Here is a 55,798-nt window from a genome sequence, read left to right as displayed (position 1 = left end):
TGGGCTTTTTTACACTGTCTACTCTAAGGGGATAATACCAACTTTAAAGAGAAGGCTTTTTTAATAAAGATAAAACTTAAAAATAATGACGGACTTATTGAGCCGTTTCAACTTGAGCCACGACGTCTTCCCAGCCATCGTTCGTGTGCAAAAATTGGTAGGCTTCACTTTCATAGGCGTCGTCTATGATAGACGGATCTATTTGTGCGGCGGAGATAAGATTTTCCACAGCCGGTTCATGCTGACCTTGAAAAGCAAAGCTTACGCCTTTCCCATAGTAGCCATCCGCTTGGCCAGGGAATGAGTCAATTATGAGGTCGTACATGGCGATCGCTTCTTCATACTCCTCCATGAATACATGGAAGTAAGCACGTGTGTAATAGCCATAATCATCATGGGGAACAAATTCTATCGCTTTCTCACTTAACTGAATCGTTTCTTCATAGCGTTCCTGCATGTTATAAATCTCTATGAGACCAATATAACCGTTAATACTTTTAGGATGGTGCTCTAAATACAGGTCAAAATTCGGTTCTGCCTGTTCGTAATCCTCGAGCATAAAATACGTAAAACCCAAACCATCATATGCTGCTGTCAATGTGTCATCCATTTCTAGTGCTTTTTCATACGACGCGATCGCCTCATCATACTCTTCAAACATGGATTGTATATGACCTCGCACTAAATGCTCGTCGGCTATTTCTGGTGACAGTCCAGATGCTTCTTCTAAGACGGTTAGACCTTCTTCATTTCGGTCTAAATAGTGTAATGCGAGTGCTTTCCCTACCATCGCTTCCTTATGCTCTGGATCTAGCTCAAGTGCACGCTCAAATGACTGTAGGGCTTCCTCTGATGGCGCGTCATTTTGAAAACCATTCGCCTCTGCTATCAATGTTAGCGTGTAACCTTTTTCTTTATAGAGATAAACGTCGTCCGGATGTTCTTCTATTTTTTCATCTAGATAACTGACGATTTCTTCATATTGACCATTATCAAGCAAACCATTAAGCAGTTCCCCATCTACATGGGCTTGTTCATCTAATAAAGCGCATGAAGATAAAATCAATAATAATCCAATGATTACAAAGGCGCCAAGCTTACCTCTCATGATTGATCCCTTTTCGTTTGTTAACATACCATTGTCTCCCTTCGCATATTCACTTTTGAGATGATCACACTGTTAGCAAAAAGAAAAACCTAGACCGAAGTCTAGGTAAGTCTGGTTGCTCATGACAGAATATGCAAATCTTATCACATATTTCGACATATTCCTATCCGATTATGACCTTATTTTCTGTTAAAATCTACATATTAATGTTACTTTTATCCTATTTTACATCTTTGTAGCTCTACACTTGTCGTTTTTATAACGTCTCATCCATGCGGCGGAAAGCGGCAACAGCTGCCTGTATATGATCGTCTGTTATTTCCCGATGGGTCATGAGGCGTATAAGGGTTGGACCAAATGACGTAGCTAGTATGTCATACTCTTCTTTTAGCTTGTGTATAAAGTACTGGGCTGGTTGTCCGGACTTTTCAGTATCAACGAGGACAATGTTCGTTTCAACATGATCCACATCCACTTCAAAGCATGAGAGAGGCGCAATGCCTGCTGCAAGCGCTTTGGCCTGACGATGGTCTTCAGTGAGTCGGTCCACCATGTCTCGGATGGCTAAAAGTCCCGGGGCTGCCATATGGCCTGCTTGGCGCATGCCCCCTCCTAATTTCTTGCGCCACTTTCTGGCACGATCAATCCAATCTCTTGGGCCTGCTAATATTGATCCCATTGGTGCACTTAATCCCTTGGACAGACAGACCTGCACGGTGTCTACGTATTGGGTTAGTGTACTCACAGAAACGTCAAGCGCAACAGCCGCGTTCCACAATCTCGCCCCGTCTAAGTGAACGGGGATATCGTTTTTCTGCGCTACCGTATACACTTCCCACATGTACTCCAGTGGGACAACGGCACCCCCTGCACGGTTATGCGTATTTTCCAAGCAGATAAGAGCTGTCTCTGGAAAATGAATATCATCTGTTCTAATGGCAGCCTCAAGCTCATTTATAGGCATTTGTCCCCGAACACCTTGAATGGTTCTCGTTTGAACACCGGCTAAGCCAGCCATAGCACCCCCTTCATACAGGAAAAGATGCGAATCCTCTTCAAGTAGCACTTCGTCACCAGGGCGCGTATGGTTTAACACCGCTATTTGATTCCCCTGGGTCCCACTCGTGACAAATAACGCCGCTTCCTTTCCTAACACTTGCGCTGCCATTAACTCTAGTTCATTTACCGTTGGGTCTTCTCCGTATACGTCATCGCCCACAGCAGCTTCAAACATGGCAAGCTTCATCTCTTCTGTTGGTTTAGTAACGGTATCACTTCTTAAATCAATCATTTCGATGTCATTCCTTTATGCCTTGTTATAGTTGTTGTATCCACTTATACATCTCATCTTCTCTTTTAGAAAGTAAAGACCTACTCCTGAACCGTTTTTACTTGAGATAATGAGGCTGTCTGTTTCCCGTCCGATAGGAAATCTAGGACAGCAGAGATAAACATTTTCCCTGTGATGGTCATGGCGCGCTCATCTACATCAAACATAGGGTGATGATGTGGATATTCAGCCCCTATCTCTGGATTACCACCACCAACGAAAAAGAATGAGCCCGGCACTTCCTTCAAGTAATAGGCGAAATCCTCTCCACCCATAATAGGGTCCATTCTTTTAACATTTTCTTGCCCTACCACGCTTTGTGCGAGCGTCTCAATCTTTTGTGTTTCGTGCGGATGATTCCATAGTGTGGGATACCCACGCCTATAATTGTAATGATACTTTGCACCGGCCAATTGACAGGTGGCTTCGGCTATCTCTCCTATCGCTTGTTCCACTTGGTCACGGACATCTTCATCGAAGGTACGAACGGTTCCTTTTAATCTGGCTGTGTTAGCGATGACGTTATAGCCTTCACCACTTTGAAAAGAACCGACCGTCACGACAGCCGGCTTCAACGGGTCTACGTGACGGCTGACGATCGGTTGTAAGTTTAGAACGAGCTGACTGGCCACGACCAAAGCATCTTTAGTCATATGCGGCATGGCCCCATGGCCACCTTTACCTTGTACCTCGATCTCAAAAGCATCAGATGCTGCCATCATATCTCCTTCATTGAAACATACCGTTCCGTATGGCTCCGTGGCCCATACGTGGGCACCGAAAATGACGTCTACTCCGTCTAGACAGCCATCTTCGATCATAGGTTTAGCGCCTCCTGGGGCAAGTTCTTCAGCAAATTGATGGATAAAAATCACTGTTCCTTCGAGCTGATCTTTCACTTCACTTAAGACTTTAGCTACACCCAATAAACCTGCCGTATGAATATCGTGACCACAAGCGTGCATGACACCAGGTACTTTGGACTTATAGTCGACATCTTTTTCGTCCTGAATAGATAAAGCATCAAAATCCGCTCGTAAAGCAACGGTCTTGCCTGGTTTATTCCCTTTTAAAACACCGACCACACCATGGCCGCCGACACCTGTTTTAACGTCTAAACCAAGATCAGTCAGGTAATCAGCAATTTTTTTCGGCGTTTGTTCTTCATGAAAAGATAACTCTGGATACATATGCAAATCACGTCTGAACTGCACAAGCTCTGGATAAATGTCTTCTAATCTTTCAAATAGTTGGTCTATCATAAACTCGTCTCCTCCTTGTTCCTCAGGGCCTCTCCACTCCGCTCTACGTCCTACTTTTAAAAGTACACCTGCCCAAATCTGCTAAAATCTGATTTTTCGTATTTCTAACTATTATACACAAGATGACGAAGGGTAGAAAAGATGTATTCCTAAATCGTCCATCTAAAAATCCTATATTTTATGGTTAAAATCGCATGAAATGAAAATAATACAAGTATATCATGACTAAATTTGCTAATAGGAGTCGTTTACCGTGAGCCAAGGACATCATGTTGAACACAATACACTAACAGCTGCAGAGATTTCTGCTGTATGGCAGTTATATATGCAAAATACACTAGCCCTTCAGGTTCTGAAATACTTTAGTCAAACAACGGATGATACGGACATTAAATCAACAATCGATGATAATATCAGCTTTCACATCGAACAGCTTGATCAAACGCGAATGATCTTAGATCAAGTTCAACATCCTATTCCGGATGGTTTTAGTGATAAAGATGTAAATGAAAAGGCGCCCAAGTTATTTACGGATACTTTCGCCCTGTTTTATCTGCATCATATGACCAGTATCAGTATGCAAGAGTTTGTCAAGTCGATTCCTTTACTGGCCGAGCTAGACGTCCGTGATATGTTTAATGAAGCACTCAACCATACCATGGACTTAGCGAACAGGACCGTCAACCTTTTACTAGAAAAAGGACTTTTTGTTCGTCCACCGTATATTCCTGTACCTGAAAAAGTCGCGTATATTAATAAACAAAACTTTCTAACAGGATGGTTTGGAAATCGACGTAGCCTCAACACGTTCGAAATCACAAGTGCCTTTACCAACGTGCAAAATAATGTGATCGGTCGTAGCTTATTGTTAGGCTTTAGGCAAGTAACGGAATCAGAGGAATTGAAGGGCTACTTCCACCGCGGCGTGGAGATTAGTGCAAAGCATATAGAAATCCTGAGCTCAATTTTAAATGAAGAGCATCTTCCACCTGCGATGACTTCAGACACCGCTGTTACGCGTTCTAAAGTCTCACCTTTTTCCGATAAACTCATGATGTATCATATATACTCACTCGTGGCTGCTGGTATTGAGAATTATGGGTATGGAATAGCGAGGAGTTCTAGGCGGGATGTTAGTGCACATTACTCTAGATTATTAATGGAGATTATGCAATACGGGGAGGATGGCGCTAATATCATGATTGATAAAGCTTGGATGGAACAACCTCCACAGGCACCGGACCGTGATCAATTAGCACAGTCATAGTTTGACTCATCTAAGGGAGGCCAACATCGTATGACAAAGGAAAAGACAAAACACAATATTAGACTCACAGCCGCTGAAATGGGGATGCTATGGAATCATTATATGACAGCAAGTATGGCTATTTGTACAACGAAGTATTTCTTAGAAAAAGTTGAGGATGAAGAAGTAGAACCCATCGTCCAATACGCCCTAGAAAACTCAAAGAAGCAGCTTCAGACTGTGAAGGACATCTTTAAGCATGAGAACCATCCAATCCCGATGGGGTTCACAGATGATGATGTCAACCCAGAGGCCCCTCGCTTAATGTCTGATGCCTTCGTTTTATATTACTTAAAATTTATGGGCACGATTGAACTTGCAACAGCGAGTGTGTCCATTAGTGCTGTTGCTCGATCGGATGTCAGTGACTTCTTTCATGAAGTGCTTGCTTCAGCCGCATCGTTACATAGGAAAGCAACCGACCTTATGCTACAAAAAGGTGTGTATATACGTCCACCCTATATTCCCACACCCGTTCGAGTAGATTTCGTCAAAGAGCAGAATTTCCTGACCGGCTTCTTTGGTGAACGCCACCCACTGACGTCTATCGAAATTAGTCACTTGTTTAGCAATGTCATCACCAATGCTATTGGAAAGGTATTTATGATGGCGTTTGCTCAAGTGACACGCTCTCCTGATATTAGAGAATACTTCATTAGAGGGAAACGTATCGCTAACAAGCATATGGAGGTTTTCAGTTCTATCCTTAAGGAGGAGGACCTGCCAGCGCCAATGTCCTGGGACTCACACGTCATGGACACAAAGACAGCCCCTTTTTCTGAAAAACTCATGCTTTTTCACACCACTACCCTTACATCTACGGGATTGGGGAACTATGGTACTGCCATTGCCGGAAGTCAACGTCGTGACTTAGCCACTCACTACTTCAGACTAGCGCAGGAAGTGGCTTTGTACGCTGAAGATGGAGCCAAATTACTGATTAACAAAAATTGGATGGAACAACCACCGCAGACCCCAGATCGTGGGGCACTTATGAGAGGGCAATAAAATAGGACCTGCTTCTGCAAGTCCTGTCTTTTGTCCTATTTGCATCGCTCTTATTTTGGATGGATGAACATCCAAACGTTTAGTCTAGACACGTCTTCATACGTTTCTCATTACCTTACTTGAGAGCGGCCATAGCCACAAGTACCCAGCCTATAAGGAAGGCTAATCCCCCGATAGGTGTAATGGCACCAAGCTTACCGATGCCTGTCATAGCCAAAGTGTACAAGCTACCTGAAAAGAGTATAATGCCAATGAGCAAGGTCCATCCTGCCCAATTGAGTAAGTTTGGATTGAGCCATTGCGCTAAGATACCGACCAAAATTAAACCAATCGCATGCATCATATGGTATTGTACACCCGTCTGAAACACTTCGAAATGGTAGTCTGACAGCTTTCCTTTTAGACCGTGGGCACCAAAAGCACCTAAAGCCACCGTTAAGAACGCATTGATACTCCCCAGTAATACAAACAGTTTCATCATCATTTCCCACCTGCTTTATCCTTTTTTCTGTCGCTCATAGGTTAGACTACCCATATCTTGTCAAAACGGTGAGCAGAAATCAAGTGGCAATTGCTTGAACATACATAGCTAGGTCCCTTCTAGCTCCTCCATCACCTTCATATATTGATGGTTACTCCTTATGATATTCATTTGCAGCGCCTCCTTTTTTTGTATGAGTTAAGTTAAGCTATCCTATCTTTCTTTCAGTATCGCCTGAGATAAACGTCTTGGTAATATTGATGTCGATGGGCATCTCTTTCTAATGCCAAAGGGTCAGGCCGTCCCTCTTCTTCTTTCTCCCAACGAACGTTAATCTCAAAAGTAAGATTAAAAACATGAAAGACCACTTGCGCCTCACCTCCTTTCAAGTTCTCAAAAATAAAAGGACCCATTATGAGGGCCCCTTATATCACATTTGAAAAAGTCAATAACAATGGCAATACCATCATCCATACACTTTTTCTTAGAGATATAAAAGACCACAGGTAAAGATCATGCTTTGGATGATCAACCTGTGGCCCATTTTCTAGTAATTTAGGTCGTTGCCGTTAGACAAACGACATGCCTTACCTATTGTCACTCTCATTTCTACAAAGAGCGACCTGCCGTAAATGTTGACGGAGGTTGTATCCAAGTCAAACCAGATGTGATTGTTTGGATTACACTTAACACACCTGTTAGTAAAGATACGTAGTGAAACTTCCCACTAGCATCGTTAAGGTGTACTGTTGAGTTACCTTGAGTTCCTGAATAAATGACATTGACTTGCATCATGGATACAACCTCCTTTCCTTTCATCTTAATTTTATCTCACTTATACGTTTTCATTCTGACTTCAAAAATGTGTCACTATCATTTTTATCCATCATGTTACCGAAGTTCCATTTCCTACCTAGTATAATACTTCAAGAAAAAAATGTAAAGTTCGGTTTAATGATGACCCTGCGATCCTTGCTGTGATATTAAATCATATGATGCACGTTCCGTTTTTATGCGCAGGCGATCACCCTCACTGGATACTCTGCATTCCCCACTCAATGGAATCTCAAACACAGCTTGAGGGAGTTCTGCGGGCTCTCCATCGGTCATCACTTTTCCCGCGCCCTGCAAGAGCAACGCTCGATCTGCTACGAAATCATCCGGGTCATGATGCATTTGCTCACCCAGACGAGAGCCTTCGAGAAACATTTCAACTTGATCTGTATCGCCATCCTCAATCTTTTGTATAAGAAGTGTACGGTTCACATGATTCTGAAGCCACGCCTCTACTTCTTGATATGATTGCTGCAAAAGTGATCCCTCCTTTGACCTCATAATGTTAGGATATCACTTTATGCCTTTGTTATTCGGGTTGGGGATGGTCTAAGGTAGGAGAATCGTGACGAAAGTTACAAATCGAGCAGCTAGTTTAAGCCATTGAACCGTATGGATTGGTTGATCTATCTAGCGTTAGAGCTGGAGACGTTCTATACGTCTGACCGCTTCTACAAGGCGTGCTTCCTCCGTTAACAAACCGACACGGACGTAAGCGTCACCCCATGAACCGAATCCTATACCCGGTGCTACGGCTATGTGAGCCTCTTCCAACAATAAATTAGCAAAAGAGGTAGAGCTATAGCCATGAGGCACCGGAACCCAGGCAAAGAAGGACCCTGCAGGTCGACGTGCGCCCCATCCTATTCTATCTAACTCAGCGTATAACGCCTCTCTTCTCTTATGATACATATACACCAATTCATCTACACAGGTTTGATCAGATTTCAAAGCCACGGCTGATGCGTGCTGTACCGCACCAAAGAGACTGACAAACTGATGGTCTTGAATCTTGTTAATCAGATGGATCATATGACGATTTCCTAATGCAAAGCCCACTCTCCAGCCGGCCATGTTGTACGTTTTGGACATCGTATATATCTCCACACCCACTTCCTTAGCCCCTGGTGTTTGTAACAAACTGACGGGTTTATGGCCATCGAATCCTATGGCACCGTAGGCAAAGTCGTGCACGACAGCGATATTATGATCATAGGCCATATCAACCGTTTGACGAAAAAAGGCCTCATTAGCCACACCTGTCGTAGGGTTATTGGGATAGTTTAAAAACATCAGTTTAGCGCTAGCCTTCGTTTGTGGGTCAATGTCGTCATAATCAGGTAAAAAAGCGTTTACTTCTCTCAAGGGCATGGTGGCAATATGAGCGCCCGCTAAAGCAATGCCAGATAAATAATCGGGATAACCCGGATCTGGAACTAAGCACGTATCTCCCGGATTGAGCAGACACTGACTCACTTCAATCAGACCGGACTTCCCTCCGAACAGGATCGCCACCTCTTCTTCAGGGTCTAATTGTACACCGTATTCCTTAAGATAATAATCAGCGATAGCTTCCTTTAGAAAAGAGTAGCCTTGGAAGGGGGCGTATCGGTGGTACTGAGGATTTGCGGCCCCTTCTTGCATCGCCTGTACGATATGTGTCGGCGTGGGCTGATCTGGATTTCCTTGGCCTAAATTAATGACATCATACCCTTCGTCAATCTTTTGTTGAACATTGGCCACTAATGAAGCGAAAAATTGCTGGGGCAAATCCGTCATTCTATCTGCAGGTTTGAAACTAATGGTTTTGTGCATTCGTATTCACCTCTTCGTTCGTTCTACATAATATATCCAAATTTTCAGATAATGTAAAGTGTTTTTTTCCGAAAAATTGGACAGCTCCTTCAAAAATGAAGCACTTTCTTTTTGCATTAAAAAGGTGAAAACATTATAATAATATATAATAAGTGAATTAGACGACGGAGGGAGCTCACATGGGACTATTTGTGATCGCAGCTATTACCATTGCATTTTTAGCGGTTATATTCACTGCAGGGTATAATGATAAACCCAAAACAGACGCATAAATAGCCAAAAAATCCAAGTCAATATGACGTTGACTTGGATTTTTTATTGTACTTGTTCCCGCTGTTTCTGTACAAAGTAAGCCATGAACACTTCATCCTGAAACTCGCCGTCGATGATGACTTGTTCTTTCTGATTGCCCTCAGTCACAAACCCGTAGCGTTCATATAATTTGCACGCCCCGACGTTATGAGCGAAAACAGTAAGCCAAACCTTATGTAAGTCGTTCTGTTTGGCCCACTCTATCGTATATTCCATGATTTTTTTACCGATGCCTTTTCCCTGTGCGTCAGGGCTCAACCACGTTCTAAATTTACCCACATGTTTCTTCATTTCTAACTGTTCTCTCAGTATGCGAGCAATTCCCACAACTTGACCTTCAATCTCAACGGCCGTATACATATGACCACGTTCTCTAGCTTTTTTAATAAAATCACGTTCTTGTTCGACCGTTTTGGGACTTTCTTTTTGCAGATACTTTCCGGCTGCTACAATATCCTCACTGGACTTCACAATCTGTTCGGCATCTTCTACTTTTGCTGGTCTCAGCTTCACTGACGTTCCGTCCTTGGCCTCAAAAGACATGATTAATGGTTCACCATGCGTCATTCATCTCACCCCTCTGACGTTAGTATGGGTTGTTGATGAACATAACATGTAAAAAACGGCCACACCTGTTGTCTTACTCTATTTAGGCTAGGTTGATAATGACATCAAGCTGGTCGTTCAAACAATCCTTCTCTAAGTTTTAGTTCCTCATATAACTCTGAGAGGGTGCCACGTTTGTCCACTCGATTGTCTCCAGTACCTCGGTCAATCGCGTATTCTTCAACGAGGAACGTCTTCATTCCGAGTCGGCTGGCCACCATATCTTCCTGCATGTCATTACCGACCATGATACACGCTTCTGGCTGTAGATTTAGCTTATCGCATATGGCCTGGTAATACTCTGCATGCGGCTTCGTAAAGGTACTGTTCTCATATACGGTGACCACTTCAAATGGGAGATCGTCCAAATCTGCCCACGTCAAACGGTGCGCAATAGCTGCATGTGGAAAAACTGGATTCGTCGCTACAGCTACTTTGTAACCTTGGTCTAACGCTTCTTGTACCACTTTTCTGGCGATCGGTGTTGGCTTTGTCCAATCTGCTAACGTGGGAAACACCGTCTCATAAAACTCATCAAAAAGGGGCCACATATCCGCTCGCTCTTTTTCAGATAATGCAAGGAATGTTTGTTCAAAAACCTGTTCATTAGTCAAATGACGTTCTTTGTTCTCAATCATGGCTTGGGTTGCCTTCCACAAAGCATCAACGAATGCCTTGGGGTCCATCTTTTGCGCGACATGCTTGGCGAGTCGCTTCACGTAATTTTCTACAAACTGTTCAGTATCCATTGGTAATAATGTGCCGTCTAGATCAAATAATATTGCTTTTGTCATTGTTTGTTCACCTCAACCCAGGAAATTGCAATTGTCTTAGTGCTTCATACACGAGAATGGCGGCCGTATTAGATAAATTTAGAGAGCGGACATGCTCTACACTCATAGGGATATTCACCCAGTTCTCTTTGTGTTCGTCGAGTATCGACTGAGGGATGCCGGTTGTTTCTTTTCCAAATACGAAGAAATCCCCATCTTGATACGAGATTTCGGTATATGTCTTAGCGCCGTCCGTCTCCACAAAAAAGAACCGGTGCTTAGCATACTGCTCCATACATTCCTGTAATGAATCGTAATAACGGACATCAACAGAATGCCAGTAATCACACCCGGCTCTTTTCAACATGCGGTCATTCGTTGAGAAACCCATCGGCCTAATAATATGTAACGTTGTGTTCGTTGCCGCACATGTCCGTGCAATATTACCTGTGTTATACGGTATTTCAGGTTGATATAGTACGATATGAAATCCCACGATGCCACCTCTATCACGTTGTCATTGTTTTTTTACATGCTGGCTCCTTTAGATATCACTGCTAAAATCCGTTATATAATTGCCTAGATACATACAACATTCTACTTCAGTCATTATACACCTAATGAACATGGATTAAAAATGATCTGCTATTCTAAAAAACTTATATTTTATATTCTCCGTCCAGGCGTGAGAGTCCGTGTAATCCCAATAACGGTTCTGACTGTTACTAGTATGAGCATTCACTAGCGGTTCCCCTGCGCCGTCCTTAGCAACTACAATGGTGGTATGTTGCCAACGTCCATCGCCATCAAAATCGTAACAGATCACATCGCCTGGCCTTAATTGATCAGCGGAAGTCACTTCTCTCCCTCGTAAACCGGACTGACTATTCGGTAAATACCAACGCAAACTATGAGCCACGCTCCAGCTAAAACTCCAATTCACTGGTTCAAAGCGATACCACCATCCCTTGGCACGGTCTGATGAATACTTCATCGGTGCATGACCTGCCCATAAACACTGGGAGATGTAATTCGTACAATCCACCTCAAAGGACCTGAATTGAGGGTTATAATCATTCCACCAGCGATGGGCGTAAGCAACCGCTTTCTCACGATCATACGTCACACGCTTTTCATTCGGGTTCTGAGCTTGATAGACCGGTTCTTCCTCCCATACCACATGTGAGGGTGCATGTTGCTGACCAGCACCTTCAACCTCTTTACCTTCATCTGTTTCTACCCGCCAACGGTCTGCAGACAAATGGCAGACCCGTTGTTCTACCCACCGCTGAAGGTACTCGCTTTGCCTATGTTCAATCCTCCAAGCTATGTTCGCATCATAGTGAACACGGATGCGTTCCTGATCTTCCTCAACGTGCCTCACTCGAATCCGTCCCTTCGACTCTCTCACAGTTGCTCTCCGTGCCTGTAGTTGTTGTTCAACCCTTCTCCACCTGTGCTTCTCATGTTGGGGCATTTGTGGGTTTAACCCACTCAACCGATCCATTAGCTTATCTGAACAGTACGCCTGATTCTTTTTTTTCATATAATTCCTGAACGCATCCTTCCATTGTGTCATAACCCTTCGCCTCCCACCTAAGGTGCTCTGTCAGATGTCTCTATTCTTGATGTATGTGCGCACAGTGGAAATCATGCTTACGATCTACCTATAAGCTGCGGTCCTGATCTCTCCTGAAACGGTCAGTTTCAGCTTATGACTGAAACCATGACGTCAGTCACTCATCATATGACCGCCCACCGTTTTACAATGTAGACGTTCGAACGAAGCGCGGTCAGGTGCACCGCCCTTTCGAAAATATCATTTAAGGGAGAGATGTCATGATGGGTTCTTGTGCAACTTGGGTTTATACAAATGTAGACAGGAAGGTATTCGAGGCATTGAGAGCTGATGCGAAAAAATATGGGGTGGATATACCGGATAAGCCGAGTGGTAAAGTCAATGCTAGCTACGGCATAGTCAGTGTCTCAGCAGATTATAACTGGAGAGAGCCTGAACAAGAGCTTGACATCACTGTCACTTCGAAACCCTTCTTCCTTTCTTGTGGTCAGATGAAAGGATACGCGGATCAAGCGGTGAAATCCCACGGTGGCACACCAAAAAGTATCGCTTCTGTCCTCGCTTTACATAGCATCGACGAGCAGGATCTCTACGCGTCCGGTGCTATCCCTGATGACGTTTTAGGCAAACCGGGTGAGTACAGTTATGCTATTAACATTGGGCCACTATCCATTGAGTTTAAGGCCAGTCTCACCCCCCCTTCTGTCGAAGTAGACGTGAAGCTACTTGGCTATGAGATCGGAAGCTTCAGACTCGATCCCTCGCAACCCAAACAGTGTATTAAAGGTAACGCTTTATTAGCGAATGCGGAATTGTGTGTAGAAGTTGATTTTTCTCATGGCGTCGATGTTGGGATTAGTGGTAAAGTTTGTGCCCTTTCTAGCTGCCGCAGTTTCGATAAAAAGGTGCACATTATAGGTTAACGATCTTCATTACAACAGTTTATGCAGAGAAAGAAGAAAACTGGAGGCCACTATAAGGCCTCTTTTTTCGTTAAAATTCTTATGAGGATGTGGTAACATAAAGAGTGACTAAGTTCCCATTTATCTTAGATTAAGGAGCGTTATCATGCATTTTTTTACCCGCTATCTCGTCAAACTATTAAGAACGAAGTTCATTAACATCATTTCGTTCGCCTTTGTGATTGTCTTTGGGAGCTCTGCAATACTATTTTATATAGAACCTCAGACGTTTGACACGCCCCTTGATGCCTTGTGGTTGGTGATGACGACTGTTGTTACCGTGGGATATGGAGATCTGTCTCCGACCACCACATTGGGCAAGGCTTATACTATGGGGATTTTATACGTCTTCGGCATTGGTATTATCGGGCTCTTAATAGGTAAAGTCATGGACTCATTGTATACTTATCGGCAGCTAAAGGAGGAGGGCAAATTGGAGTATAAAGGTGAAAAACATTATATCTTCATTGGTAGTGTCAGCAAAATTAGACAAGCGATCAAAGAAATATTAGATAGTGACCCTAAAGCCACTTTTGTTTATATTGGAGAACAAGAAAAGAGTCCTTTTCCTGAAGGTCATGTGCACTTTGTTCAGGGATATCCCTCTGATGAGGACGTGCTTCTCAGTGCAAACCTGTTTCATGCACGAAGTGTGTCTATCTTTGCAGACGAGGACATTTCAAACGCTGTCTTTGCAGACGGTAAGTCACTCCTAATTGCCTCTGCGGTTGAAAAACTATCCGAGGAACACAACCAGAATGTCCATACCATCGTAGAAATTATGAAAGAAAGTCATATCTCTAAATTCAAGCATGTTAACATTGACGAATTTATTTTATCTAACGAAGCCATTTCGCGGCTCGTGGCTCAAGCGTCCTTGCATCAGGGGTCTAGTGAATTGTTCCGTCAGCTTATGAGCAAGAAATACGGTGACAATTTATTTGAAATCACGGCCAAACCAGACTGGAAAAATTACCGCGACGCGTTTATGGCGCTATTGAACCAGGGAGCGACACTCGTGGCCGATCGTCATCAGCTGGATATAAACCGGAAGCTTGACGAACCTATTCCTAACGACGCCAAGTTGTTTGTGGTATGTGATAAAGAAACGTATGAGCAGATAAAATAAGGTAACCTCACACTCGTGGTGTATCGGTATAGTGTTTCAAAAAGAATCTAAATTTTATATCAAATGAATGAATGTCATAAGTTATTGAACCGCCCATTCTAGACTACATATAGTATCGAACGTTTTTAACGATATCTATATGTAGTCTAGAATGGGCATAAAATCGGTATTATGAAATTCATTCAAATGTATAGCATTAAAAAATATTTTTGCATTAAAAAACCTTGAAAGGTCTGTACTCCCTTTAAGGTAGGCAAACTTAGTCTACCCACTAGGGTATTCATGACCAATCAAGGTTTTTTAGTTATTAGACGTTCAGTTCATTATCCGTTTCTTTAAAATCCTTTTCATTTAACTGGTTAAAGGCGGGTAAGAACCAAGCAATGAGGCATGGAATAATAGGGAGCAACCCTAGAATCAAAAAGTAATATTGATAACCGAGTAGGCTTACACCCATCCCACCAATCATAGCCCCTATGGGCATCCCAATTCTAGATAATAACATGCGAACTGAAAAAACACGTCCTTTGATATGATCTGGGACCTTCTTTTGGTACAGAGTTGTATTATTGATATTAAATATGACGATAAAAAAGCCGTTGAAGGCAATAAATATAACTGCCAAGGTGATGTTGGTGACAAAACCCAGCCCAACCAAAGAGATAGCACCGAGTAACAAAGCACCTAACATGATCGTTTTTAAATTTTGGTATTCGCTCTTTAAGCCTAGTACAAATGAGCCAAGTATCATGCCCGCCGCAACCCCTGAGGTTAACAAACCGTATTGAAACGCATTCCCATCAAGATGTTCCATCACATAAGGTAATAGAATGGGTTGGGAAGCGCCCGCACTAAGATTAATAGCCACAATGAGAACACCTAACCACATAAACAGGGTATGCTTTTTATAAAATGTAATCCCTTCCTTAAACTCTTTAATCCAATTATGTTTCTTAACTTTGTTCTCTTCGCCTTTCTCCTCACTCTTAGGTAGGCGAGTTAAAATAATGGAGGACATGACCAGTACAGCAATTAACATGACAATGACGAATAGCGGGCTTAGAAATGAAACTAAAACACCGCCCAATGTGGGACCTATCAGCATCATGGTTTGTAGTGTTCCTTCAAGCAAAGAATTTGCTTTCATCAATAAGTTTTTAGGTACAATCGTCGTTAAATAAGCCATACTTGAGGGTCTAAATATAGGTTCGACTAAGCCGACTATAATAGCTGTCATATAAATAAACATGGGGGTCAACGCGTCCATAAAATACAATACTGCCGGTAATATAAAGATAATCCCTCTGGATAATTCAGAGAAGATCATCATGTTCATTAAGGGAAATCGGTCAATATACGGGCCAGAAAACAATTGACTGGTTACGGTTGCGACCATAAATAAAAACCATAATAATCCCATTGAAGTCGTAGAGCTGGTTAGATCATATAATAACCATGACATGATAAAGATAGAAAATGTATTCCCCAAACCTGAAGCGGTTTGAGCGATCCACATGATGATAAAGCTTCTATTTTTTATAAGATTTTTCAAGCCATCCCTTCCTTTCTTACACGAATTCCCTTATTCCGTCATGGGGCTGAATTTTTTAGTGAAAACGGTCTGCATGTCTTTTATATTATAAGGTTCGCGCACCTTAAACATGACATATCCCATTCTCGTATAATTGGCATGTAACGGTCGAATCGTATCCCCTATTTTGACACTATACTTAATCTCTTCTACTTCTTGATGATAGTCTTTTATTTTGGGGAAGGATGTCACCCGCTTACCAGTATCTCCGAAAAAGTAGGAGATACTAGCATAGTATGATGCTTTATCAGGTATACTAGAATATTTTTGGCCTAAGGCAACATCTAGTATGGCATTGTAGTAGTTCCATTCGTAACTTTTTTCAATCAAGAGTGGAATATTATCCCCCGCTGATCTAGCGCCAATCTCAATAAGATAATACGTGTTGTTGCTTTTCTTTATTTCAACATGCGCCACACCGTTCTCCATACCTAATGCATTAACCCCTTTGATGGCTAATTCCTTTAATGCTTCTTGGACTTCAACAGGCTGTAAGCTAGGAACAGTGTGTCCTACTTCTACAAAATGCTGCTGATCCTTCCCTGCAACGGCTTTATCAACAACTGTGATAACCTGAGGAACAGCGTGTTGAACAATCACTTCTATACTAAACTCTTCTCCCTCAATGAATTCTTCTATGAGTAGCGTTTGATTCTTGGACACGTTCAGCGTATCTTGATACTTCTCACTGATCTGTTGGTCATCTGGCCCTGTTATTTTAATGACACCTACACTGCCACCGTTATCCGTTGGTTTAAGGACAGCAGGCTTGTTTAACTTATGTAGAAATGATGAGATGTCATCGGCACTTTTGACTTTTTCAAATCGTGGTTGTGGTAAATCGTAATGTTCAAATCGCGTTCGCATTAAATACTTGTTCCTACATAACTTGGCCGTTTCCGGAGATATACTGATTAATTGATACCTCTCACTTATCTTTGCTGTTAGCTCAACATCCAGCTCTGAAAAGGTGACAGCTGCGTCAAATGGATGCTGATGGTTGATCGTGTCAAGTAAATCATACAAGTCGTCATGTCCAGTGCTTGTATCATAAATCACATTTTGATGCACCAACTTGGCATAACTATTAAAATACGGTGCACCGACAAAAGTAATGTAATAGTCATTTTCAAGCATTGTCTTGAATGCACTCTCTGTATCATTACCAGCACCGATGACTAAAATATGTTTTGAATACACACTTCTCCCCCCTCTAAATGATCGGCTGCTTTTGAAGGTGTAATAATTGCTCGGTAATCTCTGGTCTAATCTGTACAGGTAAATCCATAAGCGTAGAGTAAATAACGGTTGGAGAGTCACCGACAATCGTTAATATCATCTCGTCCATGTTAATAACATCTTTGAAGTATGTAATGCGAGGGTGATTTTTTATTTGATCTATACTTGTCTCATCGATCGTTACTGGACATTCCATCACACATGGCACTTTTTGCCTTAGCTTAATGTCACTCGATGGATTTTCACCTAAGTCTAATAGTACATGAAAAGGAGAAGGGGCTACTAAGGCTGCGTTCAAATCACTGACACCACTGAGGCGCGCGTTTAGTTCGCTTACTATCCACGTATTTTCTTCTTCATTTACCATCAGGTCAAATTGGATTACCCCAACAAAGTGCTCAAACTGACGTTTAATATAATTACGTAATACGGTCGTGATCTGGTCAAACAGGCTGTCAATGATAGCAAAAGGGGCATACCTTATCCGGTTAAATGTTTTTACATCTCCTGTACGCCCCAAAAATGCAGGTGGGTAAAAATAAACGTCCTCTTCAGTGACGATGACTTCCAAACCGACTTCAATGCCATCAAAAAACGTTTCGATTAAAAAGGTTTGATCGTGCATAGAATCTAAAATCGCTTTAAGCTGTTCTGCCCCGTTTACGATAAATACCCCCTCACTTGATGATCCGTGTACTTTTTTAACAACACAGGGGTATTCTATTTTTTCAACGAGCTCTAATTGGCCTTTATTGTTATCAATCATAAAACCTTCATTAACTGGTAGATCATTTAATAAAAAGTGATGACGCATCATTGCTTTATTATGAGAAATAGATGAAGTCATATCACTTGCATTGACAAAAGTAGACTGAGGGTTCATATTTAATAACCAATGTCTTAATAAATTATCTCTTACACTTTGAAACTCAAAATTTGGGCTCCCTCTAGATATCACAATGCTCGGTTGTTCCTTTTTAATAATATCTTTTAAGATGTTTATCTCATTTAAAGTGTCGATCTGAACAAATTGATCAGGGAGGTGAGCATTTTTTTTTGATCCATCACTGATAACAATCGTTTCATAGCCTCTCTGTGTGGCCTCGATATGCATCTTTTCATAACCGATATTCCCTAGTACCATCAGTTTTTTCTTAATTGTGAACACCTCATATCATATCTTTACTAATTCTGCACGAGCCTCTATGTAATTTTGAGCCTGATGTCCCTTAACGATACCTGAAATAATGACGTCTCCATTGACTTCTAAACGCTCTAATTCTTCTAGTTCCTTCTTATCCTGAAGACTCAAAATGCCTTTCCCACCAACAGGGGTGATAGCTTCTGTCCCTCCAATGGTTACGGGGCTGATCGTGCATTTGACTCTATCTACTAAATCCAAGTCAAAAAGCGTACCTAAAACGGAAGAACCACCTTCGACTAAAATAGATTTAATATTTCTTTGGGTACACTCTTCTAAAATGTTTATCATGTCTAGACCAGACTCTGTTCTGTTAACTTCAATCACTTCTATCCCACATGTGGTAAGATCATTCTTTTTAGGTTTTGGACCTCTTTCACAAAAAATAATAGTGTGTCCTACCCCCTCCTTAGTTAATTTAACGATGTTACTATCTTCAGGTATATTTAAATGGCTGTCTAAAATGATTCTTGTTGGGTGATTGACCTGTTTTGTATCTTTCAATCTTGTTGTCAATTTAGGATCATCCTGTAGTACAGTACCGATACCAACCATAATACCATCACTCTGGTTTCTTAAGGCATGGACATAATGAAGGGAACCCCCATTACTGATGTACTTAGAATCTCCTGTTTTTGCGGCAATCTTACCGTCGATGGACATCCCCCATGATGCTAAAATATAGGGTCTGTTACATTGATGAAATATATATTGTGGTAGATATAAATTGGCTGCTTCAGAAATAGGAAAGTAATGTATTTGGGTATTGTTGTGTGGCGATACTGTTGAGCTTAATGTTTTCTCTTCATTATCATAAAATGGCCCTAAAATAGTCATATCGGTTTGATTGATCTCCTGTACGATCTTCCCTAACTCTGATTGCAATGGAGGGTCCAAAGTTAAAATGATATGCGAGGCCAAGTGAAAATCTTTCAAATTATACCCCTCATGGTGGCCATCTTCTAAACTATGAAAACAAAAGTGATAAACCTGATCAACTTCAAGTGCTATGCCAATGATATTTGTCCCACTTTGCATTTTACTTTTGGTTTGTTCGATGAGAGCACCTATGATTTGTAATTTATTCAAGCCACATTCTCTCCTTCTGAATTGAATAAAAGGAAAGGTAACCTATACGTGTACAGATTACCTTTACCGTTATGCTGATGGATGTTGCCATACTATGCGGTCAATATTTTGGATTGATCGAAGAGTCTTAGTTCCTCTCTAACATTGCCAGTGAGATCAATAGAATACACACCACCATCATAAGATGCAGCATAAGCTTTATTTTTATGACATTGAATACCACTGATTCCATTTTGGGCCACTTTTATAAACTTCGGTTCCTTATTCAAATACGGATTCCAGATAGAGACGTTTCCCCAGTAGTCTCCGGCATAAATGGTATTATCCTCATCGATGTCAACACTTTTCAAGGAATATCTGTGTAACGTATGTTGGTCGATTATTTTTCCAGTCGTCAGACTATACAACCTTACGAGTAAATCTCTCCCCACAACAACGATGGCATCATTGTCATTCGTTAATGCTAAGTCATCAACTATATTTAATGTCCCTACGATGTTGTAGCTTTCCGCACGACTTAAATTGATTACCCGTATAGAACCGTCTGATGAACCCGATACCATGGTGCCATCAGAGATATCCAATCCTTTAATGGCCCCTGTGTGCAATTTCCATTCGTTTTTCCACTCCTGGGCATCAGGGCTAAACTGATGGACGTACCCAGCGTATGTCCCGACATAAAAACTATGATCATCACTTGAGTATTTGATGACATTGACTGGACCTTTTGTCTCTAATGAGAATTTAATGTCATTTTTAATTGTATCGTAGAGATGAACTTGACTAGAATGGTCGCCCCATACGGCATACCTACCATCCAAAGACAATGTAACAGCGTTATTAAGGACTAAGTTGGCTTCCCCAACGTCATCCCCATTTATTCTGAATTTGCCATCGTCAGAAGCTGTGGCTATATTACCCTTCGAATCGATAGCAATATCATTAATAGACGGGGTTGCCCTTTCAGTATCGTGACCTACAAATTGTTCCTTTTCTATATCCCAAATACAGTATTTCACACCGAAGCTACCGCCAACGATACACTTTTCATCCGGTGTCCACACGACTGAACGTTCCCATTGATACTGATACGAGGGTAATGTTGATATTAATTCTAATGAGTCCGTAGACCAAATCTTAATTTGGTGGTCATAACCTGCTGTGAGAAATTGACTACCGGAGGGTGAGAATGTAAGACATTTAACACCAAACTCATGTGCTGAAAACTTGTCCAACTCTTTACCGCTATAAGAGTCGTAAAAAATAACCGTTCCATCATCCATTCCTAGTGCAAACAAACCTTTTTCATTATTGCCATCACAAGCGTCAAGGTCACAATCAAATGGTGCTAGATTCTTTATCACTTGGCCAGTATGAATATCCCAAATAAACACATTGCCATCATCGGCAGCCGAGTAGACTCTATCCCCAAAAACGTGTATATCGTTAACACTGCCATTATGGTGGCCTTTAAATTGCTGTACAATACTTTTAGTTTTTAGGTCCCAAACGAGCACACGACTATCTAAATTATTAGATCCTGATACTAGCCATTGATCATCTTTACCGAACGCAACGGTTTCAATATCATCTGAATGCCCAATCAACTTACCTATTAATTGATTTGACTTGGTATTGTGAAGAGATATGGTATGATCAGATGAACCACATGCTAATGTTTCACCATCACTTGAGAGGGCTAAACTAGTAATTAAGTGCTCATGTTCAGTTACTAATTCATATGTATCATTCTTTCTGTCCCAAGCGAATAATCTCTTATCATAACCCCCTGTGTAAACCGTACGACCATCTTTACTAACCACAACACATGTAATGGGTCCCTTATGCATCATGTCCCTCCTAAAAATTTTAATTTTAAAAATATTTGAACTTTTGTTATAATATAGTCAACGAGATGGGGTATATCCTAATATTATTAAATATAGGAATAAATAGTCAAGAAGGCAATATGACTATTTTTAAAAATGACGTTTGCAAAAAAAATACATGATGTCGTTATAGGAGGCTTTAATGTGTATATTGTCTTTATAGGATCTGGTGTCAAGGATTACCGTTATTACATCCTAGAGGAAGCTTCCAAGCTGGATTATGAAGTACTCATTATTCATAACCAGCAAATGACGTGGGAACAGGCGTATGCCCATCATTACATTGAAGTAGATGCCATAACAACAGATGCGATTTGTGATGCACTTGAGGGTTTTGCCCCGAAGCTGGCCGGAGTGACGACTTATGTTGAAGCGTTTGTACCAATCGTGTCAGAAGTGTGCCATCACTTTCACTTACCCAGTATCCCTCTCCATGCTCGATTTAACGTGCGTGACAAAAGTAAGATGAGACATTTATTTCAGGAAAACAACGTTCCCTCACCTGCATGGGCATATATTCATCATGAGTATGACCCGGGCTTTGACCATGTTACCTATCCTGCTGTAATCAAACCCGTCAGTGGATGGAGTAGTATAGGTGTTCAGAAAGTATTAAATAAGAAAGAAGCTCAACAATCTTATCTCGCCCTACGTCATAAGGGGCAGGCGTTTATGATTGAAGAGTATATAGAAGGACCAGAATTCAGTATAGATGGCGTGATACATAACAATAATATCTACTATTCTGGTATTACGAGTAAGCAACTGAGCCCTGAGCCATTTTTTGAAGAGATAGGACATGATTTTCCAGCCCAGCTAGAAGACCGTGTGAAAGCAGACATTTATCATACAACAGAGAAAGCCTTATCTTCCCTAGACATTGACCATTGTCCTTTTCATTTGGAATTTCGTCTCACACGTGAAGGGCCAGTCGTGATAGAGGTGGCAGGTCGGCTCGGTGGCGACTGTATTCCATTGATTACACATTTAGCCTCAGGTATCAACTTAGCCCGCGAATCCTTGAAAGTATGTCTAGGTTTAAAACCTGATCTGACCCCAAATAAAGATGGATATGCAAGTATGAGAATCATCACACCGTATAAAACTGGTGTATTAACTGAACCCCCAACATTAGACACAGAAAACATTCCGCAACTTCACGATCTCAAAATCAGTCCTTACTGCCAAGTTGGAAAGCGATACTTCACTCCACCAGATGGCTTCTTTTCAAGGCTAGGTTATTTTATTGTCCGCGATGACAAACAGACAAAGGATTTAGCCGACGAACTACTCGATCGTGTCGCTTTTAAAATTGAGGAAGAGGTGACTATTGATGAACGTCTTACTAATCGGAACTAATATATCATGGGTCAATAAATTAAATGAGTATGACTCTCTTAACCTATATATAGTAGAAGAAAAAGATATTTGGAATAAGAGAAATCTAGGTGATGTTCTTGATGGTAAAATAACAAAGGCCTACTATATAGAATATCAACTTAATGAAGAGGCCTACAAAGATGTGATGAAGGTCGCTAACGAGGTGAAAGCTAACATCATTATTCCTGGTGTAGAGTATGCTGTCCAATGTGCGACACTGGCCTCTAGTGAACTAGGTCTTCCTGGACTTGGCACCACAGCAGCTTACGCCTTAACAAACAAAATTAAGCTACGAAATGCCTTAAAAGAGAGTCCAATCCAACAACCTCAATATCAACAAGTTGAAACAGCTGAAGACGTTCGTGACTTCTTTCTAAACATCAATCAACCCATCATACTGAAGCCTGCTAATCGTCAAGCTAGCACAGGGGTCATCAAAATTTTTGATGAAAAAGATATAGACGCCGCATGGGAACACACACTCAGTGCTTCTGAAGGGGTTTTTGAGGCCGACCGCACCCTCGAGTGGGAATACATCGTTGAAGAAATTGTACAAGGAAGAGAAATTAGTACCGAAACTATCGTCAAAGATGGTGTGGTTGCATTTCATAATATCACCTGTAAGCATACCTCGGACGGACCTTATCCTGTAGAATTAGGTCACTATTTGCCTGCAGACGTCAATGAGAAACAAAGGCAAAAAGTAAATGACTATATCAATCATGTGATCGATGATCTTAATATTGAGAACGGTATTTTACACTCAGAGTGGATCATGGATAACGAGGATGTTTACCTGGTGGAATGTGCAGGCAGAGCACCAGGGGATTTTATCTTCGATCTCATCAAAATGAAAGAGGGTCAATGCCCTTATGAAATCACTCTCAAGTTACTAGCCGATATTGACGCCCAAAAAGTGTATGATCGATACCCTGCCGTTGCTATTCACTTTATCATCGATCAGCCTGGTGGTATTGTAGAAAAGGTGACTGGCAAAGAGGACGTTCTAGCTGACCCAGACACGGTTAATTTAAATGTTTTTGCAAAGCCTGGATGGGTCATTAGAGACTTAACAAGTTCGTGGAGCAGATTAGGATACCTCATTACCAAGGGGGCATCAGGTCAGCAAGCTTTAGAAAAAGCTGAAGAACTGTCTAAAAAGATTAAAATTGTCACCGAAAGCAAGGTTAAGTCTTAGGAGGCTAAAGATCAACCTCACCCGCACTTATCAACATGACAACAGGTGAAGAAATAACCGTGTAACAAAAGGTTGATTAGCCAGCACATTTTCATTTCTCTTAGAGAACCTTAAATACGGTGGGAGAAGAGCACCCCCTTGTGTCAGTATTTCATACGACGTAAGGGGGTTATTATATTATAGTCAATATTATTAATGAATTTAACATATATTACATTTTAAATTGTAGTCTTGAGTGGCAGCTATATAGCACCTTGAGTGCCATTTAAGATGTTCTATTCTGCATGCTGTACCTCGGTCACGTGATCGATTGTCATCGTTCGTTTCCCCCACTGGACCGGTATCTGCCACTTAACAGTACGTACATATGCATCAGCCATATTCGTGGTAAGGAGACGGGTATTATAGTTTCCTATATCGTACTGTACCGTAAACTCTTGACCCTCGGCATGGAGGTATAGGTCACTCCAAGCTTTCTCAGATGCTTGGGGGTACGTTCCATCACCGGCTTGGTATACGGCAGTCATATGATTGTGTGGAACCTCTATTACTTGCTTCTCTTTTGTTGGCTCTGATAACGTATGATCAACGAGGTTTTGTTGTTTATAGCGCCAAAGGGTTAATGGAAGGCTGTCTAAGCTGGTATTGTTTAACACTCCTCCAGAGCTTTCCCAAAGATAGGTGGATAAATATTCAGGTGAGCCACTAGACTCTTTAGAAGGGGGATCTAAGTCTAGTCTAGAAACAATAGGATATGCATCGTGGGTACGCTGCCCTAATGCAATGTTATTCGTTTGCTGACTGACTGTCCATTCATCGTAATATGCACGGTAGATCTCTTTTGTTTGTGCGTCTACTTGAACCTTCGTTTGTATACGACCCTCGCCTTCCTCATAGTTGCTATGTGTATTCACATTGAAAACGAGTTGATCATGGACCCTATCTTTACTTAATAAATTGTATACTGTACCGTTAACCCCATATGTGGTTAATGTACTATGTGTATGCCCATTTGTTTCATAGGTTTCTTCTATAGTATTATAATTTAATGTTTCACGATCCCAATAAGATAGCGTTAGTGGTGCTTGCCCCTCCGTAAGGTTTCGCGTATCAAGTTCATAAACCTGTTGCTGGAACCGCTCATCTAGTTCAGACACGCTTACCTCAAATACCACAGACTCTCTTTCCCCTTTGTCAAAGACAAATCTCATCACGTCTTCATTTGCTAATGATTTATTAACCCACAAATTCTGTTCATCAACTTCGTAGAGTATCTCAGCCTGCACTAAGGCATACTGTCTAGGACTAATCCTTTTCTCTTCAGGTAGCATGACATACTGTGCAGGTCCTTCTACAAATTTGACGTTCCCTTTTTGCTCAATATCATAATTTTGGTAATTGTCGTCTACTTTAATTGTTGCTGCAATGAAGAACTCATCTTCATCCAATGTTACTAAATTTAAGACGACTTTAGCTGATTCATTCCCCCCAGTGTCATGATTAACATGAACTGCCCTAAACTCTTGCCCTGTAGCCTGGACTTGAAATCCCATTGTAGCCATGATTGACAAAATGAGACCCAACAACACAAGTAGAGAAAATTTTCCCCTCATCCTCTCACTCTCCTTTTACTTTTTTAACAATATAAGCATAACAAAATGAGAAAGGAAATAAATGAGAGGAAGTGCCTAATCTTGACGTCACTTTTTCTCGTCACTGTAGCCATATGCCATAATGTACAGGATAATAGAACTAGTGTTCGTTCGTTTTTTGTATCAATAGACACTCATTGTCAGTATAATAAATTTTAAAACTTTTGGTATATGTATTGATTTTCTCAGACAATAAAAAAGCCGCCAAAGAATTGGCAGCTTCTTATAAACAATAGCCTTATTTGGTTTTACTTAGATAATTAAATCAAGTTGAGTGTCTAAGCGTAATTAAGGCGTCATGAACATTTGGGTCCAATAATTTCTATAACCTGTAGAACCCGATACAAAGCCCACACCAATATGAGTGAAGGATTCACTCTCGATATTTTGTCGATGGCCCGGACTATTCATCCAGCCGTTCATCACCTCTTCGGGGGAACGTTGTCCGGCAGCGATGTTCTCACCTGCTGCACGGTAGCTTAAGTTGAACTCCGTCATCATTTCAAATGGTGTCCCGTACGTTGGAGACGTATGGTCAAAATACCCATTGTCTAGCATATCCTTAGATTTTTCCCTAGCCACTAGACTGAGGTCCACATGTAAAGCGAGAGGTTGAACGGATGCGGATGCTCTTTTTTCATTCACGCTCCAGAAAACGTCAAGCTCATACGGATGAAGTTTTTCAATATCACCATCGACTGTATAGCTTTGGAATGTTTGTTGTGTTTCATCCGTCTTCACATATGCGGCGGTGGACGTTTGACTATCCCAATTGACGCGGTAGCCCAAACTTTCTCCAATTACACGTAATGGTACCATTGTGCGTCCATGTAGAACTTGTGCCGGCACGTCAATCTTTATTGCAGCAGACTCTCCCTGCGTGTCCAACTGTACATACTGATAATCCACGGGCACACTCAGTTCAGCTTGTCCTTCCATTGCAATATGAGCAACCCTATTGTCAGAATCCCACTGTACATCTGCACCCATGGCTTCAACGATCGGGCGTAGGGGGACTAACGTGCGTCCCTGAGACACAGTCGGTTGGGTATCGGGGAAAACGACAGCTTGTCCATCTACCTTCACTGAGGTTTGTTCAGCTGCGCTGACTTCAGTATCTGTGAATGGTATAAAGATACATATAAGTGCTAAACTTGCAATTAAAGTTATGACTGATAGCGCCTTGGGACGGATTCTTGGTTGACTTGTCAATGTCATGTCGGTCTCCTTCCTTTCAGTAGCATGTATTTTATTCTCAATTCTAGTATAGCTTTCGTCTAGCCATATGTATATGTGCCCGTTTGCAATATATGGTTAATTTTACTAACACGGGAGCTCATGCTTTTCACGAACTTATGGTATTCATTTTGGCCATTCTATCAAACCCACGGTCGTATCAAATAGAGCTATCAAGTCATACGGTCTCAGCTTTCTATTATAAGAGCTCGAAAGCTCGAAAAAATGAAAAAGACTACTAACACATAGCGTCTTAGCAGTCTTCTTTCCCATCTATTAAATGCTTTGCGAGCTGTATTTGTTTTTCAACCTCCGTTGGCGCTGTGCCCCCTTCACTGTTCCGTACCGCTACAACCTGCTCCGGCTGTATGGCATCGTAAACCTGCTCATCAAAGAAATCATGAAAGGTATTGTACTCCTCTAAGGTAAGCTGGGAGAGCATCTTCTTGTGTTGGATGGCGTACAGCACAACCTGACCTGTCACCTCGTGCGCTTCTCGAAAAGGCAACCCTTTTGCTGCAAGGTAATCTGCGAGGTCAGTAGCGTTGGAATAATCTTGTTCTACCGCTTGCTTCATCTGATCCTTGTTCACGCTCATGGAGTCGATTAAAGGGGCCAGTAAGGCAAGAGCGCCATCTAACGTTTGGACGGCGTCGAACATCCCCTCTTTATCCTCTTGCATATCCTTGTTATACGCTAATGGCAGCCCTTTGAGTACAGTGAGAAGCCCTACAAGATTACCGTTCACTCTCCCCGTCTTGGCTCTTAACAGCTCAGGAACATCCGGATTCTTCTTCTGTGGCATGATACTAGAACCGGTACAGAAAGCATCATCAAGCTCGACGAACTGAAATTCTTGACTAGACCAGATGACGAGTTCTTCGGATAATCGAGACATGTGAGTCATAATGGTCGAAGCGTCAAACAGAAACTCCAGAATAAAGTCCCGGTCACTGACGGCGTCTAAGCTGTTAGGGTAGACATTCTCGAAACCTAGTAGTTCTGCGGTTCGCTGTCTATTAATGGGGAAAGTGGTCCCCGCTAGTGCTCCAGCCCCAAGTGGAGAGAAATCCACACGTTTGAGGCTATCTTGGAGACGACTTTTATCTCGTTCAAACATCCAGAAGTAAGCGAGTAAATGATGTGCAAAAGAGATTGGCTGTGCGCGTTGGAGGTGCGTGTACCCTGGTATGATCGTATGCACATGCGCTTCTGCTTGATTGATAATGGCCCGTTGAACATCAATGAGTTGTGAAATAAATTGATTAATCTTCTTCTTCAAATACAGATGCATATCGGTAGCCACTTGATCATTCCGACTGCGCCCTGTATGCAGCTTTCCACCAACAGTCCCGATTTCTTCTATGAGCAGTCTTTCAATATTCATGTGAATATCTTCATCTTCTACAGAAAAACGGAGCTCCCCATTAAGATATTTTTCCTTAATCTTTTGTAGACCTTCTTTGATCGTGTCCGCTTCGTGTGCCTCTATGATGTTTTGTTCGGCAAGCATCGTAACGTGGGCGATACTTCCTTCGATATCCTCTAGCGCTAAGGCCTGATCGAAGGAAATGGACGCGGTATATTCATCTACTAAGTGGTTCGTCTCTTTGGTAAAACGACCGCCCCATAACTTAGACATGTTCCTTAACTCCTGGCTCCGGTACGCTCGGTTGAAGGTTAATATGTTTCAGACCTTTCTGTTCCTTACCATTGCTCTTTTGAACTTCACTATAAACCTTTGTCGAGAGTCCCCATAGTTGGATGAATCCGACTGCAGCATTATGGTCAAAAGCGTCGCCTGTTGAGTACGTGGCAAGTTCCTCATTATATAAGCTATGTGGGGATTGACGTCCAACCACTTGCATATTACCTTTATATAATTTGACACGTAGCGTGCCGGTCACATTTTGTTGCGTCTGATCAACAAACGCTTCAAGTGCTTCTCTTAAAGGAGAGTACCACTGGCCATCATAAATGATCTGAGTAAACTGTTGTTCTACCTGCTTCTTAAACTTGAGCACATCTCTGGTCAGAGTGAGGAATTCCAATTCTTGATGGGCATCGATTAAGATTAAAGCGGCTGGGTTTTCATATACTTCTCTGGATTTAATCCCAACGAGTCTATTTTCAACGTGATCGATACGCCCCACGCCATGCTTGCCTCCAATGTCATTGAGTAACTCGATCAGATCTACAAGTCCCATTTTTTGATTGTTTAAGGAGACTGGAACCCCCTCTTCAAACCCGATTTCAATATACTCAGGTGTGTCTGGCGCTTCTTCTGGGGATTGTGTCCAATCAAAGGCACCCTCTGGCGCTTCGGTCCATGGATTCTCTAATACCCCAGCTTCACAAGCACGCCCCCAAATATTGGCGTCAATGGAATAAGGGTTTTCTAGATCTACCGGTACAGGTATGCCTTTCTCCTTGGCGTATTCGATTTCTTCATCTCTCGTCATGCCCCATTCACGCACTGGCGCAATGACTTTTAATTCCGGATTCAAGGCTTGCACTGAGACCTCAAAACGGACCTGGTCATTCCCTTTTCCCGTACAGCCATGAGCCACGGCTTCAGCACCTTCCTCCTCAGCCACTTGGGTTAATAACTGTGAGATTAGGGGGCGAGATAGGGCTGAAGACACGGGATACTTGCCTTCATATAATGTATTCGCCTTTAGTGCTGGCAGGATAAAATGCTGGGCAAAAATCTCCTTTGCGTCCAGAATATACGCTTTGGAAGCTCCTACTTGGAGGGCTTTGTCTTTGATCCCCTCTAAATCCTTCCCTTCACCAACGTCAAGGCCTAAGGCAATGACGTCATAACCGTATTTATCTTCTAACCATTTTATACAAACGGAAGTGTCTAAACCTCCAGAATAAGCGAGAACCACCTTCGGCTTTGCATTTGCTGTCATACCATCTCTCTCCTCTCCAAATAAATACTAAATCGTTCATACGTCCTAGGTCTAGGTCGATGCGCACTATTTACGCCCAATCTATACGCTTAATACCCATTGTTCATTTGAATTTATAAACATTATACATCATTTTGGATGAGAATGGTATAAATAATTATAAAATCGTATTTTTATACATTATAGTCATCAATAATTTTTAAAGTGTGATAAAGCGATAGCATTAAATAGATATCAGCGTTAGATAAGCATTAGCGTGACATCACTGCATATAATAGTGCTTTTTGGGCGTGTAGACGATTTTCCGCTTCATCAAAGACAACTGAATGTCCACCGTCAATAATGTCTGCTGTGACTTCTTCTCCCCGATGGGCCGGTAAACAGTGTAGAAAGATATAGTCGGTCGCCGCGTGGCTACATAGGTCTGTATTTACTTGGTAAGGCTCTAGCCGTTTCATTCTCGCCTCTTGCTCATCCTCTTGCCCCATACTGGTCCACACGTCCGTAATTACCACATCGACCCCTTTTGTTGCAGCATGTGGATCTGTTGTTAGATGCAGCTGCGCTCCCGATTGAGTTGCCATCTCTTTAGCCTTCTCGTAGATATCCGCTTGGGGCAAGTCATCGTCAGGACTCGCAACCGTCATGTCCATGCCCATCATCGTTGCACCCAAGAGTAACGTATGGGCCATGTTATTTTTACCATCACCGATGTACGCGATACGAAGCCCTTGAAGTTTTCCTTTGTGCTCCTTAATGGTGAGTAGATCCGCGAGAACCTGAGTCGGATGATAGAGATCACATAAGCCATTGATCACGGGGATATTCGCATATTGATCAAATCGTGTGAGGGTTTCGTGAGCGTGTGTGCGAATCATCACCGCATCGACATAGCGTGAAAGAACTTGTGCCGTATCTTCTATACTCTCGCCTCGCCCTAGCTGAATATCGTTCGTATTGAGATAGATCGCTTGACCGCCTAACTGAAACATGCCTACTTCAAATGAGACACGCGTTCTAGTTGAGGGTTTTTCGAAAATCATGCCCAGGGTTTGACCTCCCAATGCATTTTCATAACGACTGTAAAAAGGACTCTCTTTTCCTTTTTTCATCTCAATCGCATGGTTGAGCACATACTCAACCTCTTCAGGTGCCCAATCGGCTAGATTGAGCATACTTTTTCCTTTTAATTGAAAACACGGTTCAGGTGTGACTTCACTCGGTTTGATAGACATACGCGCACCTTCCTTAGTCGTCAGATTTTGATCATATTTAATGTGTTCCGATATTCCTGCAATGAGGTGACCTCCCAATGCAACTGATCCAACGATGCGTTGGCTTGCGACACATAGCTTAAAGTATCTAAACAAGTCATACATGGCACTTGGTATTTTAGTGCTAAGCGGCGTAACTGAAAGCCAAATCGGGCATGATCTTTTCCTTTCGTCGGGATATTCACGACCCATTGGATGTGCTTCGTCTTAAATGCATCCTCGACCTTGGTCACGTCCTTCTCAATGCGCTGGGCAGGAATGTCCTCGGCTTGTAAGGTTTGATACGTCTGTTCTGTCGCTAGAATCTTGTAACCTTGCGCGTGTAAACGATGCATCAGAGTGACGGATTCGGATTTAAACGGCTCGGCGACAGAGCATATCACCCATCGCTCTTCTTCCTGATTTTGATCTACCCAACGTGGTCCCAAAGCTTTTAGTAACGCTTGGGGTACGCTCTCTCCCATTCCTAACGTTTCCCCAGTAGATTTCATCTCCGGTCCCACTTGAGGATCAACGCCTCTCAGTTTATGTGTAGAGTAAACCGGCGCTTTGACAGCGTAAAAAGAAGCGTTGGACTGTAAGCCCACCTTAATACCAGCTGCCTCAGTTAACGATTTTATGGAATGACCCAGTTGTACTTGGGTAGCCCAATCAATCACAGGGATGTTCGTCACTTTACTTAAGATCGGCACGGTTCTAGATGCGCGTGGGTTGACCTCAAGGACGTAACAGATCCCATCGTTAATCACAAACTGAATATTCATGACACCTTTTATCCCTGCTTTTTGGGCCACGCGTTGTGTATACGTATGAAGTGTTTCTGCCAGCTCATCTGTTAGTTGCATTGGCGGTATCGTACATAAACTATCTCCCGAATGGACGCCTGCTCTTTCCATATGCTCAAAGATTCCGGGGATAACAACATCTTGGCCGTCACTGATGGCATCTAGCTCACATTCAAGGCCAGGGACATAAGGATCAATTAACAGCGGCCAGCTCCTAGGACTGGCGTAGGCTAACTGTTCCTGGCAATACTGGTCTAGTTCTGTTTGATCATAAAAGATCACCATGGATTGCCCACCGATGACATAAGACGGTCTCACGATCATTGGAAAACCGATCTCATTTCCCGCAGCATTGACCTCATCGATGGTGTGGGCTGTTTTTCCCTGTAAACAAGGTATGCCCAGTTCTTCTAACAAGTGATAAAACTGATCACGATCTTCGAGTGCATCTACTGCTTCAACAGGGGTCCCGAGCACGGAAATTCCTTCTTCTTTCAGCGCTTGGGCCATGTTTAATGCCGTTTGACCACCAAATTGAACAAGAACCCCCTGCACGTTTTCCTTTTCAGCAACGGCGATCACGTCTTCTACGCTTAAAGGCTCGAAATACAAGCGGTCGGCCGTAGAGAAGTCTGTACTCACCGTCTCTGGATTATTGTTAATGACGATCGCTTCATACCCCTGTTGTTTGAGGGCTTGCACCGCATGAACGGAACAATAATCGAATTCTATGCCTTGCCCTATACGAATGGGTCCTGAACCGACGACAAGGACCTTTTTTTGATCTGATTGTTCTACTTCGTCCATCCCTAACCATGTGGAATAGAAGTAGGGTGATTGGGCTTCAAATTCAGCTGCACAAGTATCCACAAGCTTATAACTCGCCGCGAGTCCTTCAGCCTTTCGTCTTTCACGGATGACAGCTTCGGGAATTTGGTAAAACATCGCCAACATCTCATCACTGAATTGCATTTGCTTGGCTCTTTGTAATAGTGATGTCGGTAAAGTGTCCCATGTGTATGCTTTTAACTCTTTTTCTAGCGCGATCAGGCCAGCGATCTTTGAAACATACCAGTGGTCGATTTGAGTGATAGCCTCAATCTCACCCGTAGTGACACCTCGGCGCATACATTCGCCAATGGCAAATAAACGATCGGCCGTACCTGTGATAAGATGCTTTTTCAACGTCTCATCCGTAGCATCCGCCAACTTTGGATGATATAAGCCTTGTATATTCAGTTCTAAGGAACGCAAGCTTTTGTTCAAGGCGCCTTCAAAGCTACGATCCATGGCCATCACTTCTCCTGTGGCCTGCATTTGTGTCCCTAACGTCTGGTCCGCATCAGTGAATTTGTCAAAAGGAAACCTAGGGAGTTTGACCACGATATAATCCATGGCTGGCTCATAGGACGCATACGTATAACCTGTCACTGGATTACTCATCTCGTCTAGATGATACCCAATGGCACATTTGGCAGCCATTCTGGCAATCGGGTAACCTGTGGCTTTGGATGCGAGGGCAGAGGAACGACTCACCCTCGGATTGACCTCAATCACGTTGTATTGATCAGTGTATGGGTCGAGAGCGAATTGGATGTTACAGCCCCCCACCACTTCTAAGGAACGAATGATTTTCAAGGAGGCGTTCCTGAGCATTTGCACTTGGCGGTCCGTTAAGGTTTGGGTCGGAGCAACCACCATAGAGTCTCCTGTATGAATACCAACTGGGTCAATGTTTTCCATATTGCACACGATGATGCACGTGTCATTATCGTCGCGCATCACTTCGTACTCAACCTCTTTCCAACCATGAATACTCTTCTCTAGTAGTACCTGGTGAATGGGGCTTTCACTTAATCCCTGGTACAGCATCGTTTCTAATTCCGGTGCGGTATGTGCCGTCCCACCCCCAGACCCACCAAGGGTATAGGCGGGACGCACGACGACGGGGAAACCGATGGTCTTAGCAAACGTCATCCCGTCCGCTACAGACTCAATAATCGCAGAATCAGGGATCGGTTCGTTGATCTCTAGCATAAGTGAGCGGAACAGTTCACGATCCTCACCTTTTTTAATGGCGGATACGGAGGTGCCGAGCAAAGCGACATCGTACTGTTCAAGGACCCCTTTCTCAGTAAGTGTCACGGTGAGGTTTAGTCCCGTTTGCCCACCGAGGGTACCGATAATGCCATCCGGACGTTCTTTAGCAATGATGTTGGTCACAACCTCTTCCGTTAAAGGTTCAATATAGACCGTGTCGGCGATAGACGGATCGGTCATAATCGTGGCAGGGTTACTATTAACTAGCACAACCTCGATTCCCTCTTCTTTTAATGCTAAACATGCTTGAGTACCGGCGTAATCAAATTCGGCTGCCTGCCCGATTTGTATAGGGCCGGAACCGATAACGAGTACTTTACGAATGTCCTGATGCAGCGGCATATTCTATCTCTCCTATCTCCCCAGTCGATTGTATCTCTTGTAAAAATTGATCAAATATATAAGCGGTGTCCTGTGGTCCTGAGTGAGCTTCAGGATGAAATTGCACCGTTTGGATGGCATAATGTTGATGACGCAAGCCTTCAATCGTGTGATCATTCACGTTGCGGAATGTGAGTGTGAATGGCGTGTCGCTCAACGTCTCCTCTGTAACGACATAACCATGGTTCTGCGCCGTCATATAGACCTTTCCACTGTGTACATCCTTAACCGGATGATTCCCACCCCGGTGACCGTATTCTAGTTTGGTTGTTGACGCGCCGTGTGCTAAAGCTAACAATTGATGTCCCAGACATATTCCTAACGAAGGGTAGTGTATACTCATTTTCTTAATATCGGCCAACTGTGCCGCTAATGCCATGGGATCTCCGGGTCCATTGCTAAATAACAACCCGTCTGGATTAACAGCTTTAACCTGCTCGTAAGTCGTTGTATATGGGAAAACGGTCACCTGACACCCGCGTTGTTGCAAGCTTTTTAAAATAGATTTTTTATAACCATAATCAATAAGTCCAATGTGTAAGCCCTCACCTTCATAGGTGATCGGTTGTTTGACGGAAACTTCATGTACTCGATTACTGCTCGTCAAAGGCGCCGTCTGCCAAGTTTCAAGCTGATGTTTAATAGTGGCTTCGTCTAGCTTTTGGTCCGTTAGATAGCCTCTCAATTCTCCAGTCTGACGCAACATCTTGACTAATGCTCTCGTATCGACACGCCCCAAAACAGGAATATGTGCACGTTGAAACTGGTCTAATAGGCTATGCTTCGCTTCGTAATGACTGAAATGCTCACTACTTTCCTCCAGTATCACGCCAGATACTTGGAATTGGGCACTTTCATAATCATGAGTATTGATCCCATAATTTCCTAAGAGTGGATAGCAGAAACACAGAATCTGCCCACGATAGGAGGGATCGGATAGTATCTCCTGATAACCGTACATACTAGTATTAAAGACCATTTCACCATCTACGTGATGATCTCCACTCAGCCATTCGCCTTCCATGACTTCTCCGTTTTCTAGTAATAAGTAGCCTTTCTTGCTGTTCACGTTTCGCTTCCCTCCCATTGTTCTAAACCTCGAATTAATTGGTCGATCTCGTCATAAGTCACCGTGAGTGGCGGTAGTAAGCGCACAACGTTTGTGCCCGCAGGTAACACTAAGATATGTTGTGCTCTCATGTATTTGATCAATGCGGTAGCATTCACCTGCTGACCTTGCTCATTTTCAAAAGGGGTCACGACAATCCCTAACATTAAGCCTAAGCCTCTCAATTTAAAATAAGGACGCCCTCGGTCGGACTCTGTTTGTATCCATTGATTCAGACGGTCATGTAGGTAAGTAGCCTTCTCTCTCACCTGTGGTAAAAAAGCGGGTTCTAGCATCGTTTCTAAAGTGGCTAGCCCTGCGGCACAAGCGACTGGGTTCCCTCCGAACGTACTACCATGACTGCCAGGCTGAAAGACTTGAGCGACCTCATCTTTTGCTAGTAAAGCGCCGATAGGAAAACCGGACCCTAAACCTTTCGCTACCGTGATGACGTCAGGCTGCAGATCAACATGCTCGTAAGCGAATAGATGCCCTGTTCTTCCCATGCCTGTTTGAATCTCGTCAATGATGAGTAGGATGTCATGTTCACGACACATTGCTTGAAGGGCTTGTAACCACGATGGATCGACAGGTATGACGCCCCCTTCTCCCTGCACCATTTCGAGAAACACTGCACATGTTTGCTCTGGCTTAACCTCTTTTAAAGCAGCCTCATCGTTATAAGGTAGGGTTTGAAATCCGGGCAGTAGAGGATCGAACCCCTCTTTTACCTTTTGCTGCCCAGTGGCTGATAAAGTGGCCATCGTACGACCATGGAATGAGTGTTGAAATGTGACAATGTCTGTTGCCTGACTTCCCTTGTGTGTATGACCATATTTACGTGCGAGTTTAATAGCCGCTTCGTTCGCTTCCGCTCCGCTATTACAGAAAAATACCTGATCGAAGAGGGTGTGCGCCGTCAACTTTTTCGCCAGCTGTTCTTGTTGGGGTATATGGTACAAGTTTGAGCAATGCCACAATGATTGTAATTGAACCTCAACAGCCTCCTTCACGAATGGAGGGACATGGCCAAGGTTACAAGTCCCAATCCCTGCACTGAAGTCTAAATACGATTGACCCTCATCGTCCCACACGTAACTGCCTTCTCCCTTCACGAGGGTGAGTGGAAAACGTTGGTACGTTGCCATAATCGATTGACTAGACAAACCTTGCGATTTCTGCGCTTCGTGTATCATCGTTTTTTGGCCTGAGCTGTACTGATTGATGCTACTCTTTCCTGTGCTACTTTTAGCTGTTGGTTGCATGAACGCTTCCCTCCTTTTGCTTGTGCACAAATACGGTTCCAACCTGTTCCCCATTTAACCAAGCGGATATACTTTCGGGTTGGGTCCCGTTCAACATACATACTTGTTCTACGCCATGGTTTAAAGCCTGCAATCCGGATTGTACCTTGGGAATCATCCCCCCGTATATGACCTCTGAATCTATCAGTTGTTGAGCCACCGTTGCGTTCAATTCATGCTCTATACCGTCGTTAGTCTGAACACCGTCTACATCTGTTAGAAAACAGAGTTTGGCTTGTAAAGCTTTGGCAATGGATGCAGCTGCTTCGTCTGCATTGACATTATGTTTCTCTAACGACTCAGACAAGGCCACGGGCGAAATGACAGGTATATAATCTTGTTGTAGCATACTCTCAATAATCGGGGTTTTCACCTGAACGATTTTGCCCACCAATCCTAGCTGTGGATCTATCTGCTCGGAGGTCAAAAGCTGGGCATCAACCCCACTGATTCCCCATGCTTTACCACCTTCTTGCCATAATTTCTGTACAATTTGCTTATTCGTTTTGGCACTTAACCCCATCTCAACGACGTCCAAGTGCTCTGCCGTTGTGACGCGCAAACCGTTCACAAACTGCGTTTGTACACCAAGTCCCTCGGCGAGTGCCGTAATAATAGGACCACCACCATGGACAATAATTGGTTGGCAAATCCCTTCGCGATGTAATGTCGTAAGTATCTGATAACACTCATCTGGTAACGAGGCTAAAATACTCCCCCCACATTTAAAAACGATGGTCTCCACAGTCTGTACTCCCTTCACTCCCGCAATTTACTTTCTCAAACGATGATGCCAGAGGCCACTTACGTTCGATACGAAGCGTTGATACGGACATAGTCGTATGTTAAATCACATCCCCAGCAAGTCGCCGTCTGTGTACCGGCATGTAAATCAACGGTGATTGAGACCGTTGAATGTTCTAACACGCGCTTAGCTTCTTCCTCCGAGAAGGATGTTGGTCTCCCTTCATGCACCACTTCTATAGGGCCAATATGCACAGATACGTGATCTGGATTATATCCGGTCTGCCCACTATAGCCTACAGCGCAAATGATTCTACCCCAGTTAGGGTCTGTGCCGTATACGGCTGTTTTAACTAAACTTGAACCGACGACAGCTTTACCGATCTGCTCCGCTTCAGCTTCCGATTGTGCTCCTTTTACCGTGACTTCAATCAACTTCGAGGCGCCTTCACCATCTCGGGCAATCATCTTTGCAAGGGCCTCACAAACGTAAATCAGCGCCTGTAGAAATACTTCATGTTGTTCATGACTTAAAGTGAGAGGATCGTTCCCCGCTTCGCCGTTCGCCAGCAACAAGACCATGTCATTTGTACTGGTATCACCGTCTACGGTAATCCGATTAAAAGTGTGATCCGTCGCTTGCTTAAGCGCATTTTGTAAATAGGTTTGTTCTATATTCGCATCCGTTGTGATAAAGGCTAACATCGTTGCCATGTTAGGGTGTACCATACCTGATCCCTTAGCAACTCCCCCGATGGAAACCGTTTGGCCATCAATCTCACACTGAACGGCTACTGATTTGGTACATGTATCGGTGGTCAATATCGCTTTTTCAAAATTGGCCACCCCTGCATGAGCAAGCTGATCCATTTCTTCGATTCCAGATCTAACTTTATCCATATCTAAGCGTTCACCGATCACCCCTGTAGAGACAATCGCTGCATAATGCTCAGGTACACCAAACTGTTGCGCAGTTAAGGTCCGCATCGCATAGGCATCTTCTAATCCTTCCGGCCCTGTACACGCATTGGCGTTAGCAGAGTTGACGACCACTGCTTGCAGCTTTCCTTCTTGTGCTATGCTCTCCTGTGTGACCTGTAGTGGAGCGGCCTGGTACGCATTAGTGGTATACACACCTGCCGCTTGAGCCGGGACGTGACTGACGATCCACCCAATATCTTTACGCTTAAACTTCAATCCACAATGAAGGCCGCCGGATTCATATCCTTTGGGAAGAGTGATACTTCCTTCAGGTATGATGCTTATGCCTTGCTGTTCTAGTGTGTCTTGCACTTCAGTACCGATACCATCCTTGATGATGGTATAACCTTCTTTGAGCACACGCATGGCTGTACCCCTCCCTCTCTTTTTCGCATGGTGGTCATACATAGGCATCTTATGGGAACACGGGGCTCACCTTTAACCCAGTCTCCTGTGCCCAACCCTTCATGAGATTCATATTCTGTATCGCTTGCCCTGCCGCGCCTTTGACGACATTATCAATTACAGAAATAATCATGAGCTTTCCGGTTCGAGCGTCTAAGTGAATACCGATATCACAATAATTGGAGCCGTACACCTCTTTCGTCGCTGGCCACTTTCCTAAAGGGCAGATACGGACGAAAGGCTGAGATTGATAATAGTGTTGATACCGTTCAAGTATGTCCTCAGCCGTTTTTGACTCCTTCAATGTCAAGTACATACTGCATTGGATTCCCCTGGTCATCGGAATAAGGTGAGTTGAAAACGTGATTTGAGATGATGGATCGTACGCCTGTAACGTCTGTTCAATTTCGGGTATATGTTGGTGCTGGCCTAATTTATAGGGACGCACATTTTCATTCGTTTCTGAAAAGTGTGTAGCCAAGTTCAAAGAACGTCCTGCGCCAGACACGCCCGTTTTACCGTCGATGACTATATCATCTACTACGACCCATCCGCTCTCCAAGATAGGAACCAATCCGAGCAAAACCGATGTAGGGTAGCACCCAGGGTTAGCCACCAGAGTCGCCTCCCTGATCTGTTCTTGATTCACTTCAGACAATCCATAAACGGCATGGGCGAGTAATGATGCGTCAGCTGGTTCCTGTTTGTACCATTGTGCATATTCATTCGGGTTGTGCAGTCTAAAATCTCCTGAAAGGTCCACACATGGGAGGCCTGCTTCGGTTAATGCTGGCATGTATGTACGACTCACGCCAGAGGGTGTCGCAAAGAATACGAAATCCACATCTTTGACTAGTTGGGCAACGTCTAGGGCTTCCAATGAGTGCTCTACAATCCCCTTCAGGTGCGGAAAATGATCCGCACATAAATCCCCTTCCTTATTCCCTGATATCAATGTTGTCAGTTCCACATGTGGATGATTGAGTAAAAGTCGTATAAGTTCCACACCGCTATAACCTGTCGCGCCGATGACTGCCACTTTCATAAGGTTACTCCTCTCCCTGTCCTGTAAGGTTGATAACTCACTATGCTCGTTTGTTATAATTTCTGCCAATCCTTATTTCGAATCATTATACTAAGTAATGTATTTTTATACAACCGTTTTTGTTAAAATATATTAAAAAATATTATGGTAACGCTTACATTTTAAGGCCTTTTTATCTTGAAACTTAGAGAGGGATAGACGTGTGTACGTGCATAAAAAAACCTCCTTCACACCACGCTGTAGGGTGAAAGAGGTTCGCATTTCTTAGTTTATCTATTTTGCTTAGCTTCTTGTTTAACTTATTGTTTAACTTTTTGCTTTAACTTCTTTCTCTGTGACGGTTGTACTTTCTACCACTCTATTTTCTACTGCTCTATCCTGTTCCTATGCTTTTTTACTGCTCATAGGAAGATAGCCTTCTATCTCAAGAAGGTGTTCTTTGATGTGCAAGCCACCACCGTAACCGACTAAGGCACCGTTAGATCCAATAACCCGGTGACAGGGAATGATAATAGGAATATGGTTTTTGTTATTGGCCCCTCCAATAGCACGAACCGCTTTTGGAGAACCTATCATTTGGGCAATCTCTTTGTAGCTTCTAACTTCTCCGTACGGAATGTTACGCAGTGTCTTCCATACAAGCTTCTGAAACGACGTTCCCACTAATTCTAATGGATAGTCAAAGCTTTTTCTTTCCCCACGGAAGTACTCGTCTAACTGCTGCTTTACATCTTGTAATGCCTGATCATCTTCCTGTATTTGGTCAGTCAGAAAATGTTGTCTCGACCATCTGATCAAGTTTCTCAGCACTGAATCTCCTGCCTGATAATCTATGCGACATAGACCTTTCTTTGTACAGGCGAGTGTCATCGGTCCTACAGGAGACTCCATCACTGAGTAATACAGGTTGGCTGTACGTGTCATACAGAAACATTCTCCTCTCTGGACGTACTTGCCCTTTGATCTAACGCTTCTCGAATTTCTTCCCGGACTTCTCCGTCTTTTTCCATTAGGCTTGCATCCACTAAGGCTTCATAGGCCTCTTCATTTTTTATTTTGCCAAGCGACCATGCAGCTGTTCCTCTAATCGCTGGTCGTGGATCATGATTCAACAGTTCCGTTAACTTCGGTACGGCACTCGTATCCTTAAAATGGCCAAGAGCGATGATCGCATTACGCTGAATAGGTTTTTTCCCTCTCCAGGCTGAGGATGTTGGTCCAAATGTCTCTCTAAACTCACGCTTTGACATATCTAGTAACGGTAGTAACAGCGGTTTCGCCACTTCAGGATCGGGTGTCATTTCTGGATGATGTGTGAAGTTTTTCTTTTTGTTCACGGGACAAACCGTCTGACACGTGTCACATCCATAAAGTCTATTTCCAATTTTTTCTCTATATTCCATTGGGACAAAGTTTTTCACTTGTGTGAGAAAGGCAATACATTTATTAGAATCTAATTGTCCCCCTTGAACTAGTGCACCTGTCGGACAGGCGTCAATACACTTCGTACATGAGCCGCAGGACTCTGTGATCGGTTCATCTGGTTCAAAAGGGATGGACGTTAACATTTCACCGAGATAAACCCAAGAGCCGAACTCTGGTGTGATAATGGCACTATTTTTTCCACTCCAGCCAATACCAGCCCTTTCAGCGACGGCACGGTCCGATAACGCCCCCGTATCAACCATAGACTCCGCTTTGACCTCCGGCACTTTCTCCTTGATAAAGGCTTCAAGTTGGTTCATCTTATCCCTTAATATATGGTGGTAATCCAATCCCCATGAGGAACGACACAAAATACCGCGATAGGCCCCTTTTTTTGACTTTGGGGCCTCTTCCATCTTGGAAGGGTAAGCCAATGCGATAGCAATAATAGACTGAGCTTCTGGGAGAGTTTGCTTTGGTTCCGTTCTTTTGTCTAGATCTGACTCTTCAAATCCAGATTCGTACCCGAGTTCACGATGTTGCTTTAGCCGCTCTTTTAGTGTGAGAAAAGGATCAGCCGTTGTGAAACCTATTTTATCTATCCCTATGCTTCGACCATAAGTGATAATCTCCTGCTTCAGATGACTGACTTCTTCCTGTGTAAGCTTAAGCATATGGCCCCCCTCCTTTCTTATTGTGACATGACTTAATTAAATAAAGGTGAACGTCGTGTAAGCTCAATACTTTATATTTATTTAGGAATCGCAGCGACTGCCAATTCGTCGCATCGATTATTTAATTCATCATCGGCATGACCTTTCACTTTTACAAATGTGACGTCATGCTGATCCACTAATTCAAGTAGCTGTTTCCATAGTTCTTGATTTTCGACCGGCTTACCCTTGCTATTTTTCCAGTTATTTCTAACCCAATTCTTATACCAGCCTTGTTTGAAACAATTGACCATATAAGCGGAGTCACTGTATAAATTCACCTGACAAGGGGACTTAAGTGCATTTAAGGCTTCGATGGCAGCTTGAAGTTCCATCCGTTGATTGGTCGTGTGTTCATGTCCTCCGTAGATCTCTTTGCGGTGTTCACCATACAATAACACGGCCGCCCATCCACCTGGCCCAGGATTACCCGAGCAAGCACCGTCAGTATAAATTTTAACTTCCTTCAATATTCACAACCCCTTGTTTATTCAGTGTCACTTATTTGATTTTATAGCTTGGTATCCATTGATTATAACATGATAGACAGAAGGAAAAAACATAAAGAAAAAAGCAACCTAAGGAAATCGATACCATTGTATGATGGCATATTCCTTGGTTGCTGTTATGACTTATGTTACAGTACTGTTATGTGTGTATATTGTATACTTATTCATACTTATTAATTAGTGATGGCGCACTTCCACTAGCTGACCCACTGGAACGACTTGTTCGTCATCTGGCTCCTCTCTGGTGTATACTCTCGCTGTTTCTTCTCCTTCATTAAGGTTTTGAATCCAGACAGGGGTACCTTGGTAGCGTACTTCAATCTCTTCAGGGGCCTCAACGATTTGTTTGGCTCGTCCAATATTCATTTGCGCTTCCTCCTTAATCATATACATATTGTGTTCATAAAGTTTTATAAATGTTTAACTTACGGAAACATTTTCCTCATTTGATGCGAAATACTTTTTGTAACGAATATGACAAAAAATTGATGTCTAAGATAATCAATATTAGTGTGGACTTAAACGTTCATAATATACATTAATATCCATTAAAATCAAATACTGTCGTAACACACAATAATCATGACAATGTAATGAAAAGGACTGAATTCATATGCATGTCGAAAAAGACTCGTTTATTAAGCTTAAAGCCCCACAACTAAACGTCGGAGTCATACAATACCATGATACACAAGTATTGCAGACACCAAAGATGTTACAGGGACGGTTTCAATTTTTCCATGAAAGCCTCCGTCTTGATTTTGAGGAGGAAGGGTGTATTCAAAAGCATCCACAATTACAGTACGTACATGCTTACCTTGAAGCTTTAGGGATAGACGTTGGTTATCACGTCCCCGTTTTTGAAGAACAATTCCATCACATCTTGTCAGGACATTCACCAACAACCGGCTATTCGGCATTGGATATTACACACTTCTTTTCTTTACGTTACTTTACACCTATCTTGGTCCTTGACGTCCAATCCATATCTGGAGATATCCTGACACTCCGCATGGGTGAAAAAGATGAAACCATTAAATACAATGGTAAAGAATATTCGGTTGAACAGCTTCTCGTCTTTTCAGATGCCAAAGGGGCTGTAGCTTCACCATTTTTACCGGTGATTAGAGAGGCCTTAACGTATGATAGCCATCAGCTTGTACAGCTCATATTTATGCCTCAGATCGCTAAATCTAAAGAAGACGGTCAAGCCCTCCTACAAACAATTATTGATTTGTTTCTCCACGTTCACGGTGGGGGCGTGCAGGATATCCAGATCGTCTAATGTTTTGGTGGCCCAGTATATTCGATTGATTCTATGTATGGATCCGTCCTCATTATGGTTCACCGTTACGTGGATCGTAGCATAATTCCCCTCTTCTCGCTTCATACTAATAATGAAACGGTTGTGAGGAGGATAACCTATGCTAAAAAAGTTTACGTTTTGGTTTACAGCTGTTGCAGCACTGGTATGTTTTTTTAATGCTATCGGCTATGACCGTGATAATATGCTGCTAATGTCCGTTAGTATACCTGGTTGGTTCATGGAGATGTTCTTAGATATCCACTATATACATCGGCATATCGTTTATGCTAGCACCATTTTATTCTGGCTCCTAGCGGGCTACTTTTTAGACCGTACTTTAGAAAGACGCGGTGACACTCGTTCGAGCTCTAAATCAGATAAATAAAAAACCACCTTAATTCCTAAGGTGGCACGCACCCCTTAGAAAGAGAACGCTTGAAGCTTGAAGCTTATCATGGTTCCCAATCTAAGAGGTGTTTTTTTGTGAGAAAATGTTTTGTGACAAGTCAATCTGACAAGATCTGAGTTTGCGATAATAGTGTTTGCTACCCTTGTCTGTCGTGTTTGTGACTGCTCTTAAGCTTGTCTTTTCTTTATACTTCAAAGCCTTTAATTTTAGCGTTTGGTGCTAAGACTTTTTCTGGCTTAAACTCTTCAAGCCCTTGATCATTTTTAACTTTGTTAGCCCAATCCCCGTTGGCGAGTGCACCACGTCCGATCGTCACTAGATCGGCATCTCCCTGTTCAACGATAGCCTGCGCTTTGTCAGGTTCGTGTAAACTACCGTTAGCCATAACCGGGCGTTGACTATACTTCTTAGCTAGAGCAGCGAGTGTTGGCCCGCCGTCTCCAAAAGCAGCGTCTGTGGCTTCTGTTCCTTCCCCTTTTGGAAATGCAGGTTGCCATGCTTCGTACTCTGTGACATGAATGTAATCTAAACCTGTCTGACCTAATTGGGTAAAGATGATGTCCGCTTCTTTTTCTTTATCAGCCCATTTATGGTGATAGTCATTTACTTTTCCTTGTGAGATACGGATACCAACGACAAAGTCATCGCCGACGGCGTCCCGAACCGCCTCGGATACTTCAACGGCTAAACGAACGCGATTCTCAACTGCCCCTCCGTATTCATCTGTACGCTGATTGGTGTAATCAGTGAGAAATTGATCAAGGATATAGCCGTTTGCACCATGAATCTCAACCCCATCAAAACCAACCTCTTTGGCACGCTGAGCTGCATTTACAAAGCCTTCTATAATGTGTTTAATGTCCTCTTTAGTGGCTTCCTTCGGTGTGGGGAAAGATCCTTCGCCGCCATAAAACCCCAGTTGCTCACCCTTAGGCTGTACGACTGACGGAGCTAGTGTCTCTTTTGTGAATCGATTCCCTTGAGATAATGCACCGGCATGCATGAGTTGCATGATGATTTTACTGCCATCCTGATGTACGGCTTCAGTTACTTTTTGCCACGCTTGAGCCTGCTCTTGATTGATAATACCAGGCTGATCAGGGTACCCCTGACTATATTTATCATCCGTATAGGTTCCTTCTGTGATAATAAACCCGAATCCACCTTTGGCGAATTTGTGGTAATAAGATACCATTTGATCTGTGACAACCCCAGTTTCTGTCGCACTCGTCCTCGTCATAGGTGCCACACCAATGCGATTGCCGACTGTTACTGGACCTAACTGTACGGTCTCAAATAGCTTTTGATGTTTTGTCATATGCTTGCTGACTCCTTCTTAACGTTATTGACAACCGTCCGGACCGCATACCATGCCGTCAAAATCGATATCGTCGTTGTTTTTTTGTTTGGCAAGCTCCTCTTCAATGACTTGTTCTAGGACTTCCTTTGGCCGTGCCCCTTGTAAGACTGTATCCCCAATCACAAATGTCGGCACAGCTGTGATTTGAGCCTCATTAAAAGCGTGCTCTAACGCCTTTTGGTGTGCTTCTTTGTATCTTCGTGCTTCCAACGCCTCTCTAAAAGCCGTCTCGTTCAATCCGATATCTCCCGCTAAAGCTGTTAAAACTTCAACGTCACCAATATCTAATTCTTCTTGGAAAAAGGCCGTGAACATACGGTGATTATATTCGTTTCCTTTCCCATGTTCCTTTGCAAACTGATACCCTTCGAAAGCGTAATGGGTATGAGGCTGAGGTGACACTTTAGGAAGTACCATTTTCACTCCCATACGCTCTGCCATAGGGTAAATATTGTTTTTCCAAGCAGACTGTAAATAATCTTCCTCAGGTTTTAATGTTTCCGCAGGATAGGGACGCAATTCAAAAGGCATCCATTCAACCTTTACATCCTTGCCTTCTATCGCTTCTTCTAACGGACCCTCCGCTATAAAGCAGAAAGGTCATACGTAATCTGAGTAAACTCTAACTTTAACTGACATATAGACTCCTCTTTTCGAATAAGTGATTTTTACTTACTAAGATGAATGGTATGGGGTGGTCGATAGCTGGGACAATCCCTAGTTGTTATTTTGGACAACCCCCTCACCAGCATACCCTCATTATTATTTTAAAAGCTGACACAAAAGAGGAGAAATGAAATGCTCAGCTACAGTTCTGTAACGTCTGTACTTTGTCTACAGTCTGAAAAACCATGTCTATACTTAAGATCTTTAAAAACCGTAATACTTATTTCTCCCAAATCAATTCAGCACGTTCTAAAACGCTATCCCAAGAATCTTTTCCTTCAGCAATTTTTTTAGAGTCATAACCAACATAATACACAGCATCAATTTTTCCAATTTCAAGATCAGAGGTATATCCCTCTTGTTCCTCACTGTTTTTTTCAGTATTAATAAGGTTTTTTCTTTCAGGTGAATCGGCTATTGTTTTTGTATAATAAATAATATACACATTCTTTTTCTCTCCATCAATTTCAACTGACATAGGACCCGCTTGGTAATAGCCACCATAAGCTTTACCAATATAACGAATAACCAATTGTTTATCATTTTGAACTTCAATTTTAAATAGATCTTCTGAGTATGGAATTACCGTTTCATAATGAAAAACATATGAAAATGACCCTAATAAAATAGCTGCCGTTATTATAATAGAAAGAACGGAGATCATCACTTTTTTCTTAAACCATTTTTTTCTAATGTTATTAAAAAAAGATACTTCAGTTTCTACTGGAATACACAGTTCCCTTTTCATGGACTCATATTCTTTTTGACATTTATCACAATGCTGTAAATGATCTTCTACCATTTCTTTTGTATCTTGACTAACTACTTTATCAAGATACAGAGGTAAAACATCTTGAATGATTGTGCATTTAATCTCTTTCATCATTCATCTCCTCCATATAATCGATAATTTGTTTCCTCGCTCTGTAATAGGTCACCCTTGCCCATCCTGCACTTTTTCCAAAAAGACGCCCTATTTTTTCAAATGGTAATTCACCAAATGTACGTAGTGAAAAGACCTCCTTATATGGTTCATGCATCGAGTGAAGAAACTGATGAACGGTGAAGGCATCTTCCTCATTCATCAAATGCTTTACAATTTGCACGCCCCTATCTGGTTCTTCTACTACATCTGTGTCTATTTGTCGTTTCTTTTTTTTGTAGTGCGAGAAATATGTATTTTTTGCGATTGTAAAAAGCCATGCTCGAATGTCTTTAGAACCATCAAATTTGTCAATGTTTTTTAACGCCTTAAAAAATGCTTCTTGCGTCATTTCTTCGGCTATACTTTCATCGTGACTTAGTGATTTAATAAACAAATAGACTTGTTTAAAATATTTTCGATAGATCCCCTCAAAATCGATCTCTTTTCACCCCTTTCACTTATACAACTCCTAGACTTTAATTTCGTTACAGAGAGATTTATAATATTTTATACTTTTAAGCAAAAAAGTTTTTTATTATGAGTCCCAGCCCAAGTGATTCAGGGTCAACATAAAATATTTTAATTATCGCAAAAATAAAACGAACAAAAAACCCTCCCGTTATTAGTTAGCGAATAGTGCAAACTAAACGAAAGGGACTGCGTATTTATTGTTGCATACGATTTATTTTGACAAACTGATGTTAGAATCAGCGATTAAACAGGGGAATAAGCGCTACATAAATGATTTCATTCATTGTTCAATTCCTTCTCATTTGGCAACTCAATAAGATAAGCTGTTAAATCTTTTATTGTGTCCTTGTTTGAATGTGTAAACGTATAAATATCACAATAAGCATACGACTGGACTTCACCATTTCCTTTGGGCATCGTCAACGTCCCTTCAATGATTGCTTTATTGCCGTTTATGAGGATATTGTTTGTTTTATATTCTTTCGGAACCACTCCACGCATAGGTTCCATCATTTTGACAACCGCTTCTCTTCCATGAAGTTTAGGCTCACCAACAACATGCCAGTTAACATCTTCTGCTATGTTTTCAATGATAAAATCAATATTTCCGGAAGAAAATGCATCATTGAATCTTTTAGCTCTCATTTCTGAAAAAGGATCCTCCCTAAAATCATAGCCAAAATAGACAATAATTTCTTTGATTTGGTTATCAAAAAACCTAAAGTGTTCCATATTTTGAAAAGTAACACCGGAATTGAGTTCACATTCATAACCAACGAAAGCTTCATTCACATCTGTAAAGAGATGATGGATACGATATTCATGGATGTCTTTACAACTAGGCCAACATCTCGCAAAATAAGTTCCTCGATCGATCTTATCATCAACTGGACTACTAAAAGTGAAGTCTCGACTTAGCAATCCCTCCAAAGTTTCCCTTTCTTTTGTTTCGTATGCATTGAAGTAACCCCGCACTAGGTTTGAATCATTGTTATTTGCCATTCTTTATCCCTCCACTAGATCATGATTTGAATTAACATCTTAATTTATCCTAGCACGTTAAGATATAGTAAATTTCTTACAAGTTGCTATTATGTACGATTCAGATCGTTTTTTATCACTAGAGGTAAAGATATAAGCATTTTATTACGTTCTTGCCAAATAAAAAACAGTCCCTTCCGTTTAATGTCCACAAATAATGTGAACCCCAAACGAAAAGGACTGTGTAAAAGTCGCTAATTTTATTAATTCCCGGCTAGATCAACGATAAATCATCGAAAATCAGCGTCATATCAACGTATGTATGGTACCGGTGGTCGGGTTCGAACCGACACTCCCGAAGGAACACGATTTTGAGTCGTGCGCGTCTGCCAATTCCGCCACACCGGCACAAATTTGGTACACTTGTTTGTTTCAATGATACGAAGAAATGTTACCTTGCAAATTTCATATCAAAATCAAGTGCACCATCCATTATACGCTTCGTATAAGCGTTTGTCAAATTCAGTTTTTGACCAACAGCTGAGCATACCAAGCGTCATGGGCCACATCAGTAAACAAGGTAGCTGCGTTCATTTCTAATTCGAGCACACGTACTAGCTCATCCACAAATTGGGCACGCTTGATAGCTTTAGATTTGTCTTGTGCTCCTTCACGCATTGACGTTTGAGCGTCTTCTCCGATTGAATTTTCAGATGCGTTTTTATTGTTATTATTGTCTCTTTGATCCTGCGGGTCCAATCCTCTAGGTGGTTTTGGACGGTCAGTAGGAATATGTTCGCTATTATCGGCAGCATCTCTTTTCTTTTCTGGCTGCTCTACTTTAACAACAACAGCTGTTAGAGGATCGAGCGTTATTTTGTTACCCGTAAGCTTAAAACCAGACGGACTTTTAACAGCTGTCACACCTGCTTCATCTTTATCTACAATCACAGAACCATGGTTAAGGTTATAGTTTAATGTGAGTGTACGTGTTTGTTCATCAGCGTTCACAAACACATAGTACGCTTCCGTTCCATCAGTGGACATCGTTTTATAGCCGATGATCAAGTCTTCTTCATGTATTTCAGGTGCATTGATCAGGGATACATTAGACTCTATGTCCTCAATTGTACCTAGCCTAAAGGCGTCTGTTGAGCGCCTTAAGGCAATAAGTCCTTTTGTATAGTCACGGGTTAGCGTGTGAATCGGGTAAGCTTCTTCATTCGTCGCTTTCTGCCAATCAAACATGTTAATAGCATCCGTTGAGTCATAGGAATCGTGTATAAAATAAGGATACTCAAATGCTTGTCCTTCACGATCTAGGCCTAGTGTTGACTTGTATGGAGGATCCTCGACGACCTCTTTATAGTCCTCGTGTTTAAACTGTTTTGTACGTCCATACTCCTGCCCGGCATGAATAAACGCTGTTCCTTGGGCTGTTAACAGCATCGTGTTGCCGAGACGAATGCGTTGGTGAATCTCCTCTTGATGATCTTTAGGATCTTTTTTAATAGAAACCGCAATGACATCATGTAGCGTTAGATTATCATGAGCCGCAATATAAGGCACCACATCCCCTGGGTTGGTCGCCACAAAATTGTGTGGGTTAGCCGTTACATTGTCAAAGATTTGCTGAATGTTGCGTGCGCCGCCAGTGATAAACCTCGGTTCGCCCTCGTGACCAAAACCGGATTTCAACTCATTACGGAAATCATCGGAAAAGGAGCCAACGCTCTGTGTATGCTGCATCCAATCCTGGTCCGCCGGCATAACCTCTTCACCATGTTCATCTCCGACAAAGGTCCGCCAACCTTCCCCAATCATGATGATATTGGGGTTGATTGCTTTAGCTCTGTCATAAGCGGTCTGTATACTCTCAGCATCATGATCCCCCATCATATCAAAACGGAAGCCATCCACCTTAAACGTATCGACCCAATACGTGATGGAGTCGACTAGTATTTTTCTGGCCATCTCATGAGTGGTCCCTAGGCGTCCGCCTCCAAAACTTTCACGCGGTGTGCCATCGGCATCCATAAAATGATAGTAGTTTGGCTCTAAGTTTTCAAATATCTCCACTCGCGCCGTATGGTTATAAACCACGTCCAAGATAACACCCATGTCACGACGGTGAATCTCTTTAATTAAATTTTTAAATTCCTCAATACGTTTCTCTGCATCGTCTGGATCCTCTGAATACATACCAGATAGAGAGAAGTAACTGTGAGGATCGTAGCCCCAATTATAATTATTTTGTGTAGAAGCATATTCGAGTAACCTTTGGTCACGATTAAACTCATCAGCAAAGAAGTAGCTCATGACAGGTAGGAGTTGAATATGAGTGACCCCAAGATCCTGTATATAGTCTAACTTCTCTACGAACGAAGCAAATGTACCAAACTCCTGTTGTAATTGGTCATCTATACTAGGATCAGACGTAAAATCTCGAACATGAATCTCATAAATGACGGCGTCCTCACGCTTTTCAACCCCGTCTATCTTAGCAAATTCTAGTTCCGGACCAATTGATGAAGGATCGACGATCGCAGCTTTGCCAATCGGGACTTCGTCTGTGTTGTTACTGTCCCAAGTCGCCATTGATTTGGCATAAGGATCAAGTGTCAGGACCTTCTCTCCATCACGTTCAATCTCATAATGATAATAGAAACCATTCAAATCAGGTTCACCAGTGTTGTTCTCATCTAGTGTCGCTTCCCAGACACCCCGCTCCCCCAATATCATGGGTATATGACTTGAGACTACTTTATCCTGGTCATCACGATGATAAAGAATAACATTCACTTGGTCAGCACTTGGGGACCATAATTTTAACGTGGCCGTCCCATCTTTGTGTAAGGTCGATCCGAGCGTGCCATCGTAGGCGTAAACCTCGTCCATCAGTCTCCAGCCTTTATGAGCGGTCACTGTTTCGTCCCTATATGTCACGTTATAAGGCGCGAGATCGATATTGAACGTACCACGAACGAGGACGATGTTATCTTCTGTGAGGATTTCCACTTCTGTTAATTCAACTTCATGACCTTCATGATTGGTCACGGTTAAATCATTCCTGAGATCCTCTTCATTTAACCTGTCCGTTGTTGTAAAGCGAAGCTCAATTGCGCCCTCCGATACTTGCTCTGCTGCATTCAGACCGTCTTCCGTTACATAATAAGGATTGGTGTAGACGGTGTCATCATTTTCACGCACAAAGATCTGCTTATGATGATCAGAATCAGCAAAGGACATATCTCCCGTTTGCTCACCATTTTCATCTCTTTCAACAAACAGGAAGCCTATTTCATCCGGATCGTCTATTAATGTGATGTCCACATAAGCACCATATGGACCTAATTGATCATTTAATAATGGCTCAGCATCCATGGGCCAGTCTTCAGAAGGATCAGCAACATCCCCCCATGACCATACACCCCAAGGTTCGTATTGCCCATCCTCCCTGTGATAATGAATACGCAATGTATCTTCCGGGAGTTCAACGGGTTCGTATAATGAAATGTCACCTTCTTCAGTTATCCAAACTTCATTCATATTTTCATAGATGGGGTCGATGAAAATGTCACCTGAAAGATTGTCACCTTGACTGTTATTCACGAGCATCCCAACCCGCGATGCATCCTCAACAATAGGGACATCAACATAGGCACTGTCATCGGTTATTTGTTCAAAAGGCGTCGCCCCGTCAGGCCAAGCATCCACCTCTTCTGAAGGTGTGACAACATCTTCCCAGACCCAAAGGCCTAGGTCGGAAAAATCGCCATCTGCTCGTTGATAATGTACACGTAGCGTGTTCTCTGGTATTTGTGTGACAGGATCAGTCTCCCGGTCTTCATCTTCAGATCCTAAGATCTCTCCACCTTCGGTTGTGAGTAACACTGTTCCACCTTCTGATATAGGAGGCAATGACACTGTGAGAGTCTCGTCCTGCGATGCTTCATACACTGTGTCACTATAATGATCAGTGGCTTTAACTGCCTCAGAATTTACTGTGACCTCTACTTGTTTAACTTCTTCAGACGTATTTAAACCTACATAAACAGACTCTCCGTTTAGTGACCGTTCGAATAACAGTAGCGCATCTTCATCAGACCCTACAACAGACTGACGATCACCTTTTGCTAGGATAGCAGAGTACTGATTTCTAAAATCTATTACTTTTTGATAGTGCTCTAATATATCATTTTCCGCTATACTGTCCCAAGCCATATCATAACGGTTATCATAGTATGGATAGTTATCCATACCACTTAATCCTAACTCTTCACCATAGTATATAACAGGCTGACCTTTGGCTGTTATTTGTAGCGATGCAGCCACTTTTAGCTTACCTATATTTCCATCAACGCTTTGTAAGAAGCCTGCTTCATCATGACTACCTAAAAACTGCCCTAAAGTAGCAGTATTATTAAGCTGACTGTTTCTAACAACGAGCTGTTGATGCGCTTTTTCAATATGTCCGTTTACAAAATCTCTGGCTGTGGACTTAAACTCAAAATCTAATAGGGCATCCATCGTACCCGAACTTAAATAACCTTGATCATCACTCTGACCAGTCCCCCATGCCTCACCGATCATTTTAAACTCGGGCATTTCTCTCGTTAAGGCGTTTTTGAATGCTTTCCAAGTCGTATCTTCAACATGCTTCACGGTATCGACTCGGAAATAATCAATGGTGTTGCCATTTTCCGTCCGAGACTTTTCAATCCAAGCTGTCTGCCAATCAATAATCTTTTGACGGACTTCTGAATCTTCTGTCTTAAAGTCAGGTAAACCGGCTAGCTCCCCAGTGATATCATCATTGCCAATCTCTCCATTTTGGCGCAGCAAATCCGTGAAAAACGTTCTCTCCTCGTCTGTTGGATACCCATCCGGGCGCGCTTCCTCAGCTAATTCTCCATCAGCCATTTTCAAACCGTATCCAGCGTGATTGAGCACCACATCCACCATGATTTTAATATTCCGTTCAGCGGCTGCATCAATCAATTCATGAAAGTCTTCCATTGTGCCGAAATGAGGATTCAAACGCTCAAAGTCACTTGCCCAGTACCCATGATAAGCATAGTAAGGCTGATCATCACTGTCATCGTTAAAACGAACGTCATACTTGATATTTTCGACAATCGGGCTGATCCAAATCGTATTAATGCCCAATTCATCGAGATAATCTAATTTTTCTGTTAATCCCTTAAAATCACCACCTTGGTACGTACCACGATCATTAGTGTAGTTCAAGCCATAAGGGTCATTGTTCGTGTGATCTCCATCGAAAAAACGGTCGGTCAGCAAGAAATAAATGAGAGCTTCATCCCAATCAAAATCATCTTTACCTACAATTTGCCGCGTCTTAACTTCAACCGTTACTTCACCTTGATGTAGATCGCCATTTTCATCAACAACAAAGAGCGGAATTGTTTTCTCCCCCGCTGTCGTATCATGCGTAACAGCAATGGTCACTTCCAAAATTTCAGGGTCAATCTCTAAACGCTCTGGCCCTCCTAAGGCAGAAACATCTGCATACAAACTTCGGATCTCAGCGTCCTCTTCATTCAGAACTTCAAGTGTCAAAACAGCATTTTCATTGTAATCAATCGCCTTGGGGTGGACTTCCCCTAACACGGTTATGTCATATGATCGATTTTCTATGGTTGAATCTTCATAATACGGATCAGTCACTCTATATGTGTCTTGACCCATTGTTACAATGAAAGAGTAATTGTATTCTCCTTGTGGAAAGTTGTGATACTCATATACAAAGCGTTCGTCCTTTTCGTCATAACGCATATCAAACATGTCTCCAGCAACCTGAAGTTGAACTGTATCAATCGCGTCCATATTATCTTGCAAGTATAGGTTTTGATCTCTGTAATAAAAAGTCGCTGTTCCCTCATCTAATGTCGGACGAGGTATACCTGGTACAATATGAAACGCCTCTTCACCTTGTTTGACATGTACTTTTGTTAAAGGATCTTGTTGGTTCATATGGATGTATCGGTCTATTTCTTGTCCATTAGGCTCTCTGTCCTCCCAATCACCTTTACGAATGATAAAGCCAATTTCATCCGTTGCCACGTCTATATACGACCTTGCGAAACCGTTCTCAAATTGAGTAAAGTCATGGTTGTCGTCTTCAACTCCTGTATTCCACACCCAGACATCCCAATCCTCATAATCTCGGTCCTCCCGTTCATAAGTCAACCGTACTTGGGAATAATCGTTTTCCATTTCTGTAGAAGTTTGCGCATTTACCTCTGTTTGAAGCACGCTCACGGGTAAAATACTTAAAACCATAACGAATACTAATAACATTGCAGCATAACGATTTGCTTTTCTGAAACTCACAATTCACCCTCCCCTTTCGTTGTATCAAGTAAGTCATTTACAATACTTAGGACACTTTTACTATAGCCAGTTTCTCTAGCCTTCAGGCTTCAGTGATATATTCCTAAACAATCAAGGCATAGTAGAACCAAGCTGGTTGTATCGTTTAGTTTAAGTATACTAACACAATTGAGAAAACGATTGCACAACATTGTAAAAAAATAAGTGTTTAGCTTAGCAATACCATTAAGGTCCGGGAATACTATTATGTATCATTTAAATTAATTACATCTGTTTGCTGAGTAAGCTTTTCTTATGCAAACGCTTTCCTTAAAATGTAGTTTACATGGTTTGGTGAAAACTTTCAATATAAAGATTCAGAAATCTTTTCACTAGAGTAATAGGCATCTGTTTCAAGCTAAGATCATAATGTTAGCCTGAGAATTTAAAAGGTAGGTTGAGGTAGGTATAATGGTAGGGGGTGATATGTTGACTTTGACTTAGAAGACACAAGACGTGGGTAAATGAGAAATTAAAAAAAAGCTTATAAAAGCTTTTGTCAGTTCGTACAAATATGGTTGAAAAGTATAATGGAGGCGGCACCCAGATTCGAACTGGGGATAAAGGTTTTGCAGACCTCTGCCTTACCACTTGGCTATGCCGCCTTAATAA

Annotated in this window: 46 protein-coding genes and 2 tRNA genes; 8 read left to right on the top strand and 40 right to left on the bottom strand. The window is 42.4% G+C overall.

All coding sequences use genetic code 11. The annotated features are described in order from the left end of the window. Positions 1-94: 94 nt before the first annotated feature. From JKM87_RS16775 to JKM87_RS16765, 3 genes are all read right to left on the bottom strand, one after another. On the bottom strand, positions 95-1,135 hold the full coding sequence (locus JKM87_RS16775) for a tetratricopeptide repeat protein (RefSeq protein ID WP_202081524.1): 1,041 nt from the start codon (positions 1,133-1,135) through the stop codon (positions 95-97). Between the two features lie 229 nt (positions 1,136-1,364). Further along, positions 1,365-2,399: a low-specificity L-threonine aldolase gene (gene ltaE / locus JKM87_RS16770; RefSeq protein ID WP_202081523.1), complete on the bottom strand. Its 1,035-nt coding sequence runs from the start codon at positions 2,397-2,399 to the stop codon at positions 1,365-1,367. Positions 2,400-2,479: 80 nt separating this feature from the next. Continuing rightward, a complete protein-coding gene (locus JKM87_RS16765; protein ID WP_202081522.1) occupies positions 2,480-3,700 on the bottom strand; it encodes a M20 family metallopeptidase in 1,221 nt (406 codons plus the stop codon). Between the two features lie 253 nt (positions 3,701-3,953). Between JKM87_RS16765 and JKM87_RS16760 the strand changes: the two genes are divergently transcribed. Beyond that, a complete protein-coding gene (locus JKM87_RS16760; RefSeq protein ID WP_202081521.1) occupies positions 3,954-4,967 on the top strand; it encodes a DUF3231 family protein in 1,014 nt (337 codons plus the stop codon). A 30-nt stretch (positions 4,968-4,997) separates the two neighbouring features. After that, the gene (locus tag JKM87_RS16755) at positions 4,998-6,014 is read left to right on the top strand and encodes a DUF3231 family protein (RefSeq protein ID WP_202081520.1); all 1,017 of its coding nucleotides are present in this window, start codon (positions 4,998-5,000) and stop codon (positions 6,012-6,014) included. 115 nt (positions 6,015-6,129) lie between these two features. Here the strand turns inward: JKM87_RS16755 and JKM87_RS16750 are convergent, their stop codons facing one another. From JKM87_RS16750 to JKM87_RS16710, 9 genes are all read right to left on the bottom strand, one after another. Further along, on the bottom strand, positions 6,130-6,495 hold the full coding sequence (locus JKM87_RS16750) for a DUF423 domain-containing protein (RefSeq protein WP_202081519.1): 366 nt from the start codon (positions 6,493-6,495) through the stop codon (positions 6,130-6,132). Between the two features lie 224 nt (positions 6,496-6,719). Next, entirely contained in the window at positions 6,720-6,908 is a 189-nt protein-coding gene (locus JKM87_RS16745; protein WP_202081518.1) for a hypothetical protein, read from the bottom strand. A 196-nt stretch (positions 6,909-7,104) separates the two neighbouring features. Further along, positions 7,105-7,290: a hypothetical protein gene (locus JKM87_RS16740; protein WP_202081517.1), complete on the bottom strand. Its 186-nt coding sequence runs from the start codon at positions 7,288-7,290 to the stop codon at positions 7,105-7,107. A gap of 156 nt (positions 7,291-7,446) precedes the next feature. Continuing rightward, the gene (gene ymzB, locus JKM87_RS16735; RefSeq protein ID WP_202081516.1) at positions 7,447-7,806 is read right to left on the bottom strand and encodes a protein YmzB; all 360 of its coding nucleotides are present in this window, start codon (positions 7,804-7,806) and stop codon (positions 7,447-7,449) included. Positions 7,807-7,965: 159 nt separating this feature from the next. Further along, entirely contained in the window at positions 7,966-9,144 is a 1,179-nt protein-coding gene (locus tag JKM87_RS16730) for a pyridoxal phosphate-dependent aminotransferase (protein WP_236838912.1), read from the bottom strand. Positions 9,145-9,459: 315 nt separating this feature from the next. Beyond that, positions 9,460-10,023, bottom strand: a complete 564-nt coding sequence (locus JKM87_RS16725; protein WP_202081515.1) for a GNAT family N-acetyltransferase — start codon at positions 10,021-10,023, stop codon at positions 9,460-9,462. Between the two features lie 104 nt (positions 10,024-10,127). After that, a complete protein-coding gene (locus JKM87_RS16720; protein ID WP_202081514.1) occupies positions 10,128-10,856 on the bottom strand; it encodes an HAD family hydrolase in 729 nt (242 codons plus the stop codon). Between the two features lie 7 nt (positions 10,857-10,863). Next, positions 10,864-11,331 carry a tRNA (uridine(34)/cytosine(34)/5-carboxymethylaminomethyluridine(34)-2'-O)-methyltransferase TrmL gene (trmL, locus tag JKM87_RS16715; protein ID WP_202081513.1) on the bottom strand — a complete coding sequence of 156 codons (468 nt, stop codon included), beginning with the start codon at positions 11,329-11,331 and terminating at the stop codon, positions 10,864-10,866. A 135-nt stretch (positions 11,332-11,466) separates the two neighbouring features. Beyond that, entirely contained in the window at positions 11,467-12,414 is a 948-nt protein-coding gene (locus JKM87_RS16710; protein ID WP_236838911.1) for an amidase domain-containing protein, read from the bottom strand. Between the two features lie 260 nt (positions 12,415-12,674). On the opposite strand from JKM87_RS16710, the gene JKM87_RS16705 reads away from it, so the two are divergent. Then, positions 12,675-13,337 carry a hypothetical protein gene (locus JKM87_RS16705; protein ID WP_202081512.1) on the top strand — a complete coding sequence of 221 codons (663 nt, stop codon included), beginning with the start codon at positions 12,675-12,677 and terminating at the stop codon, positions 13,335-13,337. Positions 13,338-13,482: 145 nt separating this feature from the next. Next, a complete protein-coding gene (locus JKM87_RS16700; RefSeq protein WP_202081511.1) occupies positions 13,483-14,505 on the top strand; it encodes an ion channel in 1,023 nt (340 codons plus the stop codon). A gap of 307 nt (positions 14,506-14,812) precedes the next feature. Here JKM87_RS16700 and JKM87_RS16695 read toward each other — a convergent pair whose 3' ends face one another. The 5 genes from JKM87_RS16695 to JKM87_RS16675 form a co-directional block, all read right to left on the bottom strand. Next, the gene (locus JKM87_RS16695) at positions 14,813-16,057 is read right to left on the bottom strand and encodes an MFS transporter (RefSeq protein ID WP_202081510.1); all 1,245 of its coding nucleotides are present in this window, start codon (positions 16,055-16,057) and stop codon (positions 14,813-14,815) included. 30 nt (positions 16,058-16,087) lie between these two features. After that, positions 16,088-17,296 (bottom strand): ATP-grasp domain-containing protein, encoded by a 1,209-nt coding sequence (locus JKM87_RS16690; RefSeq protein WP_202081509.1) that lies wholly within the window; start codon positions 17,294-17,296, stop codon positions 16,088-16,090. A gap of 13 nt (positions 17,297-17,309) precedes the next feature. Beyond that, the gene (locus JKM87_RS16685; protein WP_202081508.1) at positions 17,310-18,503 is read right to left on the bottom strand and encodes an ATP-grasp domain-containing protein; all 1,194 of its coding nucleotides are present in this window, start codon (positions 18,501-18,503) and stop codon (positions 17,310-17,312) included. A 6-nt stretch (positions 18,504-18,509) separates the two neighbouring features. Next, positions 18,510-19,625, bottom strand: a complete 1,116-nt coding sequence (locus JKM87_RS16680) for a RibD family protein (RefSeq protein ID WP_202081507.1) — start codon at positions 19,623-19,625, stop codon at positions 18,510-18,512. Positions 19,626-19,717: 92 nt separating this feature from the next. Further along, complete coding sequence (locus JKM87_RS16675; protein WP_202081506.1) at positions 19,718-21,475, bottom strand: WD40 repeat domain-containing protein; 1,758 nt, start codon at positions 21,473-21,475, stop codon at positions 19,718-19,720. Between the two features lie 183 nt (positions 21,476-21,658). On the opposite strand from JKM87_RS16675, the gene JKM87_RS16670 reads away from it, so the two are divergent. Beyond that, positions 21,659-22,873, top strand: coding sequence for an ATP-grasp domain-containing protein (locus JKM87_RS16670; RefSeq protein ID WP_202081505.1), 1,215 nt, complete (start codon positions 21,659-21,661; stop codon positions 22,871-22,873). Continuing rightward, positions 22,848-24,092 (top strand): ATP-grasp domain-containing protein, encoded by a 1,245-nt coding sequence (locus JKM87_RS16665; RefSeq protein WP_202081504.1) that lies wholly within the window; start codon positions 22,848-22,850, stop codon positions 24,090-24,092. The genes JKM87_RS16670 and JKM87_RS16665 overlap by 26 nt, the downstream gene beginning before the upstream one ends. 275 nt (positions 24,093-24,367) lie before the next feature. On the opposite strand, the gene JKM87_RS16660 is transcribed toward JKM87_RS16665, so the two are convergent. The 15 genes from JKM87_RS16660 to JKM87_RS16590 form a co-directional block, all read right to left on the bottom strand. Next, positions 24,368-25,705 (bottom strand): hypothetical protein, encoded by a 1,338-nt coding sequence (locus JKM87_RS16660; RefSeq protein WP_202081503.1) that lies wholly within the window; start codon positions 25,703-25,705, stop codon positions 24,368-24,370. A gap of 327 nt (positions 25,706-26,032) precedes the next feature. After that, entirely contained in the window at positions 26,033-26,962 is a 930-nt protein-coding gene (locus tag JKM87_RS17945) for a stalk domain-containing protein (protein WP_236838910.1), read from the bottom strand. Between the two features lie 271 nt (positions 26,963-27,233). Next, positions 27,234-28,622 (bottom strand): argininosuccinate lyase, encoded by a 1,389-nt coding sequence (gene argH / locus JKM87_RS16650; protein WP_202081502.1) that lies wholly within the window; start codon positions 28,620-28,622, stop codon positions 27,234-27,236. Further along, on the bottom strand, positions 28,615-29,898 hold the full coding sequence (locus tag JKM87_RS16645) for an argininosuccinate synthase (protein ID WP_202081501.1): 1,284 nt from the start codon (positions 29,896-29,898) through the stop codon (positions 28,615-28,617). Before JKM87_RS16645 ends, argH begins: the two co-directional genes overlap by 8 nt. A gap of 251 nt (positions 29,899-30,149) precedes the next feature. Then, complete coding sequence (gene argF, locus JKM87_RS16640) at positions 30,150-31,133, bottom strand: ornithine carbamoyltransferase (protein ID WP_202081500.1); 984 nt, start codon at positions 31,131-31,133, stop codon at positions 30,150-30,152. 20 nt (positions 31,134-31,153) lie between these two features. After that, positions 31,154-34,399 (bottom strand): carbamoyl-phosphate synthase (glutamine-hydrolyzing) large subunit, encoded by a 3,246-nt coding sequence (carB, locus tag JKM87_RS16635; protein WP_202081499.1) that lies wholly within the window; start codon positions 34,397-34,399, stop codon positions 31,154-31,156. Next, a complete protein-coding gene (locus tag JKM87_RS16630) occupies positions 34,374-35,507 on the bottom strand; it encodes a carbamoyl phosphate synthase small subunit (RefSeq protein ID WP_336885198.1) in 1,134 nt (377 codons plus the stop codon). Before JKM87_RS16630 ends, carB begins: the two co-directional genes overlap by 26 nt. After that, positions 35,504-36,811, bottom strand: coding sequence for an acetylornithine transaminase (locus tag JKM87_RS16625; protein ID WP_336885197.1), 1,308 nt, complete (start codon positions 36,809-36,811; stop codon positions 35,504-35,506). The genes JKM87_RS16630 and JKM87_RS16625 overlap by 4 nt, the downstream gene beginning before the upstream one ends. Next, positions 36,795-37,595: an acetylglutamate kinase gene (gene argB, locus JKM87_RS16620; RefSeq protein ID WP_202081497.1), complete on the bottom strand. Its 801-nt coding sequence runs from the start codon at positions 37,593-37,595 to the stop codon at positions 36,795-36,797. Before argB ends, JKM87_RS16625 begins: the two co-directional genes overlap by 17 nt. A 59-nt stretch (positions 37,596-37,654) precedes the next feature. Then, on the bottom strand, positions 37,655-38,941 hold the full coding sequence (argJ, locus tag JKM87_RS16615) for a bifunctional ornithine acetyltransferase/N-acetylglutamate synthase (protein ID WP_202081496.1): 1,287 nt from the start codon (positions 38,939-38,941) through the stop codon (positions 37,655-37,657). Between the two features lie 49 nt (positions 38,942-38,990). Continuing rightward, entirely contained in the window at positions 38,991-40,025 is a 1,035-nt protein-coding gene (argC, locus tag JKM87_RS16610; RefSeq protein ID WP_202081495.1) for an N-acetyl-gamma-glutamyl-phosphate reductase, read from the bottom strand. Between the two features lie 384 nt (positions 40,026-40,409). Further along, positions 40,410-40,949, bottom strand: coding sequence for a methylated-DNA--[protein]-cysteine S-methyltransferase (locus tag JKM87_RS16605; RefSeq protein ID WP_202081494.1), 540 nt, complete (start codon positions 40,947-40,949; stop codon positions 40,410-40,412). After that, positions 40,946-42,124 (bottom strand): tRNA epoxyqueuosine(34) reductase QueG, encoded by a 1,179-nt coding sequence (gene queG, locus JKM87_RS16600; RefSeq protein ID WP_202081493.1) that lies wholly within the window; start codon positions 42,122-42,124, stop codon positions 40,946-40,948. Before queG ends, JKM87_RS16605 begins: the two co-directional genes overlap by 4 nt. 77 nt (positions 42,125-42,201) lie before the next feature. After that, positions 42,202-42,633, bottom strand: coding sequence for a ribonuclease HI (gene rnhA, locus JKM87_RS16595; protein ID WP_202081492.1), 432 nt, complete (start codon positions 42,631-42,633; stop codon positions 42,202-42,204). A 216-nt stretch (positions 42,634-42,849) separates the two neighbouring features. Further along, positions 42,850-43,038, bottom strand: a complete 189-nt coding sequence (locus JKM87_RS16590; protein WP_202081491.1) for an H-type small acid-soluble spore protein — start codon at positions 43,036-43,038, stop codon at positions 42,850-42,852. Between the two features lie 247 nt (positions 43,039-43,285). On the opposite strand from JKM87_RS16590, the gene JKM87_RS16585 reads away from it, so the two are divergent. Together JKM87_RS16585 and JKM87_RS16580 are read left to right on the top strand one after the other, a co-directional pair. Beyond that, positions 43,286-43,957, top strand: a complete 672-nt coding sequence (locus JKM87_RS16585) for a hypothetical protein (protein ID WP_202081490.1) — start codon at positions 43,286-43,288, stop codon at positions 43,955-43,957. A 139-nt stretch (positions 43,958-44,096) separates the two neighbouring features. Then, a complete protein-coding gene (locus tag JKM87_RS16580; protein ID WP_202081489.1) occupies positions 44,097-44,363 on the top strand; it encodes a hypothetical protein in 267 nt (88 codons plus the stop codon). Between the two features lie 208 nt (positions 44,364-44,571). Here JKM87_RS16580 and JKM87_RS16575 read toward each other — a convergent pair whose 3' ends face one another. From JKM87_RS16575 to JKM87_RS16540, 8 genes are all read right to left on the bottom strand, one after another. Then, positions 44,572-45,705 carry an oxidoreductase gene (locus tag JKM87_RS16575; RefSeq protein WP_202081488.1) on the bottom strand — a complete coding sequence of 378 codons (1,134 nt, stop codon included), beginning with the start codon at positions 45,703-45,705 and terminating at the stop codon, positions 44,572-44,574. A 24-nt stretch (positions 45,706-45,729) separates the two neighbouring features. After that, positions 45,730-46,386 (bottom strand): DsbA family oxidoreductase, encoded by a 657-nt coding sequence (locus JKM87_RS16570; RefSeq protein ID WP_202081487.1) that lies wholly within the window; start codon positions 46,384-46,386, stop codon positions 45,730-45,732. 247 nt (positions 46,387-46,633) lie between these two features. Next, a complete protein-coding gene (locus JKM87_RS16565) occupies positions 46,634-47,296 on the bottom strand; it encodes a zf-HC2 domain-containing protein (protein ID WP_202081486.1) in 663 nt (220 codons plus the stop codon). After that, entirely contained in the window at positions 47,283-47,762 is a 480-nt protein-coding gene (locus JKM87_RS16560; protein WP_336885199.1) for an RNA polymerase sigma factor, read from the bottom strand. Before JKM87_RS16560 ends, JKM87_RS16565 begins: the two co-directional genes overlap by 14 nt. A gap of 323 nt (positions 47,763-48,085) precedes the next feature. Continuing rightward, the gene (locus tag JKM87_RS16555) at positions 48,086-48,811 is read right to left on the bottom strand and encodes a nuclear transport factor 2 family protein (RefSeq protein WP_202081485.1); all 726 of its coding nucleotides are present in this window, start codon (positions 48,809-48,811) and stop codon (positions 48,086-48,088) included. 302 nt (positions 48,812-49,113) lie between these two features. After that, positions 49,114-49,198 (bottom strand) — tRNA-Leu (locus JKM87_RS16550). A 114-nt stretch (positions 49,199-49,312) separates the two neighbouring features. Beyond that, positions 49,313-55,147 (bottom strand): pullulanase, encoded by a 5,835-nt coding sequence (locus JKM87_RS16545; protein ID WP_202081484.1) that lies wholly within the window; start codon positions 55,145-55,147, stop codon positions 49,313-49,315. A gap of 570 nt (positions 55,148-55,717) precedes the next feature. Next, positions 55,718-55,791, bottom strand: a tRNA-Cys gene (locus JKM87_RS16540). Between the last annotated feature and the right edge of the window lie 7 nt (positions 55,792-55,798).

The organism is Caldalkalibacillus salinus (assembly GCF_016745835.1).
Taxonomy (GTDB): Bacteria; Bacillota; Bacilli; order Caldalkalibacillales; family JCM-10596; genus Caldalkalibacillus_A; species Caldalkalibacillus_A salinus.
Note: the sequence above shows the minus strand (reverse complement) of the source record. Positions and strands in the feature narration are given on the sequence as shown.

Coding starts and splice junctions, on each gene's coding strand:
- JKM87_RS16625 (WP_336885197.1), bottom strand. CDS start 36,811: ATGCAACCAACAGCTAAAAGTAGCACAGGAAAGAGTAGCATCAATCAG.
- JKM87_RS16755 (WP_202081520.1), top strand. CDS start 4,998: ATGACAAAGGAAAAGACAAAACACAATATTAGACTCACAGCCGCTGAA.
- JKM87_RS16775 (WP_202081524.1), bottom strand. CDS start 1,135: ATGTTAACAAACGAAAAGGGATCAATCATGAGAGGTAAGCTTGGCGCC.
- argC (WP_202081495.1), bottom strand. CDS start 40,025: ATGAAAGTGGCAGTCATCGGCGCGACAGGTTATAGCGGTGTGGAACTT.
- argJ (WP_202081496.1), bottom strand. CDS start 38,941: ATGCGTGTGCTCAAAGAAGGTTATACCATCATCAAGGATGGTATCGGT.
- JKM87_RS16720 (WP_202081514.1), bottom strand. CDS start 10,856: ATGACAAAAGCAATATTATTTGATCTAGACGGCACATTATTACCAATG.
- JKM87_RS16665 (WP_202081504.1), top strand. CDS start 22,848: ATGAACGTCTTACTAATCGGAACTAATATATCATGGGTCAATAAATTA.
- JKM87_RS16565 (WP_202081486.1), bottom strand. CDS start 47,296: ATGAAAGAGATTAAATGCACAATCATTCAAGATGTTTTACCTCTGTAT.
- carB (WP_202081499.1), bottom strand. CDS start 34,399: ATGCCGCTGCATCAGGACATTCGTAAAGTACTCGTTATCGGTTCCGGC.
- JKM87_RS16740 (WP_202081517.1), bottom strand. CDS start 7,290: ATGATGCAAGTCAATGTCATTTATTCAGGAACTCAAGGTAACTCAACA.
- JKM87_RS16725 (WP_202081515.1), bottom strand. CDS start 10,023: ATGACGCATGGTGAACCATTAATCATGTCTTTTGAGGCCAAGGACGGA.
- JKM87_RS16730 (WP_236838912.1), bottom strand. CDS start 9,144: ATGCACAAAACCATTAGTTTCAAACCTGCAGATAGAATGACGGATTTG.
- JKM87_RS16675 (WP_202081506.1), bottom strand. CDS start 21,475: ATGCATAAGGGACCCATTACATGTGTTGTGGTTAGTAAAGATGGTCGT.
- JKM87_RS16750 (WP_202081519.1), bottom strand. CDS start 6,495: ATGATGAAACTGTTTGTATTACTGGGGAGTATCAATGCGTTCTTAACG.
- JKM87_RS16765 (WP_202081522.1), bottom strand. CDS start 3,700: ATGATAGACCAACTATTTGAAAGATTAGAAGACATTTATCCAGAGCTT.
- JKM87_RS16745 (WP_202081518.1), bottom strand. CDS start 6,908: ATGGGTCCTTTTATTTTTGAGAACTTGAAAGGAGGTGAGGCGCAAGTG.
- JKM87_RS16605 (WP_202081494.1), bottom strand. CDS start 40,949: ATGACACGTACAGCCAACCTGTATTACTCAGTGATGGAGTCTCCTGTA.
- argH (WP_202081502.1), bottom strand. CDS start 28,622: ATGTCTAAGTTATGGGGCGGTCGTTTTACCAAAGAGACGAACCACTTA.
- JKM87_RS16710 (WP_236838911.1), bottom strand. CDS start 12,414: ATGACACAATGGAAGGATGCGTTCAGGAATTATATGAAAAAAAAGAAT.
- JKM87_RS17945 (WP_236838910.1), bottom strand. CDS start 26,962: ATGACATTGACAAGTCAACCAAGAATCCGTCCCAAGGCGCTATCAGTC.
- JKM87_RS16555 (WP_202081485.1), bottom strand. CDS start 48,811: ATGGCAAATAACAATGATTCAAACCTAGTGCGGGGTTACTTCAATGCA.
- JKM87_RS16575 (WP_202081488.1), bottom strand. CDS start 45,705: ATGACAAAACATCAAAAGCTATTTGAGACCGTACAGTTAGGTCCAGTA.
- JKM87_RS16705 (WP_202081512.1), top strand. CDS start 12,675: ATGATGGGTTCTTGTGCAACTTGGGTTTATACAAATGTAGACAGGAAG.
- ltaE (WP_202081523.1), bottom strand. CDS start 2,399: ATGATTGATTTAAGAAGTGATACCGTTACTAAACCAACAGAAGAGATG.
- queG (WP_202081493.1), bottom strand. CDS start 42,124: ATGCTTAAGCTTACACAGGAAGAAGTCAGTCATCTGAAGCAGGAGATT.
- JKM87_RS16580 (WP_202081489.1), top strand. CDS start 44,097: ATGCTAAAAAAGTTTACGTTTTGGTTTACAGCTGTTGCAGCACTGGTA.
- argF (WP_202081500.1), bottom strand. CDS start 31,133: ATGTCTATCAAACCGAGTGAAGTCACACCTGAACCGTGTTTTCAATTA.
- JKM87_RS16590 (WP_202081491.1), bottom strand. CDS start 43,038: ATGAATATTGGACGAGCCAAACAAATCGTTGAGGCCCCTGAAGAGATT.
- JKM87_RS16585 (WP_202081490.1), top strand. CDS start 43,286: ATGCATGTCGAAAAAGACTCGTTTATTAAGCTTAAAGCCCCACAACTA.
- JKM87_RS16660 (WP_202081503.1), bottom strand. CDS start 25,705: ATGAGGGGAAAATTTTCTCTACTTGTGTTGTTGGGTCTCATTTTGTCA.
- JKM87_RS16645 (WP_202081501.1), bottom strand. CDS start 29,898: ATGACAGCAAATGCAAAGCCGAAGGTGGTTCTCGCTTATTCTGGAGGT.
- JKM87_RS16700 (WP_202081511.1), top strand. CDS start 13,483: ATGCATTTTTTTACCCGCTATCTCGTCAAACTATTAAGAACGAAGTTC.